We start from the raw sequence: 57,671 nt of genomic DNA, 5'->3' as shown, positions 1-57,671 counted from the left end.
CCTTTTATGTAACATCCGCAAAATGTTTTAACGTTTTAACTAAGTTGTTAATAACTTGATTTTATATTTTAACCAAATTGTTAATATAGTGTTTTAATATTTGATATTTTTTTGTATATTTGGCAAATATCAGGTTGTCTGAAACAAAAAAATCAGGCAGAAAAACTACCTGATTTGGTTCTATTTTTGAATAAGCAGGGCTTAGTAAGCCGTGTTATCCTTGTTTACTGTAGGAAGTACAAAGGTATGCATTCTTCTTTAATTTTCCAAATCTGGTTTTCTGTCCGATTATTTATTAATCAATTAAAAAATAATTACTCCTAAAAGCAAACTATATACAAACAAATTTAGCAATCATAAAAATGATTGTTAAGCCCTCAATTTGTTTGAGTTCACTCAGTCATAGGGTATTCATTCTTATTTTTTTAACATTAAAATACAAAAAAAATGGAAAATAAAACCCATTTAAAAGAATGCTATTGTAGCGGTGTAAAGCCAGCTCTAGCTTATGAATACATAATTCATATAAACGAAACGGAATTCTCAACTAAAAATCAAACCATTATTGGTAATGATTTGCACAAACTTGCTGGCACTAGTTCTGACACGCATTTTATACGCATGGTTACCAAGAAAGGCAAAATAGAAGTTGGTCCGTTAATAAAAATTGATTTAACCGAATGTGGTATTGAGCGATTTATTATTCTTCCTTATATTCAAGAGACTATTGATTTAGAAAATTGCTTTTGTGAAGGAGTTAAACCTGTAATTACTTACAAGTACATTATTAAAATCAATGGTAAACAATTTACGATTGAGCAAGAAAAAATTTCCCGAGAAGAAATTTTAAAATTAGTTGATAAAAATCCTGAAAAACACCGCTTGCGGATGTTTACTAGAAATGGTAAAGAGATACTTCAACCTGGGCAAATAATTGATTTAACGGAGTGTGGTGTTGAGCGTTTTGTTTATGAAGCATTAGATTGTACCGAAGGATTCATTTCAACTAATACCATTGAATTACCTAAACAAGATTTGTATTACCTATCTTCAATAACTAATCTTGTCGATTTTGTGAAAAATGGCAACTTAAATTGGCTAGTTATTAGAGATTTGGACATTCCGGATGGTTACAATGTAAAAAAAGCCGATGCCGCTATACTCATTCCTCCCCATTATCCAACTTCGCAGCTAGATATGATTTATTTCCATCCAGCACTAAGCAGAACCGATGGTAAGATGATAGGGACTTTAAGAGACCAATCCATTGAGGGTAAAATTTATCAACGCTGGTCTAGACATAGAACAGCAATTAATAAATGGAATCCAGAGATAGACAATGTTGAATCTCATCTTGATTTAATGCTTAGTTGTTTAAGAGCTGAATTTAATAAACGTTAATAGTCGTTGAAATGATGCATGTTAAAATAACAGAAATGATGCATCAAGAGCTGAAAAACCATCTTCATAATGGAGATGGTTTGGAAGCCCTTGGTTTTGCATTGTGTGGGCGATTAAAAAATAAAGGAGAAGAGTTTTTATTGGTTCATAAAACTTTTTTAATGCCTTATGATAAATGTAATCGTTCTAAACATTTTGTTTCTTGGAAAACAATTGACGTAGAACACTTATTAGAAGAAGCCTTGGCAAAAGGGCTCGGCATTATTAAATTTCATTCTCACTTTGTTAACCATTCCAATTTTTCAGATTTAGATGATAAATCAGATAAGGATTTTTTTGATTCAGTTTATGGATGGACTAACAACCAACTTCCTCACGCAAGCGTTATAATGTACCCAGATGGAGCAATGAAAGGCAGGGTAATAAAACCTGATCTAAGTTTTACCGAAATTGATAAAATTTCCATCATTGGAGAAAACGTTAGGACGTTTACAAAAAACAATCAAAACATTGAAATCTTAAAATCATTTAAAAGGAATTCACAGGCTTTTGGAGATAAAACCGTCAATACTCTTAAAGAAATGAAAATAGGTGTTATAGGCTGTTCAGGAACTGGCAGCCCATTAATTCAAATGTTATTTAGGCTAGGTGTTGGTAAACTGGTTTTAATTGATTCAGATGTTATAGGGCATGAAAACCTAAACAGAATTGTTGTTTCAACATCTAATGATGCTGATAACAATAAACTGAAAGTTGAAGTCCTTAAAGAGCATATAGATCATGTTAATATTGGCACTGAGGTAGTAACTTATTCTTGTTTAATACAAGAAAGCAGAGAAGCTCTTAATGAATTAGCAAGTTGTGATTTTATTTTTGGATGTATGGATTCTGTAGAAGGGAGACATTATATTAATTTAATCTCCACAGACTATTTAGTTCCTTTAATTGATATTGGTATAAAATTAGTTGCAGATGGCGAAGGAGGCATAGATTCAATTTTAGGTAATATTCATTATGTATACCCAAATTCTAAAACTCTCATGGAAAGAGGTGTTTATACCCCCAAACAACTATCTGCTGAAAGTTTAAAAAGGCTTTCTGAGGAAGAATATAATAATAGACAGGCATATTTTGAAAACGCTGATGTTGAAAGTCCAGCGGTAATTAGTGTAAATACTATGTGTTCTTCTTTGGCTGTTAATGATATGCTGAGTAGAATACATCCTTATCGCTATCGAGATAATTCCATGTACTCACATACGACTATAAACTTAACCGATTGGGATTTAAATTCATTTAAAGTAGATAAAACATTAGATAAATCGCATTTTGAGAACATCGGTATTGGTAGTTTAGAACCTAATTTAAAATTATATGTTTCTGACAAGGTTATTTAATTGGTTTTTTAGCCTTTTTAAATTAAAAAAAATAAGTTTAATTAGGCATTATAAGTTAATAATAGTTCCAGAATTACCTGAAAATCCAAATGAAAAAACACTTTATGTTGAGGGTAATAAGATTTTAAAAGATTACTGGTATGCTTTACTAATATGCCCTTGCGGTTGTAAGGAGAAAATAATGCTTAATCTTATGGATGATGCAAAACCATGTTGGACGCTAAAAATCAAGAAGTCTGATTTTTCAATTTCACCTTCAATTTGGAGAACTAAAAATTGTAAAAGTCATTTTTGGCTAAGAAACAGAAAAATTATTTGGGCTTAAATAAATAATTTTATAAATGTGATTAAAGCAGAAGAATATATTTCTTCTGCTTTTTTATTAAGTTTACAACATATTGTCTTAATTAAAATTATTTAATGGATAAATTAAAAGTCTGTTTCATTTGGGTTAGAAGTTTTAGAAATTTTAATAATGCAGGTATTAATTTATCAAGTACTCATAAGTTCTATTATGATAGTATAATAAATAAACTAACTTTTGATAAGGTCTCACCTCTACCAAAAGACTTTTTCGGAAAATCTATAACAGAAGTTACTGCATTGATTGGAAAAAATGGTTCGGGAAAGAGTAATGCTCTTGAACTAATCTGCAAAATACTAAAAGAAGGTAATACAACTATTAGTCAAGATTTTTTAATAGTTGCAGAAGTTAAAGGAAAATTTAAGTGTTATCATAATTTTCTAAATTCCGTTAATGAAGTAAATGGAATTATCGAGTTTGAAGAATATGACGGTTCTATAGACCCGTTAAAGATTATTTATTTTTCAAATGTATATGACCAAAGAATCAATAACTTCAGCACACAAGTGTCAGATATTTCTAGTAATACAAGACTTCCCAAACGGTCCTATTATATTAGCAGAGGAAGGAAAACTGATTTTGAATATCAATTAAATTTTATCACTTCTGGTTTCTATTCATTGTTGGAAGTCGCTCCACCTGAAAGAATTTTAATAAGTTCTAATGTCTGGGCAAGAAGGTTTAATTCTTCTCAAAGAAGAGATGTTTTTGGCCAAAATGAGCAAAAATTTCAACAATTTGAATCTGATTTCAGAAAACGTTTACGAGGTCTAGTAGAACAATCCAGACTTTACTATTTAATAATTTTTGCATTTTTAAAAGAAACTATCTCAAATTTAAGCCATATTAATTTCAACAAAGACATTGATACGTCTAAGATTGTCGGAGAATTTCTAAATAACCTGTATGATTATGATATAAGAAGCACTAACGATATAGCACAAAACATGTTAATTTGTTTAGATTCTTTAACAGACAATTTTAGCTTTCTTCAAGACATAACAAAGAAGAATGAAAGCAAAAGATTTAAAAATCAACTCGAGGTACTGCATATTCTTAAGAATGAAATCTTTAATTTAGATATTAGATTTGAAACTGAAGGTCAAAGGGGGAAAATAACTGAACTTTTCAGTTTTAACTTTGACGAAAGAGCTGATAAAGTTTTAAGGTCTCTTGCAATTCTTGATAACAGTATGTATTTTAATGTTGATTGGTTAGGAATTAGTTCGGGACATAAAGCTTATTTAAACTTGTTTTCATTGATATATGAAGAAGTTAGAAGAATAAAAAGGAATAACCTTTTATTATGCATTGATGAAGGTGATTTGTACCTGCACCCAAAATGGCAAATTGAATTTTTTAGCAAATTATTAAATGTCCTACCTGATATTTATGATGGCAATATTCAATTAATTCTAACTTCTCACTCTCCTTTTTTACTTTCTGATATTCCAAAGCAATGCCTTACTATTTTAGATAAAAACTTTGAATCATGTACTATGGACGGAGTTTCTTTAGAAAAAGAAACTTTTGCAGGTAATATTTATGATTTATATGAATCCCCATTCTTTCTGGGCAATCAAAAAAAAAGTGTCTTTTCCACAAAAAAAATAAAACAAACAATTGAGGCATTAGATAAAAACAGTCTTTCTATTGATAATGATGATATTGACAAACTAATTGAGCTTATAGGTGACGATGTAATTAGATTCCATTTAAAAAAGCGAAGAAACAATGATTAAAATTCATCAACATCTAAATAGAGTTGATGCAGATGTATATCTTGATTCGTTAGCTTTAAAATTATGGGGTTTCTTAAATCAAAAAAAACAAGGCAATGAATATCGTCTTAGCTCATTAATAAAAAAATTGGATAATTTAATATTGGAGGCTGAAACACAAGATTTTTTGGAAAACATTAGCTTAAATAATAATGAGATTCTAAAAAGACAGAAAGATGTTTTAATTTATCTCAAAAATAAAAATTACCATAAGTTGAAAGCTTGTGTTATCTCTAAACCTGATGAATTATTCGTATTACGAAATGAAATTCTAGGACTAATTAATTTTAACGAATTATTCTATGTCAATGGAGATACTGTTAGTCATACCCCATTTGGAGAGAAATTAATTAGTAGCCTTTTTAATTATAATAATTTTCGGAAGAGTTCTTTTTGTGTAGAACTACTTCATGAAGCAGGTTTTGAAAACGTAACTTGCCCTTATTGCAATGACAATCCTATAAATATAGTAGATATATCAGATGAAAAGGATGAAAACACCATATCAAGAGCATATTTAGAACTTGACCATTTTTTTCCTAAATCGAGGATACCATTTTTTGCTCTTTCATTTTACAATTTGATACCTAGTTGTGGAGCTTGCAATGCAACAGAAAAACGAGACAAAGATTTTTGCATATCCACGCATGTAAACCCTTATTTTGAATCTTTTAATGATATATATAAGTTTTTTGTCAATCCCTATCCTTTAGCCCTAGGCGAAAGACCCTCCATTGAGATTAAGCAATTAGGAAATAAAAATGATTTGTCATCTACTGACTTAAAGCTTGAATCAAGATATAATATAATTCATAAGGGTGCAGTATTGAATCTAATTAAAATGTATCAAAATTATAGAACGAAAGGTGGGTATTACAATAAGGAATTCGGATTAGATTGGGAGGAAGCGTTGCTTCAAAATGTTCCAAAAACTGAAAATGAAATTTTACGTAAAAGAGCAGGCAAAATGTATTTAGATATAGTTAAGCAAATAGATGAAATTGGAATCCTGAATTTATAATAAAAAACTGCTTGCGATTGTGCTACTTATCAAAAGATAAAAGCTCTGAAGTAGTTATTCCAAAAGCTTCAGCTATTCTTTTAAGCATAGAAACCTTCATTTCTTGTTTTCCCAATTCATATTTCCTTAAATTTTGAGCATCAATACCAGCTTTAAAAGCGATTTCTTCAATACTTAAATCTTTATCTGCTCTTAAAGTTCTTATTCGCTTTCCTAAATTCACACAGAACTCAGGTATTTCCTTTTTTCGTTCACGTTTTGACATATATCAAAAATGCAAACAATTAGGTTTATTCAACGAATTGCAAACAACAGGTTGTTTGCACCTTTTTATATATTTGCTAAAATATAAAAAGATATATCATGAAAAATAAATCTAATCCAAAAGATGTTAAAAAAGGCTGTTTAGCACTCATTTTCTTATTAGTTATAATTGTTTCTATTGCAGCTATAACCTGTGAAAACGAAGAATCATTAACCAAACAGGAAATTAGAGATAAAAAAATTAACGAATTACTTTATGGAAATGGTATGAATGCTGTCAATATAAAACTCATTCAGTTAGTTAAAAGGCACTTGAATGATCCTAGCAGCATGGGAAATATCGAAGTTTATTATGTGGATCATGATTCAACTATAACAGTTACTCAAAAATTTACTGCAAAAAATGCTTTCGGTGGCACTCTAAGAAAAGAGGTTATTGTTTCTATTGATACACTAGGTAATATTACAGATATTATTAAGTGGATTGATTAGCCATTTAATAATTAATTTTTTTATTAAATAATTTTTCCTACTTTTAATCAACGGAGCAATGAAAGCTCTTCTCTCCTTATAAATATTAATAGCAAATTATTAAATATAGATATCCTTGTTACTGGGTATTGATCTATATGTTAACTGTTTATATATATTAAAAACATCAGTAATATGTTATGAAGTTCCAACAACTATATATTATTTTCTTGTTGCTTTTTGTTCTAATTCAAAAAACTAATGCCCAAAATGAAGGGGAATCTACACAAACAAAAAAGCTTCCACATATCAAAATAGATATTGATGCTGAAGAAACTACAACAGTTTTACCTTTTGACCAACGTTTCAAATTTGAAAGTTTTAAAACAGTTTATGACTCAATCTATTTTTGTTACTCAATTAAAGCGGGCAATAGAAAAGATTGGCATTATATGACTGGTAGAGAGTTTCCTTTACGCATTAAAAAAACTACTGGGGTGGCTGTTTTTCCTGAATCTATTGAACCTCTTCACCCAAATTTACCTTATACTTTTCAGTTTTTGGCTTACAAAAAAGTTGAATTAAAACCAGAAGAAAAATCAAACCTAAAAAATGAAACTGTGAATTTGATAAAAGATAGATTTTCAAATTCTCAAAATACTAAAACTTCAGACATAGATGTTTTTAAAAGAAAAATAATAGCGTTGTTACGCAAATATGCTAAAGCAGAAAGTATCTATAATTCAAATGGGACGTTACTAAATATAGATTTCCCACTTTATAAAACATATTTATATCCAGCAATAGACCGTTTAGAAGGTTTGTCAAAAGACATAAATGATAGGTTAGAACCAAATATTTCAGATAGAAAAAATAGAATATTTGAAGAAATTAATAAAGATAAAAATGTTATAGTACAGATTTTTAAAATATGTAATGGAGACATTAAGCCATCCCCTAAATTAACATCTAAATTAAATAGCGTTATTAATTCCACGGTAGAAAATAATTCCACATTGACAGTGGAGCAATTGGGGACTTTCTTTTTTGATGACTATAAATATAATCTCAATGCTATATTAAACAAAAACCAAAAGATTACAGGAGCAAGTCTTACTCCAAGTAATCAGTTAGATAAAAACTCTATAATACTTTTAAAATCTTTTTTTGACAAAATTATTTCTAATAATACAACTGATAATAATAATAATAAAGTAATATTTGATGAAGGTTCAATTATGATTCTTGAAAATATTAGAGATAGCTTTGAAGAAATAATAATAAAGCTCAATGAAATAGATAATCGTAAATTAAAAATTAGGGAACTATCAAACTTAATTCCAGATGCACTAGATGAAGCCTATGTACTAGATAACATTACTCTTGAGGAGTCAATAATGATGGACTTGACATCTCAAAAGAATGCCTATATAGGAATAGATTTAGGAATAGTTTATGCTTTTTCTCCACAAAGTTTTTTCATTTATGAGGGTACAAATATTTATTTCCGGCCTGTAAATAGAGAGGCTTTATTTTCTGATTTAGAGGGTTGGGATGAGTTTTTCAAAAGATTTAGTGTATATATAGGGATTGCTCAGCTTCTTACAGATAAACCAGATGACTTCGAACCTTTATTTGGTAAGAATAGTCTTTTAACTGGTGTTGGTTGGAGATTAAATAGAACATTCAGATTAAATTTTGGTGGGCTCATGTATTATAAAACAGATCCAAACCCTCTAATTACAGATAAATCATTAAAAATATCTCCCACTGTTTCTTTTTCAGCTGATATAGATGTAATCAAAGCAATGGGAAGTGTTGGTAAAATATTAAATATAACTCAATAGAATATGTCAGCAGATTTAACTTTTAATCGTATATCGTATAGTCCTGTTAATAATGTATTGGAATTTGGAATAGATAATTCAGGTCAAAAAGTTTCAATAGAAAATATTTTAATCAAAGTTATGGTGAAGATGGATCCAAACGAACCTAATCCAGTTGGTGGGGCATTGAAATGTGAATTAAGACATCCAAATATTTTTAAGTTTGAGAATGGTGAAAATGAATTAGTAAAAAATTTCAATAACAAAACAACAGATTTTACAGAAGAGTTTGTTACGAAAATCAAATTTAACAATCCCTCTGATGCTCCTGAGATTAATGTAGTATTAGATGTTAGTGTAAAAGACGATAAATTTGGAGATAGATACCCCGAAAATAGTGATAAAGGCAAATATTGGTGGAAACCAGTAATCTCAATTAAAAACATTCAAAAGTTTATATAATTTCTAATGAGACATAATTATTTAATAATCGTATACATATTTATCTCGTTTTTTTCTTGCAATAATGATGACGACAATTATACTGGTGATATAATAATTCTAGAGGTTCAAGATGATTCAGGTCAAAGTACTGACTCAGCTCTTGCTAATGGAGAAACTTTGATTGTCCTAACAGCAAAAATCTCACCTAATGCAGATAATTCTATTCAGAACATAGAATTTAACAAATCAGATGGGAAATTTCTTGGAATTGCAGGAGCAACAGCTACAAGACCAATAAATGAAAATGGTACTGCATCAATAATCGTTAAAGTACCAAATAAAGTAGAGCGTCTATTTTTCAATTGCAAGGTTAGCTTTAATGGTAAAGAATACTTTTCTGAAGCAGCTTTAGAAACAAATCGTGCTTATCCTGACATTTTAATTATTGAGCCTTCAACTATTAATGTATCAATTCCTGCCACAATAATTTTAAATACATTTTTATCAAGAAGTGACGGCGATGTTAGTGAAGAAACAGCAGCTAATTTTACAGCTTATCAAATTATTAATGGAGTGAATGTAGAAGTTGGTAGATTCACAAACTTAAATAATGCATATACTAACCACGAGGGTTTAATAACTGTTAATTTCCATACTGATACTAATGATATTGATACTTCAAAACCAGTAGTTATCAAGGTAACAGCATTCAATGATTTACAGGAAATAATAGAAAAACAAATAAATCTTACAATAAACTAAAAATCAAAAAAAATAACTAGATCGAATCTAATTTTAAACGAAACATTATGAAAAAATCAATCAAAAAAAATTGTTTTATTATAACCCATGTGTTGCTCTTTTTTACAGTTAGTTTGACCACTATTTACGCGCAAGAAAAGAATAATACGAACACTGACAACCCAGCCATTGAACAAAAAAGTAAAAATGAAAAGGATTCGATTACTTTACTAACAGAAAAAATTGATGATTTAGAAAAAAAAATAGCCAAACAAAATAATGACCAATCCAAAGCACCATTGTTGAATATAAATGATCGTACAGTCAAAATTATAAGTATTTCTTTTTTTATTGTCATGGCAATTTTAATTATCTTATTTTTCACCAATATATATCTTCAAAAACAACATTTCGGCTATCAATCAATTAAATACATAGGATTAGTTATAATGTTTCCTGGTATATGTATTGTTGCTATAATTGGACAGGGTCAATTAATTTCAGGGTCAACATTGGCAGCTTTACTGGGTGCAATAGCGGGCTATGTATTATCAAGGGAAAATGATCCTAAAGATGCAAAGGACTCTAAGCAACCAACCTTAAATGACCTTCAAAAAGCTAATGATGAACTACAAAAAGCTAATAACGAACTTATGGCAAAAGAAAAAAAACTAACGGATGATATTGTGAAACTTAAAGCTGGCCAACCTATATGAAAGCAATTTTATCAATTAAGTCAAATAATGATTATGCTTTAATAGCTTGGAATTATAATGAATATATTCCAAACTGTATTGGATTTGCTTTGTATCGTAAAATAAACGGTCAAGAAGAGCTACTCGAAAATCAAATTGGTTTTGCAGATGACCTTGAAAATAACAAACCATATAAGTATCCATCTAATAAATATCCTATTCAGCGGTTTGTTTGGACAGATTTTAAAGTTTATAATGGAGCTAAAATTAATTATAGAATTGTACCTATAGTTTTAGAAAACAACATTGTTAAAGAACATTCAGCAAAAGAAATTCCATACTTAAAAGAGGACGTTATAATTGGTACTGGAGAAATTTTTAAATCATATTTTAATGTAGGATTAGTTTCTTCCCAATTTTATTCAAAGTGGAAAAATAATTTGGGTAGTAATTTAAGACCTGTGGATATAGTTCATTCAGATCAAAGTAATAAGTTACGCAATTTCTTAGGAGGTGAATTATCTAAAAACTTATTTCAATTATTAGATGATGTCATAATTGACAAAAGTAAAGAGGTTTTTCTAGCACTTTTTGAATTAGACCAAGAGGATTTAATAGAAAAATTAATTAAGATTGGAGATCGTTGTCATTTGATATTAGCAAACGGAGCTGCAAACAATAAAAAAATTGATAAAAATAGTCAAACAAGACAAAGATTAAGCACTACACAAATTGAATTATTTGATAGAATAGTGGGTTCAGGACATTTATCACATAATAAATTTATGGTTGTTTGTAATAATTCAAATGGAAACATTACCCCTGAAGAAGTTTTTACTGGAAGCCTAAACTGGACACCTAATGGTCTATTTGGGCAAGTAAACAATGGAATTCTTATTAAAGACAACAAACTCGCAAAAGAATACCATAATGAATGGCTGGAATTAAAATCAGCCAAAAGTGATTATACTAAAAAATTATATGACTACAATAGTTCTGTTAAAAAGGGAACGTTGCCTTTAAAAACAAATACATGGTTTAATCCACTTAAAGATGAAAAAGATTTACAAAGTGTTAGAGATTTATTGGATAACGCTAAGGAAGGGATTTTGTTCTTAATGTTCAATCCTGGTACAAAAAACACATTGTATAATAAAATACTGGAAATAAGCAAACAAAAACCAGATATATATATTCGAGGAATATTAAATCAAGAACCTGTAACTAAAGGTGATAAATTAGTTGATTTAAAACATCCTATTAAAATATTTGATAAAGGCAAAACATATAAAACAGATTGGGAAACCATTTTACCTTCTGCAATAAAAGAGCAAGACGGTTGGGAAGATGAAAGTACAATTGGACTTGTTAGAATACACTCAAAAGTAATTGTAATTGACCCATTTGGTAAAAATCCATTTGTTATAACTGGTTCTAACAATATGGGGCCAAAGGCTAGTAAAGGTAATGATGATAATTTAAATATTATTTCTGATAAAAAATTAGCTGAAGAATATGCCGTTAACATTCTTGCAAACTATAACCACTATCATTTTCGATTCTCTAGTAAAGTAAATAAAAATTACAAGTATAAAGGACTTACAAAAGATTTGAAATGGATGAAAACTTATTTAAACGAATACAGAAAAAGAGAATTAGACTTTTGGACAAAATAAATTGCTCATTCGACATGATGTTAAATCAATTTATTTCTAAGCAAATAAACATTCACTAAAATTTAAGTTACTATGCGCGGTTTTAAAATCAATTGCCACAAGTTACGCACCCCAATTTATAAATACTTAACACACATTTGACGATGGTAGTAAATTTTGTTGTTTTTAGACAATTTAACATAATTAAAAAAGGGTTACCTCTTTTAGTAACCCTTTAAAAACAAGAAGGAAGTTGAAAAAATCAAGCTTAACAACAAATGATGTCCTTGTTAGTTTTTATCTTACATTTTCAAGTAAGTAGTAATAATTTAAGGTATAGTTGTTAAGGTTGTATTCTAAATCGCTTAACCATTTATAGACTGATACTTAAAAATTACAAGTCTTTATCTCAGTAACCCTTAAAGTATTTACCATTCCTTTATCTTGAATCGGCATCGCCGCTAAGCTTATTAGCATATCGCCTTCTTCTAAATAACCCATTTTACAGGCTATTCTATTAACATCTTCAATGGTTTCATCGGTGCTTACAAACTTATCGTAATAAAAAGCACGAACGCCCCAAAGCAAGCTAAGCCTTGTTAAAATACGTTTATTAGATGTGAAAACCAATATATGTGATAAGGGTCTCCAAGCTGAAATTTGGAATGCTGTATAACCACTATTTGTTAACGTAGAAATGGCTTTGGCATTAATTTCATTGGCCATATTAGCGGCATGGTAACAAATGGATTTTGTAATATAGCGGTTGGTACGAATATGAGGTGGTAATTGTGGTACTTTAATTAATGGAGAATTCTCTACACTTCTTAAAATGTTAGCCATTTGTTTGATAACCTGAACGGGATATAACCCCACAGAGGTCTCACCTGAAAGCATCACGGCATCGGCTCCATCCATAACCGAGTTGGCAACGTCATTAACCTCAGCCCTTGTTGGCGTCAAGCTATTGATCATTGTTTCCATCATTTGAGTGGCAATAATGACTGGTATTCTCGCTTTTTTTGCTCTTAATACTAAATTCTTTTGAATTAATGGCACTTCTTCGGCAGGAACTTCCACTCCTAAATCACCTCTTGCAACCATCAAACCGTCACAATGTGCTACAATTTTATCTATATTTTCTACAGCCTCTGGTTTTTCAATTTTGGCAATAATTGGAATTTTTTCATCACCATATTCAGCTATTAAATCACGTAATTGGATTAAATCTTCTGCATGACGAACAAAAGACAAAGCTATCCAATCGACGTTCTGTTTTATAGCAAAAATGGCGTCTTCAATATCTTTTTCCGTAAGGGCTGGCTGCGAAATATTAGTGTTTGGTAGGTTAACACCTTTTTTAGATTTTAAAGGCCCTCCCTGTATAACACGGGCTTTTACTTCTTTTTCTCCATCTGTTGAAACAACTTCAAACATTAATTTTCCATCGTCTAAGAGAATACGTTCTCCAGGTTTTGCATCTTGTGGAAACCTATCATAGGTCATGTAAACACGTTCTTTCGTACCTACAAAGCGCTCTCCGGTAGCAAATATTATTTCATCTCCAGGATTAACAAATACATCATCATTCATAACGCCTACACGAAGTTTTGGCCCTTGCAAATCTGCTAAAATGGCCGCAGTAAAACCAAATTCTTCATTAAGGTCTCTTATCATTTTTATTCGGGCTGCTACATCATTATAATCAGCATGCGAAAAATTGATTCTAAATACATCGGTGCCTTCTTCAAGCATCCCTTTTAAAACGTCTTTGGTACTTGTTGCTGGTCCTAATGTGGCTACTATTTTGGTTTTTTTTCTTAATTGCATTAGCTAAAAATTAAATTGTTTTTAGATTTTAATTGATTTCCATCAATACTATAGGCTGTTGAAATTTGGGGAATTTTCAATATAGTATCTATAATATATTTTTCTTTGTTGTCGTTAAATTCATCATCTATCTTTAAAAAATAATTCACCCGTTTATATTCTGGAATAAGGTAAAATGTTTTAGTGATTTTTTCTTCTGAATCGAATAATGAATGTTGATTTGCTTTTTGATATAATTCCGATTTACAAACGTTATGTACTAAATTCCATGTTATTAAATATTTGGGGTCTTCCCATTCAAAAATAGAAAATGTTGATTTCCCATTATTATAATCTAAGTCTGAGGGTTTTCTAGTAAGATGTATTTTTAAATAATCATTTAGAAGGTATGCTAACCGATAATCTTCAACAGTACAATGTATTGCTATTAAAGTATATGAAGCTTCTTCAAAAAAATCATCAAGAATAAGCCTGTGTACAGCCATAAATTATAATAATTGATGTAAATATAGTATTAATAATAAACAGTCGTTATATCTTTTAGTTAATCTTGGCTTTGACGACCAACTAAAACGTTGTAGTTGATTTTTAATATGCTGTTTAAATTAATTTAGACATTCTATTTTGAAAAACAAAAAATGCGCGTTTTGATGCTTTTTCCTCAGCCTTTTTCTTAGAAGTTGCTCTTGCTTTGGCAACCACCTTACCATCTATGGAGAGCTTAACGGAAAAATGTCTAACCTCATCATTTCCCGTATCGTCATACACATGATATCCAAAGGTTTTCTTTTCTTTTTGACACCATTCTATAAGTAAGCTCTTATAGCTAATTACTTTACCCTCAAGTGTTTCGATGTCAACATAAGGAATTATAACACAGCTATATATAAACTTTTCACAATATTTATAGCCTTTATCTAAAAATATAGCACCGACTAAAGCTTCAAACAAGTTACCATGGATGTTATCTCCAAATTGCCCTGTTGGAATTTTGCTTTCTACTAATTTTATTAAATTTAATTCTTTTCCTAACTCATTTAAATGCTCTCTACTTACAATTTTTGATCGCATTTTTGTTAAATACCCTTCGTCACCACTGGGCACTTCAAGAAATAAATGGGATGCAATAACGGCACTTAGCATAGCATCCCCTAAAAATTCCAATCGTTCGTAATTAATAACATTCCCAAGACTATCTTTTATATTCATGGAACGATGTGTAAATGCGGTTTCGTAGAATTGGATTCGCTTAGGTTTAAAACCAAGTATTTTAGTTATTTCCATAAAAAAATTCCCGTTGCGTTTAAAACGGGAATTTAGTATGTTACGAATGTAATTCATCTGATAATATTTCTATTGTTCTATGCGGTCAGATGTTATAAACCTATTAATTTGAATTTTAGAAAACAACATATCATAATGGTTTATTTCATTCGGGATTTAGTCTATTTTTTTGAATAATACACAAGCGTTGTGACCGCCAAATCCAAATGTATTACTCATTGCTACTTTTACGTCTCGTTTTTGAGCCTTGTTTAAAGTTAAATTTAATTCAGGGTCAATGTTTTCGTCAACTGTGGAATGATTAATTGTTGGTGGCACGATACCATGCTCCATCGCTAAAATAACCGAAATGGCTTCAATAGCTCCCGCAGCACCCAATAAATGACCTGTCATTGACTTTGTTGAATTAATATTTATTTTTTTAGCGTGCTCTCCAAATATTTCCGATATAGCTTTAAGTTCAGCCACGTCTCCAAGAGGTGTCGAGGTTCCGTGTGTATTAATATGGTCTACATCTTCTGCTTTTAGCCCAGCATTCTCCAAACAATTCTTCATTACCGAAACAACTCCAATACCATCTGGATGAGGTGCTGTCATATGATAAGCATCAGACGACAATCCACCTCCAACAAATTCAGCATAAATTTTAGCTCCTCTTGCTTTAGCGTACTCATATTCTTCTAAAACCAGTGCGCCTGCACCTTCCCCAAGAACAAATCCATCTCTAGTGCCATCAAATGGTCTAGAAGCCGTTTCTGGGCTTTCATTTCTGGTTGATAAAGCATGCATGGCATTAAACCCCCCCATACCTGCAATGGTCACTGCAGCTTCGCTTCCTCCAGTAACAATAACGTCACAATGCCCTAAACGTATCATGTTTAAAGCATCAAACATAGCGTTTGCTGAAGAAGCACAAGCAGAAACCGTGGTATAGTTAGGCCCCATGAAGCCATATTTTATAGAAATATTGGCAGGAGCAATATCTGCAATCATTTTAGGAATAAAGAATGGATTGAATCTCGGGGTTCCATCACCTGCTGCAAAATTTAAAACTTCTTGCTGAAATGTTTCCAACCCTCCAATACCTGCACCCCATATAACACCCACCCTTAACTTATTTACTTCGTCTAGATTTAATTTGGCATCTGCAATGGCTTCATCGGCAGCTACCATAGCATACTGCGCAAATTTATCCATCTTTCTTGCTTCCTTTCTATCAATAAAATCAGTAACTTCAAAGTCCTTTAATTCGCAAGCAAATTTGGTTTTGAATTTTTCGGTGTCATAATATGTTATAGGCGCAGCACCACTTTTACCACTAATTAAGCCTTCCCAATATGCGTCTTTGGTATTGCCAATTGGTGTTAAAGCCCCTAATCCTGTGACTACAACTCGCTTTAATTCCATAAAAATGTAATGCTTATTTTGCTGCTTCTATATAAGAAATAGCTTGACCAACTGTTGCAATGTTTTCAGCTTGATCGTCTGGAATTTGGATATCAAATTCTTTTTCGAATTCCATGATTAATTCTACAGTGTCTAATGAGTCTGCTCCTAAATCGTTAGTGAAGCTAGCTTCCGTTACAACTTCGTTCTCATCAACTCCCAATTTGTCTACGATAATGGCTTTTACTCTTGATGCAATGTCTGACATAATCTTTTAATTTTAAGTTTTAATTAGTTGGCAAAAATAAAAAACTTTATTTTTAAATCACATCTTTAATTTAAAAATGTGATTGTAATTTACTAAATAAGTTTTAAGTATTTTTATTTTAACCTTTAATTGTTAATAATTATTCTTTTTTTTGTTTCGAATAATTTTTTTTATTTTTTTCTATAAATGACATGAGCTTATGAATTTCACTAAACATTGCGGTCATTTCAATTGGCTAATGACATCTAACACTAATTTTAAAATAAAAACCAACAGATGAAACGTGTTGTAATTTTTGCCTCTGGAAGCGGCACGAATGCTGAAAATTTAATTAAGTTTTTTCAAAACAGAAAAAATGCTTCTGTTGTGCTGGTGCTTACCAACAATCCGCAAGCTAAAGTATTAGATAGATGCAAAGCTCTTAAAGTTAGCGCCATGTCTTTTAACAACATGGCACTTAATGAAAGTGGGCATGTACTTAATCTTTTAAAAACATTAAAACCAGACCTGATTATTTTAGCGGGTTTTTTACGGAAATTCCCAGAAGCTATTTTAAATGCATTTCCTAATAAAGTAATTAATATACATCCAGCGCTGTTGCCTAAATATGGAGGCAAAGGCATGTTCGGCATGCACGTACACCAAGCTGTTGTGGCAAATAAAGAAACTGAAACAGGTATTACCATTCATTTTGTTAATGAACATTATGATGAAGGCACTACTATTTTTCAAACCCACTGTGAAGTAAAACCATTTGACTCTGCTGAAGACGTTGCTGCAAAAATCCATGAATTGGAAATGGAACATTTTCCGAAAGTGGTTGAATCGCTTCTTTTTCCCAATGAGTAAAAAAAAGAAAAAATATTATACCGTTTGGAAAGGACACCATACAGGTGTTTTTGAAACTTGGAACGATTGTAAGGCACAAATAGCAAACTTTGAGGGGGCTCAATACAAGTCGTTTGAAACCTTCGATGCTGCAAAACAAGCTTTAAAAGGCAATTACTTCGATTATATTGGAAAGAAAACAGATTTTAAAAGTGGTTTATCTCCAGAACACCTAAAAAAAATCGGACAACCTAGTTATAATTCTATTTCAGTAGATGCGGCTTCCAGCGGTAATCCCGGCATTATGGAATATCGCGGTGTCGATACCAAAACAAAAAAACAATTATTTATTCAAGGTCCTTTTCAAGAAGGCACTAATAATATAGGTGAGTTTTTAGCCATTGTACATGGTTTGGCTCTATTAAAAAAACAGGATAGCGATAAAATTATTTATACCGACTCCAAAACCGCTATTAGTTGGGTAAAAAAGAAAACCTGTAACACTAAATTAGAACGAAGTACTAAAAACGAAAAACTGTTTGAATTGGTTGATAGAGCCATCTATTGGTTAAAAACCAATAGTTACAAAACGGTTATTGTAAAATGGGAAACGAAAGCTTGGGGAGAAATTCCTGCCGATTTTGGTAGAAAATAAATTCGTTTTTTAGCTTTTAAAAAACTTATATTTGCACAAAAATTATCGCTTCTCTTTTATGAGTAAATTAGTAATAGTTGGAACAGTAGCATTTGATGCTATTGAAACACCTTTTGGAAAAACCGATAAAATTTTGGGTGGTGCCGCTACTTACATAGGTTTATCCGCTTCTCAGTTTCATGTTGATACTGCCATTGTTTCAATCGTTGGAAGTGATTTTCCTCAACAATATTTAGATATTTTATCCAATAAAAATATAGATATTTCTGGTGTTGAAATCGTTGAAAATGGTAAAACATTTTTTTGGAGTGGCAAGTACCACAATGACATGAATACTAGAGATACTTTGTCTACAGAACTTAATACGCTGGCTGATTTTAATCCTGTTGTTCCAGAAAATTATCGAGATGCAGATATTGTTATGTTAGGAAATCTACATCCTCTCGTCCAATTAAGTGTTTTAAACCAAATGGCAAAAAAACCAAAATTGGTGATTTTAGACACCATGAATTTTTGGATGGATTGTGCATTGGATGATTTACACACCGTGATAAAAAAAATAGATGTGATTACCATTAATGATGAAGAAGCTAGACAACTTACAGGAGAATACTCATTGGTTGTAGCCGCTAGAAAAATTCATAGTATGGGGCCTAAATATGTGGTTATAAAAAAGGGCGAACATGGTGCGCTTTTATTTCATAATGAAGAGGTCTTTTTTGCTCCAGCACTTCCGTTGGAAGAAGTTTTTGACCCTACTGGCGCAGGTGATACATTTGCTGGTGGTTTTGCTGGATACATAGCCAAAACTGGAGACACGTCTTTTGAAAGTATGAAGAACGCTATTATCCATGGTTCTACATTGGCATCGTTTTGTGTCGAAAAATTTGGTACAGAACGCATGGAAAATTTATCAAATCAAGAAATTCATAAAAGGTTACTGCAATTTAAACAGCTAACCCAATTTGAAATAAAATTAACATAATGTATCGCGCTCACAAAAAGAGCGCGTTTTTTAATTAATAAATTATTGTTTTCGCCAGAGCGAAAAATTTATTCAAAGGAAACAACAAATGAGTGATGCTTTAAAACACGAATGCGGAATTGCAGTTATAAGACTTTTAAAACCCCTAGAATTCTATAAAGAAAAATATGGTAGTGCTTTTTATGGGGTAAATAAAATGTACCTCATGATGGAGAAACAGCACAATCGTGGACAAGACGGTGCTGGTTTTGCAAGCATTAAGTTAAACACAAAACCAGGAGAACGTTATATTAGTAGGGTGCGTTCTGTACAGCAGCAGCCCATTCAAGATATTTTCGCTCAAATTAACGAAAGAATAAATAAAGAACTTACGGAGCATCCTGAGTATGCGGATGATGTACAACTTCAAAAAAGACATATTCCATATATAGGTGAAGTATTGTTAGGCCATGTTCGTTACGGTACTTTTGGTAAAAATAGCGTAGAAAGTGTACACCCTTTTTTAAGACAAAACAACTGGATGCACCGTAATTTAATTATGGCTGGTAACTTTAACATGACCAATGTTAAAGAGTTATTTAAAAACCTTGTTGATCTTGGGCAACACCCAAAGGAATATACCGACACCATAACCATTATGGAAAAAATCGGTCATTTTTTAGATGATGCTGTCAGTAAAATTTATAAAAACATTAAAAAAGAAGGCTATAATAAAATGGAAGCCTCTCCTTTAATTGCAGAGCGCTTAAATGTTGCTAAAATTTTGAAAAGAGCCGCCAAAAACTGGGATGGTGGTTATGCCATGGCGGGTCTTATTGGGCATGGAGATTCTTTTGTACTTAGAGATCCTGCGGGTATCCGTCCTGCATATTATTACAAGGATGATGAAGTCGTTGTAATAGCTTCGGAACGACCTGTTATTCAAACAGTTTTTAATGTAGAATATAAAGATGTAAAAGAGTTAGCTCCTGGACATGCTATCATCACAAAAAAATCTGGAGACACTAAAATCAAAAAAATATTAGAACCTTTAGAACGAAAAGCATGTTCGTTTGAACGCATTTATTTCTCTAGGGGAAGTGATGCAGAAATTTATCAAGAACGAAAAATGCTTGGTAAGTTATTAATGCCAAAAGTTTTGGACGCTATTAATAAAGACACCAAAAACACTGTTTTTTCCTATATACCAAATACAGCTGAAACCTCATTTTATGGCATGGTAGAAACTGTTGAAGACTTTCTTAATGAAAAGAAAACGGCAGCCATTTTAAAAGGAAACTATAAATTATCGGCCGAGAAAGTGACCCAAATCCTATCGGAAAGACCAAGAATAGAAAAAATTGCCATTAAAGATGCTAAGCTAAGAACCTTTATTACAGAAGATAGTAGTAGAGACGATTTGGTAGCTCACGTTTACGATATTACTTATGGTGTAATAAAACCAACGGACAATTTAGTTATTATTGATGATAGTATTGTTCGTGGAACTACTTTGAAAAAAAGTATTATCAAAATGCTAGATAGGTTGCATCCTAAAAAAATTGTAGTGGTATCCTCTGCACCACAAATACGCTATCCTGACTGTTATGGTATTGATATGGCAAATTTAGAAGGATTAGTAGCCTTTAGAGCGGCTTTAGAGCTTTTAAAAGATATTAATAAGTATAGCATTATTGAAGACATTTATAAAAAGTGCAAAAATCAAGAAGATTTAGAAGATGTAGACGTACAAAACTTTGTTAAAGAAGTTTATGCGCCTTTTACAGATGAACAAATTTCAGATAAGATAGCCGTATTATTAAGCGATGATGATGTGAAAGCCGAAGTGAAAATAATTTTTCAATCTGTTGAAAATCTACACAAAGCTTGTCCAAAACATTTGGGCGATTGGTACTTTACTGGAGACTATCCAACTAATGGAGGGAATAGGGTTGTAAACCGCGCGTTTATAAACTTTTATGAAGGCAATAAAGAACGTGCTTATTAAGTATATTATTTTTTAAATTTAACGCTTAATCCTAAAAAATTGCGCTTTACCTGAAATAAGTGCGTTTCATCTAAAAAATAATCAGGTTTTACTAAATACCTATAAATTGGTATCACCATAACATAAGTAGGTTAAGTTCATGGTAGATTTGGGGCAAAAAAAGGTGAACATCTGTTCGCCTTTTTTTATGCTTTTAAGTGTCACTTCTTTGTTTTTTTAAAATATACATTTCCTAATTTATAGCCTTGCATTTTCGTTTAAGCCAATATATAAGTCGTTTAACTAAAAAATTTCTAAATACTGTGAAGCCAATCTATCTTTGAGGCACCATAACATAAGTAGGTTAAGTTCATGGTAGATTTGGGGCAAAAAAGGTGAACGTCTGTTCACCTTTTTTATTTTAGTACAAATCAAAAAGTGCCTGAAATTTAATTCCAGGCACTTTTTTAATTTTTAAATAATTTAATTATTTATTTCGCGTCTGCGTATCGTCTTTCAACTTCATTCCAATTAATCACATTAAAAAATGCTGTGATATAATCTGGACGACGGTTTTGATAATTTAAATAGTATGCATGTTCCCAAACGTCTAATCCTAAAATTGGCGTTCCACCACAACCAACACCTGGCATTAATGGATTGTCTTGATTTGGAGAAGAACAAACTTCTACTTTGCCCCCTTTATGTACACATAACCAAGCCCAACCAGAACCAAATCGTGTTGCTGCTGCTTTGCTAAAAGCATCTTTAAAAGCATCTACAGAGCCATAAGCTGCTATAATAGCGTCTTTTAAACCTCCTGACAGAACTCCTTTTCCTTCCGGATTCATGACAGTCCAAAATAATGAGTGGTTATAAAAACCTCCTCCATTATTTCTTACTGCTGCATTATCCATGTCTAAATTTATAAGAATGTTTTCTATAGTTTTTCCTTTTAAATCGGTTCCTTCAATAGCTGCGTTTAAATTGTTTGTGTATCCTTGATGATGCTTTGTGTGATGTATTTCCATAGTACGAGCATCAATATGTGGTTCAAGTGCATCATATGCATATCCTAATTTCGGTAATTCGAAAGCCATAATTTTCTGTTTTAAGTGTATAAATATTTATTTTCCCTCAAATTTACGGATAATAGACGTCAATTAAAAATAATTAATAGTTATCAAATCATCGATAGTTTTTATATTGTATCAAAATTCCTTTTTATGCCAGAATTAAATTATTTTAATATTTACAACGCATCTGCTGGTAGTGGAAAAACTTTTACGCTTGTTAAAGAATATTTAAAAATCCTCTTTGCCTCAAATAATCCAAACTACTTTAAGAACATTTTGGCTATAACGTTTACAAATAAGGCAGTAGCAGAAATGAAAGAACGTATTATTGAAACACTTATACAATTTTCAGATGACGCTATTTTAACCAAGCCAAATAGTATGTTCCATAGTATTTGTGATGAACTTACCATCCAACCTATTGAGCTTCATAAAAAATCCGAAAAATTACTTAATACTATCATTCATAATTATGCTGCTTTTGATATTTCAACTATTGATGGTTTTACCCATAAATTAATACGAACGTTTGCCTACGATTTGAATCTGCCTATAAATTTTGAGGTAGAACTCGACCAGGATTCTTTGTTGAACGAAGCTGTCGACAGGTTAATTTCTAAAGCAGGAACCGATAAAGCTCTAACAAAAATATTAGTAGACTTCGCTATTGAAAAAGCTGATGATGACAAAAGTTGGGATGTGTCTTACGATTTTAATAAAATTTCCAGAATACTTGTAAATGAAAATGACATCCCTTTTATTGAAACTTTAAAGCATAAAACGTTAGACGATTTTAAGGCATTAAAAACCCATTTACTAGATGACATAAAAACCTGTGAAACAACACTTGTTGAAAATGCAAAACGTGTTTTAACTTTAATAGAAGAAACAGGCTTAGAACATAACGATTTTTCTGGAGGCTATTTACCCAAACACTTTGTGAATTTATTCAATAAAAATATTGAAGTAAATTTTCAAGCTGCTTGGCAGCAAGACCTTGAGAGCAAAACACTTTACCCAAAACGCGTTACAAGTAATGTTGGAAGTATTATTGAACAAATTCAGCCACAAATTGTTGAGGCTTTTTACAAAACCAAAAAAGCTGTTTTTCACCTTAAATTCCTGAAAAACTTTTATAAAAACATTACTCCTTTATCTGTTTTAAATGCTATAAATAATGAATTAACTATTCTGAAAGCAGACCAAAACAAAATGCTTATTTCAGAATTCAATAGTCTTATAAGCAATGAAATAAAAAACCAACCAACGCCTTTTATTTATGAACGTATTGGGGAAAAGTTCAAACATTATTTTATTGATGAGTTTCAAGACACCTCGCAATTGCAGTGGGAGAATTTAATTCCGCTTATAAATAATTCCCTAGCCACCGAGAACGGTACAGTCATGTTAGTTGGCGATGCGAAACAGGCCATTTACCGTTGGCGTGGCGGAAAAGCAGAACAGTTTATAGATTTATTCAATAAAAAATCAAACCCATTTGTAATTGAACAAAACGTTAAAAGCCTAAAGGCGAATTATAGAAGTTATAAAAACATTGTAGATTTCAACAACAGTTTCTTTACATACCTAGCTAATTTGGCATTTACTAAACAGGAATACCAAAGTCTTTATAAAAACGCATATCAAAACACCTTTTTAGAAGAAACAGGTTATGTGGAATTATCCTTTTTAGATCTTGATAAAGATGAGGATAGAGACGACGTTTTTTCAGAAAATGTTTTAAAAATAATTCAAAAATGCCAAGAAAACGATTTTAACCTTGAAGACATTTGTGTGTTGGTTAGAAAGAAAAAAGAAGGCGTTGCCATTGCCAATTATTTAAGTCAGCATCATATACCCATTATCTCTTCTGAAACCTTATTAATCTATAATGCTCCAGAAGTTGCTTTTGTAAATAATATATTATCGCTTTTAATTCAGCCAAAAAACAGTGACATTCAAATGGCTGTTTTAAATTATTTAGCTTCGTTATTTAATATTGAAAACAAACACGAATTTTTTAGTAATCATTTAAATTTAAACCTATCACAATTATTTAAAAGCTTTGAAACTTTCCATATTTACATAAATAACAATACATTATTACAACTTCCACTTTTTGATTTAGCAGAAACCATTATTCGAAGTTTTAACCTAGTTAAATCCAGTAACGCTTATGTACAATTTTATTTAGATATTGTTTTAGAATTTTCAGAAAAAAAAGGCTCAGATATCGCTGGCTTTTTAGCCTATTTTGAAAAGAAAAAAGAAACCTTAAGTATTGTGTCACCTAAAGGACAACATGCGGTTCAAATAATGACCATTCACAAATCCAAAGGCTTAGAGTTTCCTGTGGTTATTTTTCCTTATGCCGATTTAGATATTTATAGAGAATTAGATCCTAAAGAATGGGTAGCCATTAATAAAGAAACTTACAAGGGTTTTACACATACCTTACTCAATTTCAATAAAGATTTTGAGAATTTTGGGGAAGAGGGTCTGGAGATTTTTAATAATCACAAATCCCAACAAGAACTTGATAATATTAATTTGCTCTACGTAACCCTAACGCGAGCCATAGAGCAGTTATATATTATTTCCTCAGAAAACAGGTCTGCAAAAGGCGAAATAAACAGTAAAAAATATTCTGGTTTATTTATAAATTATCTACAAAATATGGATATTTGGAATGAGGGTCAATCTGTTTACTGTTTTGGAAATTCAAAAAAAATGAGATCAGTCAATACGATTTCAAAAGAAAATATGCTCCAACAATCGTTTATTTCCACTTCAAAGGAAACCCATAATATAAAAGTGGTAACAACGTCTGGTTATTTATGGGACACAAACCAAGAAGAGGCGATAGAAAAAGGAAATCTTATTCATAATATTATGTCTAATATTAAAACAGCAGATGATGTAGATTTTGTTATAAACAATTTTATAAGTGCATCGCTAATTAACGATGAACAGGCATTCACTTTAAAGCAGAAAGTTACTGAAATTGTTAATCATCCATTGCTTAAAATATATTTTAGTAATGAATACATTATATATAATGAACGTGATATGATTAGCAAACAAGGCATCATTTTAAGACCAGATAGAGTTGTCATAAATTCTAAAAATGAAGCGATAATTATTGACTATAAATCAGGCATGGAAGACAAAAAACACATTCAGCAACTTAAATCTTACCAAGATATGCTTGAAGAAATGAGCATTAAAGTTACAAAAAAAATACTTGTTTATATAAATGCCATTATTTCTGTAAGAATAGTTTAACCTCACAAAGCTTTATTTGTAAGTTAAATAAGCTGTTTTTTTTGTTGTTGATAATCTAAATTCATCTTCTATTCGGCATAAATGTTATCAAATCCCCGATTTTTTTATATATTTGTCTTTGTTAATAAAATTTAACAACTTACTTTTGTTTCAATTAACACTTAAAAATTAAACTATTTGAATATGAAAAATCTTAGCCGATTATTATTAGTTGTGGTTTTAGTATTTGCTTTTAGCAATGCTAATGCACAAGACAAAAACAACCCATGGCAAATTACTATTGGGGCAAATGCAGTTGATGCTTATCCTTCTGGAGATGGCAATCTTTTTAGGGGCGGTTTCGCTAGCGACTCTTTTGGTGATGAATATTTTAATGTTGAGGATCACTGGAATATACTTCCATCATTATCTACAATTACTGTTTCTAAATACTTAGGAGATGGTTTCTCTTTAGGTGTTGGTGGGTCTATCAATAAAATTTCAAAATGGGGCGATATTAGTACAAACCCAGATGTAACAAATGATGTTTCTGATTTATCTTATTATGCTGTAGATGGTACCATTAAATACAGTATCGGTGAATTATTAGACTGGAAAACCGTTGAGCCTTACTTAGGCGTTGGTGGAGGTTACACTTGGGTTGACGAAATTGGTGCTGGTACTTTAAATGGTACTTTTGGTTTAAACTTTTGGTTTTCCGATAACATTGGTTTAACAGTTCAATCTTCTTACAAACATGCATTCGAAGATTATTTGGATACTCATTTCCAACATACAGCTGGTATTTCTATCAAATTTGGTGGAACTGATACTGATGGTGATGGTATTTTTGACAAAGATGATGCTTGTCCAGATGTTGCTGGTTTAGCCGCATTTAACGGTTGTCCTGATACTGATGGTGATGGTATAGAAGATAGCAAAGATTCTTGTCCAAACGAAGCTGGTTTAGCTGAGTTTAATGGATGTCCTGATACTGATGGTGACGGTGTTCCAGATAAAGATGATAAATGCCCTACTGTTGCTGGTTTAAAAGCTTTAGCTGGTTGTCCAGATGCTGATGGTGATGGTGTTGCTGATGGTGATGACAAATGTCCTAACACTGCTGGCCCTGCTGCAAACGGAGGTTGTCCTTGGCCTGATACTGACGGTGATGGTGTATTAGATAAAGATGATAAATGTCCAGACGTTAAAGGTACTGTTGCTAACAATGGTTGTCCTGAAGTTTCAGAAGAAGTTCAAAAAACATTGAATGCTTATGCTAAAACAATCTTGTTTGACACTGGTAAATCAACTATTAAATCACAATCTGAAGCTGTATTAGCTGATATCATTAAAATCCTTAATGAATACCCAACTGCTAAATTTACTGTAGAAGGTCATACTGATAGTGTTGGTTCTGATAAATTAAACCAATCATTATCTGAGGCAAGAGCTTTATCGGTTAAAGAATACTTAACAGCTAATGGTGTTGATGGATTTAGACTTTCTGCTAAAGGTTATGGTGAATCTAAACCAATCGATACTAATAATACTAGTAAAGGTAGAGCTAACAACAGACGTGTTGAAATTAACTTAGCTAAATAATTAAGCTAGTTTAAGAACAATAAATAAGTTTAACAAAAACGCTTCGGATATCCGAAGCGTTTTTTATTTTTATAAAATGACAACTTTCATTTTTGATGTATTAAAAGATTTAAAAAACCAAGGTGTAAATCTTTCAGACCTAAACTTTATTTTACCTAGTAAACGAGCTGGTTTATTTTTAAAACATGAACTTTATAAGGTAACCGATCAAACCATTTTTGCTCCTAAAATTATTAGCATTGAAGAATTTACAGAAGAATTATCTCAACTAAAAACAATTTCAAACACAGAGCTTCTTTTTGAATTTTATAATGTTTATGATAAGTTAACAAATAACAATGAAAAAGATTCCTTTGAAGTGTTTTCAAAATGGGCCCAAATTTTACTTCAAGATTTTAATGAAATAGATCGTTATTTAATTCCTCAAAAAAAAATATTTAATTATTTAAGTGCCATTCAAGATTTAAAACATTGGTCTTTAGAAGAAAACAAAACTGATTTTGTTAAAAAATATTTGTCTTTTTGGAACAAACTTCATAGTTATTATTTACACTTTACAGAACATCTTTTAATTAAAAAAAATGGTTACCAAGGGCTTATTTATAGAGAAGCTGTTGAAAATTTAGAAGCGTATATTCAAAATAATGCTAAAAAGCAACATGTTTTTTTAGGCTTTAACGCCCTAAATACTGCAGAAGAAACCATAATACAAGAGCTCCTAAAAAATAATTTAGCAAAAATCTATTGGGATATAGACGCCGTTTTCATAAATAACCCTATGCATGATGCCGCCTTGTTTACCAGAGATTATAAATTTAAATGGCATTACTTTAAAAACAATCCCTTTAACTGGATTACGAATAACTATTCCCAAGAAAAAAAAGTATCTGTTTATGGCATTCCAAAAAATATTGGACAGGCAAAATATATAGGTTTTATATTAGATACTTTAAAAAAAGAAAAGAAAAGCTTAGATAGCACAGCAGTAATTTTAGGCAATGAAAATTTACTCATTCCCGTTCTAAATTCTTTACCCGAAAATATTGATGCTTTAAATATTACTATGGGGTTTCCTTTAAAATCCATTCCACTAGCATCATTGTTTGAACAATTATTTAATATTCATAAAAATTCATCAAAATCATTCTACTATAAAGATGTTGTGAATGTCATTTCACATCCATTTATAAGACCTTTATTTTATTTTAATGATGTTGATTATGCTTCGGAAATGATTGACACCATTCATGAAAATAATTTAATTTATCTTTCAATAGAGCGTTTAAAAGGCTTTTCAAACATACATACACATAATGATCTTATAGATGTTCTGTTTTCCAACTGGAATACTGTGGATTCAACATTAAAAAATTGCTCTCAATTAATTTTAGCCATTAAAAGCTATTTAGATAAAAACAAATCATCAAACTTACTTTCTTTAGAATATTTGTTTCGTTTTAATCTGTTGTTTAATGAATTATCTCATTTAAACTCAAAATACAGCCATATTAAAACCATTCAAACACTTCATGACATTTATAAAGAATTGCTAAACTCTGAAACCTTAGATTTTCAAGGAGAACCTTTGCAGGGCTTGCAAATTATGGGTATGCTAGAATCTCGTGCTTTAGATTTTGAAACGGTTATTATTTCATCTGTAAATGAAGGTATTCTTCCTTCGGGGAAAAGCAACAATTCTTTTATTCCCTTTGATGTTAAAATAGAGAATCATCTACCTACTTACAAAGAAAAAGATGCTGTTTATACTTACCACTTTTATAGGCTTTTACAACGTGCTAAAAATATATACATTTTATACAACACGGAAGCCGATATATTAACTGGTGGTGAAAAAAGTAGATTCATCACTCAACTGGAATTGGAGGGTATCCATAAAATAAACCATCAAATTATTACACCTTATGTGCCAATCATAGAAAACATTTTGAATACGGTTTCTAAAAATGACGATGTTATTGAGAGACTAATTAAGGTATGCGAAAAAGGATTTTCACCGTCATCATTAACCAATTATATCAGAAATCCTATCGATTTTTATTATCAGAAAATATTAGGTGTGAAAGAGTATGAAGATGCTGAAGAAACTGTTGCAGCCAACACTTTGGGCACGGTTGTACATAATACATTAGAAGATTTTTATAAGCCTTTAATTGGCTCCTATTTGACTGTTGAAGTGATAGCCAATTTAAAACAACACATTCAAGACACCGTAACAACTCACTTTAAAAAAGTTTATAAAGAAGGAGATATCACCAAAGGTAAAAATTTGATAATTTTTGAAATTGCCAAGCGTTATGTGTTTAATTTTTTAGATTTAGAAATTGAGGATTTAAAAGCAGGAAATCAAATAAAAATAATGGCTATTGAAGCTAATAATACCGTTTTAATTAATATTCCAGAACTAGATTTTCCTGTGAAATTAATAGGGAAAGTCGACAGGGTTGATGAGTATAATGGTCTTACTAGAATTATTGATTACAAAACAGGAAATGTTCAACAAAACCAAGTTGAAGTTATTGACTGGGAAAACCTAACTACAGATTATGATACATACAGCAAAAGTTTTCAAGTGTTGTGTTATGCTTATATGATGTATGTATCAGGCGATATAAAACTTCCGGCAGAAGCTGGTATTATCTCTTTTAAAAATTTAAGTGCAGGCTTTTTAAAGTTTGCTAAAAAAGACAAAACTGGATATGGAGCCAAAAAAGATTTTTTAATTACCCAAGACACTTTAGATAATTTTCAAATGGAGCTTAAAAAACTTATTATTGAAATTTGTAATCCTAATATTGCTTTTACAGAAAAGGAGGTTTAATGCTAGTTTAATTAATCTTTTAGGTTCATAAAAAACTTGAGCAAGAAAATAAGGTTCTATATTCTTTGGAGGGGCCATTGTAAACACAAAAAGCCCTTCTCATAAAATAATAGGAGAAGGGCTTTTTCTTATTTTCTATCTAGGAGTATCTTATTTTCCTTCTAATACAACAACAGAAAAAGGAGGAACTGTTACCATAAGTTTACCTTTATTTACAGCAAAGCCTTTATAGCTTACTGGTTGTATTTTTGTTGGGTTATCAAATGAGTTATAATCTTGTAATGTTTTTGAAGTCAGCACTTTCGCTGTTAAATTTTTCACTCCAAGCTCATTTATATCTATTTCAACTTTATTTTCTTTTTTAGAATCTACATTTACCATAGACACATGCACCAACCCTTTACTATCTTTTGATGCAGAAACAGATAATGCAGGAAGTGATTTATTATTATAAATATATAAAGGAGAAACAAACTTAATAGGAATTAATTTAGCGTCTTGATGCACTTTATACATTTCCATAACATGATACGTCGGTGTTAAAATCATTTTAGCTTTATTGGTTAGTATAACAGCTTGTAATACATTTACACATTGCGCTAAATTCGCCATACGAACTCTATCTGCATGATTATTAAAAATGTTAAGAGTTGCACCAGCTAAAACAGCATCTCTCATGGTATTTTGCTGATACAAAAACCCTGGATTTGAGTCTTTTTCAACATTATACCAACCACCCCATTCATCAACAACTAAATCAATCTTCTTATTTGGGTCATATTTATCCATAATGGCAGCATGTTTGGTAACTAACTCTTCCATTTTTAAGGCTTCGCTCATGGTGCCAAAATACTGGTCTTCTGTAAAATCTACAGCGTCTCCCTTATTATCCCAGTCAATAACTGAATAATGATGTAAGGCTAGACCTCCCAACATTTTTGCAGGAACATTTTTCATCAATGTTTCTGTCCAATGATAATCATCGTCACTTGCTCCAGAAGCTATACGGACAACGCCTCCTGTATTATCCCAATCAGAAATAAAAGTTGCATATTTTCTATATTCATTAGCATAGTATTCAGCCGTCATGTTACCTCCACAACCCCATGCTTCGTTACCCATACCCCAGTATTTAACTTTCCAAGGTTCTTTTCTGCCGTTTTTTACGCGCAAATCACTCATAGGGCTGGTTCCACCAAAATTAGTATACTGAACCCAATCAGCAAGTTCTTGAACAGAACCACTTCCTACATTTCCAGATAGATATGGCTCAGCTCCAAGTAATTCGCACATATTTAAAAAATCGTGTGTTCCAAAACTATTGTCTTCAGTGACCCCACCCCACCAAGTATTCACTATGGTAGGTCTATTTTCCAATGGGCCAATACCATCTTTCCAATGATAAGTATCTGCAAAGCACCCCCCTGGCCAACGTAAATTTGGTATGTTTAAATTCTTTAATGCTTCAATAATATCGTTGCGAACCCCATTCGTATTTGGTATTTCAGAATCATCTCCAACAAAAAAACCATCATAAATACATCTTCCTAAATGCTCAGCAAAATGACCATAAATATGTTTGTTAATTACCGGTGCATCCTCATCGCCTTTAATTGTTATAACGGTACTATTCGCTTGTGAATAAACACTTAACGTTGAGACAAAAAAGATTGCCAAAAATCTTGAAATGAGTGATTTAAATTTTAACATAACCATTTGTTTATTACTATTATTAATGCCACTTTTTAAGTGTTGAATTTACATTTATAAATAAATTAAAAAAAAACAACATAACCAAAGTTTATTGTTGTTTTTAAATAAACCCTCAATGAGTTTGACTCATTGGGGGTTATCATTAATGTGGAGAAGATGGGATTCGAACCCACGACCTCTTGGCTGCCAGCCAAGCGCTCTAGCCAACTGAGCTACATCCCCAATTATCTTATTTACAGCATTTAAGAGACTTAAAGACCATTTAATGGCATTTAAACTATATTGCATTTACCTGCAAATCGATGCAAATATATACATTTAAGCACAAAAACCCACCACTAAATTCCACCACCAATAATTATTAATATTGTCTAGACTCAAAAACCTATAAGAAATAATGACCTATCCAGTAATGCTCCTCTAATATTGTTTTGTCGAACCAATTTAATGATGAATTGACGAGGTTTGCAAACTTTTACGACACACAAAACAAGAGAATTTGAACTTTGTAATATATAGGAAAATAAAAACTTAATTTATTTCGTGGGTGGCGGTCCTGCAAACTCAGTATTATCAATCTTATCTTGTTCTTCTTTCATCAAGTGCCAATATGAAAATTGTCGGATGTTATCTAATGCGGAGTTATCGGAATATTCACCCCAACTTGCCTCAGTCTCATCAGATGTACTAACCTTTTTTAATTCAGGTATGAATTCTTTGATTCTATCAAAAATCAATTTACTATCTAGTTTTACTGTGTTAACTAAAAATTTAAAATCTTCCTCTTTAAATGTTCCATTGATGGTTCTATTCCATATGCTGGGAAAAACTAATATAAATGTTAGAATATTATCTTTTGTGTTTAGATATTTTAACATATATTTTTCAAATTCATCAAACTCCAATGCTGCCCAGACTTTCATAATCATTCTTGAAATACTTCTATTATTAAAAAATGGATGGTCATTGGATATTTTTACCTTTTTGATTAGTATAGTCTCAATTTCATTCAAAAATTGTACTTCTTCATTATTATATGAAAACACACTTAAATACCAGCATAGTTGACTATAATCTAGTAATTCTGCAATATAAATAATTAAATTTTTATTATCATCTGGTTTTAAAACCAGTTTCTTTGCTATACTTTGAATAATTTCTATTGAATGTGGATTTACGTCTGATGTTTCTGTAAAATGGTTAACATTGTTGATTAAAAATGCTAGTAATTTATCGTGGAGTTCATCAGAAACTACCTCAATTTCTGATGTGATACGATATACAATCTTTCTTTCATTAGCATTTTTAATCATTTCGTTCAATACATTTAAAGCTTCTTCATTTTTTTCTGAAATTATATTTGCTCTAAAATTTGAAAAAGAAAGTTCTGAAATTTTTCCTTGAGTATGGAAAGAAAAATATTTTTCAAAATGATTTACATGATTTATTCTTAATTCAGCATCTAAAATATTGTTCGGCTTCATTTTTGGACCTTGAAATGCTGACACCGTTCCTGTTTTTACCATGGGAAACAAAAAATCTACTATAGCGTATGCCTTTTTATGGTTATTTAATAATTTTTTTCTAAATCCACTTTCACCTTTCTCATCAGAAAAGGCATCGTTAAAATTAATGTTATCTATAAAAAATAGATTATTATTAAAGTTCCCTGCAAATTGTTTAATTGCTTTATAAGTTTTTGGATATTTAATCTTTATAAATTCAATCCAAAATAAATCATGTATGTTAACCTCATCACCAATAGCATAAAAAGAAATAGCAAAAGAATTCACAATACGTATAATTTCTCTTGGGGATTTAAAATAACTACCTCTTATACTATCTAATAACTCTTCTAAATCTGTTTTTTTAACATTTTTGAATGCTAATATTGGTTTTATTTTTTCTTTAGTAAACAAGTCTAAATCTGCTTCTTCTATAAGTGGAAGCTCCAATGGGATATTAATTATTTTTTCTAAGAACTCTTTTCCTGATTCTTTATTACTTCCATATCTCTTATGGATTGCCTTTGCTACATGGTCTGGGTCTAAGCAAATGATAAAGATTAAGTTTTTAAAATCCGCATTGATTTTAATTAGTTTAAATAATGTAAAAATTTCATCCTTATCTAGTCTATCTACATCATCAATGAATATGATAATTTTTTTACTTGATTCGTTTAATGATTTATCTATATCCTCTTTTAGTTCGTTTAAACCCTTATCTTCTCCTTCCAAATCCTCTCCAAGCTTTTGAAGAATTTCATATGGTTCAACGGTAATTCCTGCATTAAACATTTTTGGAACACCCACCGAAGCGGATAACTTTACAGCTTTTAAGTACCTACTATATTTTTTAATAAACTTACCTGCTTTTTTCAGATTTTCACTTCCACTATAGTTTAATTTTCTACTTAATGTTTCAAAGAAATCAAAAAGCATTTCTTCCTTTGTTTGGTATATCCAAGGATTATAATGAAACTTTATATATGGTTTGTCCCCTTTATCTTTATGAAAAATTTCTATATGCCTTTCAATAAGATTTAAAAGAGAGCTTTTTCCTGACCCCCATTTACCATATATTCCAATCGTAAGTGGTTCAGAATTGCTAGAATATCCTTGTATAATCTTTTGAATTTTCTTAGCAAAAGGATGATATCCCAGTAAGTCTCCTTCAATAGTCTTTATGGCAATTTCATTAGTAATTAAGTTCTTGTTTTCTATTGATTTCAATACAATTAGAATAAGTTTTAAATTAAAACTAGTCAATAACATTATTCTTTATAATAAAATTGACATCAGTAATTACCTTGTTAAATCCATCTCTCATAAATTTATTATATAAGTCTTTAGAATATAAATCTTTATATAAATCATCGTAAGGTTTTATAATTGTAGCTTTTGAGTCTAAATCTTTATCCTTCTGTAAATCAATAAAGAAACTCATTACGTCTTTATCATCATCAATTATTTCTTTAAAAATACTTACAATAATTCCCATTATAAACGGATAATAAGGTTTTGGTTTTTTAACCATTGGCAAAGACACTTCCCATTCAAAATTATTTATTTTTTTTGGTGGGATTAAGCTATCTCCTTCCAATAAATTAAATTGAATATTTTTTACTTCATCAATGATTTGGAAATCGGGAAAGTGAGTTTTTAATTCCGAAAGTAAAATTTGCAAAATTGCACAAAACTCTTCTCCATTCGAGCATGATTTATAATTATTTTCAAATTGAATGTTCCAAGTTACACCATATGCATTAAATTGAATATTTCTTTCTTTACCTATATCATTTAATGGAAAATCTACTAATTTGGACCTAGCCAATCTAATGACTTCATCTTTTGTTTTTAAATTTTCGGACAAGCCATCAATAAACATATCCATATATTCTTCCTTTACCCAGCCCAATTCTTTTATTTGGTGATTTACAAGAACACCGAGTTCTGGACCTATATAAGGAATGGAATATAAAACAAAGGCATAATCCAATAAAACCTCTCTTAAATCAGCGTTAACATTAATATCCCATTCAGGGTTTAACTCACCAGTAAATACAATGAACTTCTCATAATCCATTAAAAAATTAAACCATGTTCCATTTTGAAAATCTATTTTACAAATAAAAGAAACTGATTTCGTAACCCTTTTGAAAAGTTCCTCATCTTGAATAGAATAAAAAAAGGCAGCAAGGGCGTAATATTTAGCAGCATAATTAAACCCAATTCCCATATAAACTTGGCAAATATTTAAAAGCACCAAGACAAAACTATCTTTAGTCTCATTTTTAAATAACAAAGCCTTTGCCCTATGAAAATAATCAAAGGACCTCAGCATATCTTTAGAGTTTTTCGAATATTTTAAATAATCTATTCCTCTGGTTCTAAATTGCACAGCTAAAGAAAAATTAGCTTCTCTTTTAGAAACTATCGAAGCTAAATCTGTACTTATATCTTCCAATTCATTTATAACTTCAGGGTATTCTTCTGATAGTCCTAGTTTAAAAAATGCACGTAAAAATTCATTAATCCTTATCAATAAGTTTGAGTAGTTATATTGACCAGCTTCACCACTTACAGCAACAATTTGTTTTAAAATACTAATAGCTTTTGTATAACCTTTGATTTTATTTTCATCATCCCAATTCTTTAGATTAAATTCAATCATCGACAAAGATTCTAAATAACTACAATTAGTATTTACTTTAGCAGTTTTTAGTTTTAAGAGTATGACATTTTCCATATCATTCAACCATTTATCAAATGTAGCTTTATCTATATTAATCGATTCAAAGACATGATTTGCACTTCTTATGATAGAATAAATATTTACTGATTCTTCTATTGTTAATGGGTCGTTTACCGATTTTGGAACAATTTGAAAGTACCTATTTGTTAAGCTTACTATGTCAGTAGTATCTGGGTCATGAAATTTAAAGCTCTTTGTTGGACGCAACTTCAAAAATATCAACTCATATATAATATCCTTCTCGCAAAACTCTGGTAAATCAGCAAGATTTAAATATGTAACCAGTATTTCAGACCATATTTCTCTATGACCATCAAGCTCTTGGTGCTGTCGATAAAATCTTGATATTGCAATTATTTCATACAACTCTCCTAACCTAAATTCTTTTACTCCCTCAAAACCTCTCCATTTTCCCAGTTGTTCTCCATACCATTTTTCAGAATCCCCAAGTAAGGAAAGTACTTTATGCTCTAGTAACTGAGCATTTAACAGTCTGTCTTCAGGGCTTTCTTTTGTAGCACATTGGCTAATATGAAAATGTAAAGAATGTATAACTGAATCAATATCACTAGTCTTTATTGGAAAAGGTAGTTGATTTATTAAACTTTCTATTTCCTTTAAACTTTTAACCATCGCTTCTTCCGGTCCAACTCCCTGAAACTTCCAATTGATAGATTTCACAAATTCGTTCCAAAAATCAGTATTGGATTTTAACTCTTCAAACTTGACTTTAGCTGCCGCTAATTCAGGTCTAGAATCATCTTGAGATTCAACAAACTCGGTAACAATCTCTTTACATATTTTAACACATTTTGAAAGTAAAGGCTCCATTAATTCATCTTGATTATCGTGCCAGTCTTTTAATAATTTTGCATCATTATTACCATGTTTCCGTGCGATATTAGAATTAGCTTCAAAAACAAATATAATTTCATCAAGCAAATAATCTCCTAAACAAAACAAGGTAAAAAAATGAGATATAGTTTTGCGAATTTCAACACTAGCAAATGAAAAATTACTAGAATAAAGCTTAATCTGTCTAAAAGTCGATTTAAGTTTAGTTAAATCCCTATGAAATATGTCTTCCTCAAAATCATAGTAAATTATTTCATCACTTTTATGAATAGAATTTAAAAGCCAAGACTCTAATGTCTTGAGCTTTTGATATTCGTAACCTCTTTCAGTAGCAAAAGCATCAGTATCTTTATTAAAAAGGCTTAATTGTGTTATTGATGCCATTTTTCTATTTTAAAATAAGTTTCGCTCAACTTCTCATCAAATCTTTTTTTAAGGCTATCTTTCAATGCCGTTTTTATATAATCAATTTCAGAAAACCTTTTACAATATGAATCCCAATTGTAGTATTTTAACCAATCAACTTTAAACATTGAAGGTTCAAAATTCTCTGGGTTCAGCAAAAACTTAAACTGGTCTTCTTCTATTTCATTTGTATTAATGCCTTGGTCATCAATTATTCCTTTGTTAACCAAGTCAAAAAATTGTTTAACCCTAAATCGAACATAATCAGTATCTATAGTCGTTTCATCAAGCTTAACTTTTAAATTTCCGTTAATTATATTCTTATATTGATTTTTAATTTTTTTTGTTAGCAAAATCTTTTCACTAATAGTTATATAAAACATCTGCCCATCATTCACTTTGCCTAATTTAGCTTCTAGATTTTTTTTAAACGCTTTTTTATTATCACTATCTAAAGCATGATATAAAATTGGAAAATCCAAAGTATTTCTATTTAAATCAAAACTTTTTAAATCTATATCTTCATGCTTAAACTTTTTATTTTTTTCTTTTAAACATTCTACAATCGATAAATAAGTGCTATCTATCTTTTTATTTTTATCAAATATTTTTAAAGTTTTTAATAAATCATCATCATCTAGTAGCTTACCTTTCTTCTCATATATTCTATTTAGACACTCTAAATTTTCATCACTAAACTTCATAAAGTTTATGTAATGATTTATATTAGAATAAATTGTTTTTAACTGTGGCTTAGAAAAATCGAAATAAGCTATAACCAGACATATCGAGCTAAACTTTTCCATTAAATGTCGATTAAAAATTTCGTTCTGGGCAACAGCAGATATAAAAGATTTATTAATCACTGGGTCATTACCAAAATGCCTTGGGATTTTATAGCTAGATTTTAAAAAATTATTAATATATGTGAATATTTTCCCAAGACTTTCTTTTCCAATTTTTATATCATGAATTTCGTTTTTTTCTAAAATTCGAATAAGTTCCTTATTATCTGAGTTATCAATAATAAGGTTAAACATAAAGGTATCGAATTCTATTATATGAGATAAACCAAAGAAACTATGCTTCTTAATCCCCGCAAAATTTTTCAAATAGTACCCTAATATGAATGTATTGATGGATTTTTTCAATGTATCTTCTATTGGAGAAAATCCATTACCTATTAAAAAATTAGTGTCCAAAAATGCTTTCAACTTTCTAACTGCTTCATAAAGGTTATTAAAAACATTACTACTATGACTGCCACCGTTCTTTATACTTTCTACTGTCCTTGGAACTTTAACAAAAATTTCATCTATCTCATTACAAAGCCTTTGAATATATACTCCATCTCTAACTTCTTTTAAAAAATCAAATACATCTTTATCTACAAAATATTTTACTTTATCTAGTTCTTCATCTAAATTTATACTATCAATTTCAGTTTTTATTTCTTGAACATCATTCCAACTTATTCTATCATTCATGAACTCATTACTAACTGCCCATTTTAACCTTTTCAAATTATATTTTGCTAAAAAGCTCACTTCAAGTTTATTTAACCGATTAGCTTTTACTATAATATCTTTCAAAGCTAAAAAGCAATTGTAATAATCTCTTATCCTATAAAGGCTATAGGTATATATTAAGTCATTCCACAATTCAGTATTATCATTAATATGGTATTTAAATATTTTATTTACTGCTCCAGCATAATCATAATTATTTAACGTACAATCAATACAATCGCAAGTGTCATTATACTTAATTTTAGGTATTAATTCTAATTCTTCCTTAGCCCTATAACTACCCCACGAATCTGGGTTTTCAATTTTTCCCAATGAATAAATCCCTGACATTACAATTCTCCCCAAACAATAGTTTAATTTATCCTTTTCTTCACTTGTGAAGTTTTTATCTTCTTGGCCTTCATAATTCGATATAAGTTCATATAAACTTTGGTTAAAACATTTCAAAGTTGTTCCTCGAACTAAATATGCTGGTTCTTCTTTTGCATCTTTTGAAAGTGGATATAAGCTAGCCAAGGTTATTTGAGGAAGCACCCTTGTATAATGAAATCTAGAAAGAGAATTATATAATTCATTAATTATTTTGCTTTTATCAGAATTATCATCTAGTAAGTTTCTATATTCATATAATTTAAAATTCTTAATATATTTTAATTGAGAATATACTTTTTTGCCTATATCTGATAAATTTACATTTTCAATCTCTGAAATTTCCGTTTCATCAGAATCCTTGAATAAAATATTGATGCCTAGGCTTTCAAAATATTTCACTTCCGAATCACTAACTTCTACCTTAGTTGTCAACAAATATGCCCTTTGGTAATGCTTTTTTAACAAGTATTGAATTTCTCTAATAAGCAACTTTAAATTTGGGTCTGAAACGCTATATCCTAAAAACAAAATCGTTTTATTGCTAAATAACGACTTAACAAAGACTTCTTTTAATGTATGATTTTGTGAAAATTCTAAATAATCATTTTCTTTAAGTACAATATTGTGATTCTCAAAATCACCATGGTACTTTATAAGTAGTTTTTTATGTTTTGCATATGGTAAATCTTCATCTTTTGAAACAATTGAAAAAGGCAAGCCTCTATCGCTAATAACTCCTTCAAAGTGCCTATCATAGTTAGTAGTTATAATATGCTGAGGGTTCAATTCTGTTATAGTTTCATGTAATGAATTATAACTTGAGTTATTTCTAAACAGCAATTCTTTAATAATCTCATTATACTCTTTCTCTCCTTTTTCATTGTAGAGCATTTGTGCAATTTTTAAAGCATCCGTTTCTCTGGTTGGGTCATTTAATCTACTTTTAATACCAGATTCAAGCTCTGTCCATAATGGTATTCCAGAATCTTTAGAAATACCAGCACCAGCAAATATGACCAAACGGTCATTATTAATTGCTTCTTTTAATGAAGCAATATTGTTGTTAAATTTGTTTTTCACCATAAGATAAGGAATACAAAACATGAGCCATACAAGTTTAATGACTAAATGTCACTAAATGAAGCTTATAGTAAGTAAATTTAGAAAAATAATGAAAACCATATTAAAAACATATGGTTAAAGAAGTAACTAATTAAATATCTAGAAAATCATTTGCTTTTACTCCAATTGCATCAGCAAGTTTTTTAAGAGTTAGTAATGTTGGATTCTGCCTTCCATTTTCGATACTAGACAAATACGGTTTATCCATGTCTAATTCAGTACAAACTTCTTCTTGAGTTAATTTTTTTGCTTTTCTGAGTTTAGAAATATTCTTACCTATCTTTTTAAGGTATATTTTATCCTTTTCGTCCATTTAAAGGACAATATCTCCATAAAAATCAATCTATAAGTTACGATATATCCCAACTATTGTTATATTTGAACCACAAAATTAAATCCTCATGGAGAACACAACCAAACCAAAAGAAAACGAAAACTACTGGGGCTATATCATTTTCGCAGCTCTAATCTTAATCTATATTCCATTTGCAGATTCAATCTGGGGTAATTCAGTTAATAGTACAGCTAGAACAAATAACAGACCAGACAGGCAAATCCAGACCGAAAATCAGGACCAATCCAACAACAATGCCAATGGAAATAACAACGCTACAACTACAATAAATTACTGTTCATTGCCCAGCAACGAACTTATAAAACAACTGACCAAAGAACGCAGCTATACACTAAATGGGAACGGTTCCGTACGATTTACAGACCGTTTCGACCATGCACGGAACCAATGGGCTGAAAGCCAAATCATCATCACTGGTAACGGCAAACGTTTGGAAGGCGACTGGAAACTGTTAGCCAATAACCATATAAGCATAACTAACCTAATGGCAACCAGTGGCAATGTGGATGCTTCGCGCAACAGCAGGACCAGAGGATTGTTGGTCATAGATTGCAATGGCAACATAAAAGGCATGCTCATGGACCCGAACGGAAACAGACGGGATATTTCAATACAAAAATCACGTTGAACACAATAACCCACATCTAAATTCTTTACTATGAACAAATTCCAAATCCTAAACCTAGCTATTCTATTGTTCTTAGTAGTAAACTCATGCAGTTCCAACGATGATAATGATAAAGCCACTAATAACGACTGCGGTTACAAAACCATTATTGGTAATACCTATTCCCAAATACCAGTAACAGGAACAATCATAAATGCCAACGATTTACCAAATAAAAACCTACCTGTAACCTTTCAAATAACAGAAACCACGACCGATAAAGAACTATTCGGCACAGATGGACAAATACTAAATGAATTTGAAAACACGTACTACAAAATAAAAGTATTAAATATTGATTCAGCTATCATTACAGTTGATTTAACAGCTTTAAATGATAGCGATTATGAGATTACCTATCATAGCGAACGCTGTCTCAGATTGCTTATTAAGCATCCCTAAAACCAATAATGGTGGCAGTTTTACGGTCAATTACTTTGATTTGGTACAATGCCAAGGGGCAGGTAAAAACTACCTTGAAATAACCGATAATGGTAACACCATAGACATCACCCATCATTGTGGATTAATTGATACCAGCGATGGAGGAACGGAAACCATTACTTATTATAAAATGAACTAAGCTGTTACCAATAAAGCGAGGTAATTAATAGCAATTACGAAGTCTCTCACATGTAAAAGGTTAGCAAAATTAATATTGTTAGTCTTTTTAGTTAAACAATTAAACTCTTAATCAATTTCACTAAAACCCACTTTATCCCTTTTATTCCTCTGGAACCATCAGTATCCATGGGAGTTTAAAAACTCTCCTACTACATAATGGGTATATCTATATTATTAATTTAAAATATATTTATTCTGTATAATACTTTATTTCAACATTAGGTTTAAAATAAATATTGCTATATAAAGTATTTTCTATAATATTTTTAACTAATGATACATTTTCCTTTGTAGTTAAAATAGCATCATGAATAGTAAACAATGGAACATTTTCTAATGAAGGATTTTTACAAATATCTCTTAATACTAAAGATGATTCTAATTGTTGTAATGATTTTGATATAGCTTTATGCTTATCTTTTTTAAGCTTATTATTTCTTTTCTTATCATCTATGATTTCATATACCAATGGATACATTTCTTTAAACAAAGTTTTCAATCTAGAATAATGATTAGATTTTGAAAAAATAGATTCGAATAAATGTTTTTTAACATCATCTCTTGTGAATTCTACATCATGTTTCTCTGAAAAGCGATTAGCTAAATTCTCATAGAATTCTAGTGATGTAGCATGCTTGATATATAATGCTGCGTCATCATACTCAACGGAGTTTTTAAGAAGCTCCAGTTTGTCTAAATCGTTCTCTAAACTAATTAATTCATTATATAATTTAGGGCTATTAGACTTAATGTAATTTAGTAAAAACTTTATTACCAAATAAAACTGACAGTTTTTAATATCTACCTCAACCAACGATTCTCCATCATATCTAAGATTACTTCTTAACTCTCTAGGCAAGTTAGTTAGGTTAGAATGTAAACGTTTACCAAATCCATCAATATCCATTCGATACTTGTTTTCATTAATGTATTCCAATTTAATTTTTTGCTGGAATAATGTATCATCAGGAATATCAGCAGTTAATTTGTCGTTAAACCATTTTTTGAGATATTTATAATTCTTACGAACATTAATTGAAATAGAAAAGTAATCTTCTTCAAATTCTTTAACGTTTTTAAGCAATGTTTTATCTTCTAACTCAATTGTTTTAGAGTGAACCGCAGCGTATTTAAGATGAGCCATCTCATATTGATAAGAGACATTACTTGGACTAAAATAGTCCGTCTTTATAATTACATCACTTTCAACTAAGTATTTTACATAATGAGAATAATCATTACCAATTACTTTTTTCAATATTTGAGAATGTAATCTTGTTTTGCCTGACATTACATTTCTAGGATTAAAAACTTGCATATAATAGATTAAATAAATCAAATAAAGTAATCGGTCTTTTTTTAATTTCTTTTCAGGAGGATACTCTGACAGTATGCTATCAATATCTATGGTCCATGGTATTTCAATAGTCTTTTTCATATATGTTAAATAGTAAACAAATTTTATTAATAAGTCAAGGTTATACGTTCCCTAATGTTCCTTTTTTATGGGAATCCGTACGGTTATAAAGCACTAGTTTTGTCTAATCAAGGATATCGAAACAGGTCCAAATAGTTATATTTTGGATAATCAATTGTGGAGGACCTCCCCCTCTTTCCCAACTATAGCTATCTTTTATATAATATCAACTGTCCACATCACCTTTCTTACATATAGCAAAAAACTGAATGTTATATGTTCAATCAAAGGTGTCTTCAAAATTTTTATAAATTTTTTTTGCAAAAAAAATAGGCTCCTTGTTTATTCATTACTATTTATTCTAAAAGATAAATTATGAAATTAATAGTGACCATAAAACAATATGATTTGCTGACAAAGCTATATAAACCCAAGTTTCCAGTTCAATTTTCGGGAGAAATCGCTCCAATAGTAAATGATATTTTGAAAAAAGCCAACTCATTAGAATCTAGAAAATAACAAAATATGTTTTATTACACCTTTGGTGAATGCACGCCCTATTACCATATTTGAAGGTGTCTTCTTAAGGACATCACTAGTATATCCTATTGGCAAACCTTGAAGTTGTTCAAGTTCTTGTATAGTAAATAATCTAAACAAAGATTTTACCTCATCATTCGACATTGAATCTATAACCTTTAATTTTTCCTTTTTTGTTAATTCTGCAAAATCTTTGGAGTAAAACGCCACCTGACCCAAACTTTTTGTCAAATACCTGATAAGCCCCGCTTTGGTATGGGGAACGTTTTTGGTAAGAACCGCATTTGCTTTTTCCCTATCAACGTAACCATCCTCTACTATATCTTTCAAAAGAATATTCTTGTTTTCCGGAATTATTATCCCTTGGATATTGGTCCAGTAAATACGTCCACGGTTTTGAGCTGTTAACCTATTGGAGTTAATTTCTATTCCATCCACACCCAATAATTCTGTTATTCTAGCCCTATCACGCTTAGACATACTGCTTACGTTCTCAAATAGAAAGTACTGAGGTTTTACTCTATGGAGAATATCAAGAGCTACAAAAAATAGGCTTGATTTTTCACCATCAAGACCTTGTCTATTCTTTCTAATTGAGGAAAGGTCGGTGCAGGGACTTCCTACAGTTAAAAGTTGTATGTCCGGTAGTGAGTCTATATCTATATACCTTACATCTCCTAACTGAATTAAATCAAAATGGTGATTACACACCTTTAATGCTGAAGGGCATATTTCGCTACTAAATGATTTATTTACGGGTATGTTAAGTTCTTTTAAAGCTAATTCTGCAACGTTAATTCCACTAAACAAGCTTAGATGATTAATTCCTTTTTCTTTTTCCATTTATCTTTTTTAGATAAATAGTTTGCCAAGGAGCATCCGACCCATAATCGGAGAAAAAAATAGAATTAATTTAGGTTAGCAGTGAAAAGGTGTAATTTTTTATATTAGCCTATATGGAAAATCAAGAATACCAGAACGATTACAGCCAACTTTATCAGCAACTAAAATCTGATATATTAATAAGGGAAATCAGTGCTATTCAACATCCATTTAGCTTTTTTACCTTATTGACTACCGAAAAAATTCAGTATAGCAAAACAGATTTTACCCAATCTCTAACATATCAAAATAGTATTCTAAAAAAGGCTAATCACGCTTACGACTGTTTTTTCTTAGAGATGAGTTTTCTAAATGATAAAAAGGAGACATATATAAATACAATCATTGATTATTTATTTGAACAGTATGAATTATCAAAGAACAAAAATATAATCATAGCCCAATCCATAAGACATCTGTTTTATAAACTAACTGAATCACAGTTTAATATTTACATCAAGAATAATAACAGGTACAAGCTTTCTAAGTGGCATACTTTAAAAGAACCTATAAAATCATTTGTATTTAAAAAGGTGTATGAGGATAAATGGTTTGAAATGCGCATATACGATGAAATGCTTGGCTTTAGAGGCTTTTTATCTAAAGGTACAAGCTATAAATCTTTTAAAGCGTTATTTACAGGAAAGTATCTTGAGAAGAAAATCAACTGGATTGACAATAAATCTTCGCTCATATATTTTATAAAATCATTGATTTCTCAAAAAGTCATAATACATCCTAAGAACAAACATTGGGAAATTGTCTCTGAATTTTTCCTAATTAAAGGAGAACAAATAGCACAAAATGAGCTATTAAATCAAAAAGAAACTAGAGATAACGCAAAAAGACTAAAAATTGATAGTATAGTAGATAAGCTAGTAAACTACAATTAGTCTTAGTTTTTAAAAAAAATTATAATTCAATGGATATATAATACTTTATTACATATAGTTTACTCATTTTCAATATTTTAAAATCTTATGTCTTTTGAATTTCATAAAACAGACTCTTAGTATACCCTATGAGTATATGAAAAAAGAGATATAACCTCTTAATTTGTAGAGTAATTACAAACAAGTACACTAGTTTTTAGAAGATATCTAAAAATATAATAATCTAGATTTTATTAGTGATAAGTACAACTGCTATAGGATATACCTATATGCATAATGGAACGATACGTTCTAAAAAATAATAATAACAGCTCATTAAGTTGAGTATAAAAAAATATTAAATATTATGAGAAAAATAAAAGACAAATTTGATTATGACCCAATGGAGGATTATATAAGATTAAAAGCAAAAGGAACCCTTGATTTGGTTCCAGAAGATTTAAAAGAGAATTATAATCTTACTGATGGAGAAATTAATTTATTAAGAAATTTAATGATTTTCAAAGAGGATGAACTTTTGCCAATTCGTGTGGATGGTGAATTGAATGGCGAAAAAGTGTTAGCTCCACCTATTTCAGTTGCTGTGTTTGATTTTTATTATGGAGCAAAAATTTTTGAAGAAAAGGAAAAAGAATTAAGTGTGTTTAATTATTTGGGCTTTGAAGTAATTAATTTCATAGATGCCGAAACTAAAATTAAAATGAATTTAGCAAAATCTATTTTTAGAAAGGTTTCGCCTCAACTTTATTCTCAATGTTTCTAAAGTGAAAAGTTGTTTAATTCAATAATGACAAGGGTTATAAGGGGAAATAAATTAAAAAATACTGGTACAGGAACATTTTTCCTTCCATCTTTGAAAAGTGATATAAAAAAAGGTAATAGATTCTCTATAACGGTGGAAGCCCCCTGAAGTAGAGTAAATAACCAGTAAAACTGTTTAAAAAATCAGCTAACCTTTTTTTATAACAGTAAAATCTAAAAAAATTAAGAATTATGACATCAGTAGCAATTTTCGGAAGAGTTTCTAAAAAAGATAAGCAAGATTATAAACGTCAGATTACAGATATGAAAAAAGTAGCTGACAAATTAGGTTATAGTGTGGTAAGTATCATAACCGAAAAAGTATCAGGTGCTAAATCTAATCAGGAACGTTTAGGAGTGCAGAAACTTCTAGAAGAATCCAAAACTGGAAAATTTGAAAAAGTATTGGTAACCGAAGTTTCTCGATTAGGGCGTTCAACTTTGGAAACCTTAAAACTGGTAGAAGAATTACATAACTATGGTGTTAGTATTTATTTAGATGACTTAAAGACCGAAACCTTGGACGATAAAGGAGAGATGAACATGCAGACAGAAATGATGTTACATATGTTATCGTTATTCGCAAAGAACGAAAGGCGAATGACAATCGAACGTATCAAATCAGGTATGGCTCAAGCCAAAGAAAATGGTGTTCATTGTGGCAGATACAAAGGCACTACTGAGAACGATAAAACATTCCTGTCCAAATATCCAAAAATTATAGAAGGGCTTAAAAAAGGATTTAGTGTAAGGGAATGTGTGAAACTATACGATGTGAGTTTAGGAACGGTTGCTAAAGTAAGAAGGCTTATAAAACATGAATTGTCTTTTGAAAAAGCAGCATAAACTTAAAAATATACTTCAGACAGCATAAAAATTTCGTAAACAATTAAAATTCAATTAGTTAAAAATTCAGTGGAATCCTGAGGGTGGATAATTACACCCAAAAATTAATAAATAATAATAAAAATTTAAAAAATAAAAATATGAGTAAAAGTAGTATAGAGTGGACGGGGTCAGTTTGGAACCCTGTCGTAGGATGTGACAAAGTAAGCAAAGGTTGTAAATTCTGTTATGCAGAAGTAATGGCAAAACGTTTAAAAGCAATGGGGAATGTGAGATATCCTAATGGATTTCAACTCACCATGCATTGGGACAAAATTGACGAACCAAGAAAATGGAAAAAAGGCAAAGTCATATTTGTAAATAGTATGAGTGATTTATTCCACGAAGATGTGCCATTAGAATTCATTCAGAAGGTTTTTAAAACCATGAACGAAACACCACAACACATTTATCAAATATTAACGAAACGAAGCAAAAGGCTTGCTGATATAAGCCATTTGCTGACTTGGTCAGACAACATCTGGATGGGTGTTTCTGTAGAAGATTATTTGGTTATGCCTAGAATTGACGATTTAAAAAAGTGTGGAGCGCAAACTAAGTTTATTTCTGCTGAACCACTACTTGGTCCATTGCATAATATGGACTTATCTGAAATTGATTGGGTAATTGCCGGGGGTGAATCTGGATTCAAAGCTAGACCCATTGAAAAAGAATGGGTTCTTGATATAAAAGAACAATGCAAGACATATGATGTGGCATTCTTCTTTAAACAATGGGGCGGCAAAAACAAAAAGAAGGCAGGAAATCTTCTTGATGGGAAAAAGTATGAAGCCTATCCAATTGATAAAAGGTTTACTAAGAAATCTGCTTAACAGTTTTTGATTTTAAAAGCATAGTTGATGAGATTGTTGCTATGCTTTTCATAATCATATTAAAAAGAAAAATTAAGATGTTAGATATAAGGAACTTGACATTGGAGCAAATAAAAAACATACTTGGCTTAGAAGATACTCGGTCTGTAAAAAGATGGTTAGCTGAAAACGATATTCCCTTTTCACAAATCGGGCGTAAACATATAGTTAACCAATTCATGTTTGAATTCAAACAACAGCAATTTGCCGTGGAGGAATTAAAAATAAGCTATCCTAATTGTTGGTTTGAAATTTACGATGCCAATACAGCAGATAAAGGCATGGTTCAAGCTATATCTGAATTGTATCCAAAATCTAGTGTTAAGAAGAAAAAAATAAATAATAAAGAAAATAATTTTATAAAGTAATGAAGTTAAAAATTAAAAAGAACGAATATGGTTTAAGAATTTACTGTACCAAATGTAAAAAACAATACAATCATCATAACGACATATGTAACCATGAGGAAAACCAACGATACAAATCATTGGTATGTCATAATGGTGTTAGAAAAACCAAAATGTATCCCACAAAAAATTATGATGAGGCGTTGAGGTCCGCAATTCAATTTAAAAAGGATGTAAAAAATGGCATAGCATATAACATTGTAATTAGCAACGAAATAGACCCTGACAATATTTCGATAATTGAAGCAGCAAACATGTTTATAAAGTTTAAATATGGAATAGATGTTCCTGAACATCTAAAAAGAAACTTAACCAAGAGCCATCTTAATCATACTAAACATGGTGTTCAACAGCTTATTGATATTTTGAGAAAAAATAAGGTTGATGTAGAAAACACTAATATAAAAGAACTAAGTGATAATCATGTTGGCTATTGGTATAAATACATTAAAAAAAAATATGCTGAGACTAGCTGCCCATCTAAGCTAAAAATCATCAATTGTTTTATCAATCACATGATTGACCACGTTGGTGTACTAATGAAAAACCCATTTAAAAAAGTCCTGTTTAATGTTCCTGAATATGATACTAGTGCCATTTCAGAAGAAGAATTTTACGAGGTGTTAGATGCTGTTGATAATAAAACGGAATATCAACAATTAGGGGGTCGAAAACAAGAAGTCAAAAACAATTATAGACCTTATTTAAAAGACGGTTTTAAATTAGCACTATACACTGGATTAAGGAGAGAAGAGTTAGTTAGTTTATCTTGGAACGATTTGTTTTATAGTGAGAAGAACGGATGCTTAATGTTCGTAATAGATAATTTAAAGGTGGAGCGAATCACTGGTAAAAAATTTAAAAATAAATATATTCCTGTTGGTCCAGATTTGGAAGAATTATTAATTAATCTTGGCTATGAAGATTTAAAGGGTAGTGATTTATTCATTCTTGAGCCTAATAGAAAATTAAAACATACCTCAATGATGGCTGCTCTTTCAAGAGGATTCAGTCATTATTATAAACAGGCATTTCCAAATGAAAAACCAAAGAAATTTAAAATTTTGAGAAAAACTTATTTATCGTATCTACACAAATCTGTTGGTGATGATATGATTGAATTAAGCTCTCATGGAAATATGAAGGTTTTAAACAAGCACTATGTAGATGCGGAGATTGTCGCCAAAGGTTTAACTATGAAAATTTTTGAATGAGGTCAACATTAAAGAAAACTTGGAAAAACCAATAGGTTAAAGTCTATTTAAATCCTATTTTTAAAAACTTGGGGGGGGTATCAATTAATCATTAGCTAACACTTTGATAAATTCTTCAAATGAATTCGAATTAGCGTAGCTCTTGACTAAATGGGTTTTGCCTATATTCGTTTCAATGGCTTGAACTTTAGAATTTTTAAAATCCTCTTTAAACAATTTGCTGAATACTTCAATTTCATTGTTATAATTGCATCCTAAACTTGTATTCCCATATTTCAATGCTCCGGGACCAAAAATGTTTTTGAATTTTTTCTTAAGTACAAAGTCATCTTCATTATATAGAATGGTCAAGGTATAATTATCTTTTTTCTTAAAATACTCATTCGCACTCGTACGGTTATAGTAACCTTTAAATGGCTCACTTGAAATTGCAGGTGCTATTAGACATATATTGATTTTTGATTGAGAAGGCGTTTTCAAATCACGCATGTCTCTATCAGTTTTTGAACTTTTCAAATTAAATAATGAAGTAGCAGCCACTCTTGCACCTAGGCTATGACTAATAATATTTATCTCCTCGGCCTTTATTTCAGTTAATATGTTTCTTAAAGAATAACCAACTTCTTCTGCATTTTTTATCGCTTGATTTTCAAATAATTTAAAAATTCTTTTATTGGTTTTTATATTCCATCCCACACAACATTCAAAAGTACCATCCCAATACACTTCAATAAATTTAACATCTGCATTAGGTGCGAATTGTTTTAGAATTGAATCTTTTAAGTAGTTATTATCTTCTTGAGAGGAGCTACTCCCATTCATTGGTTCAATAGGTTTTCTAAAACCATGTATTAAAACAAAAACTTTTGTGGATTGCCTAATTTCTTTATTTATTAAATCCAACTTGTTTCTTATTAAGCAACCTTGAATAGTATTAAAATTAGATTCCGAAAATGAATCAAAATCTAGGTCTAGCTCTCTAATAAGGTTTATTAATTTAGGTTTATTCTTTGAATAATAATTTTTTAGAGAAGCATTATTTGTTTTTAAGTCTTCATCAGGAATAAAGGTTTCAGGATATAATCGTCCTTCTTTATCAAAGAATAATCTGTATGTGTTTTCAGTAGGTTCAAAATAATTGGATTTCTCACCATAAAAAACATTTTGATTAGTCTGTAAACTAGAATTATTCTCATTTTTAACATTAGTTGCATTTCGTTTCAAATTAAATAAAGGAATATCTACGGTTAAACCAACATTTACTCGAAACACATTCTTTTCATCAAACACATTTGTTTCTTCCTCGATACTCCTTAATAAAGGTGCAAATTGAGCGCCAAATGATAATGCAAAAGGAGATTTTTTAAAGCCTTTTATAAAATAAATTCCGGGAGCAAATATTTGATTCCATTTAATGTTTTCAGGAAGCCCTTCTGCGCTGTCATTTTTAAATCTATAACTAAATGGAGCAGCAATATCTATTGCTGAAAGAAAAATTGTATTTGAATTAGTTTGTGTATTTATATCCTTTGAACTATCTGTCTTCCAAGAATAAGAAAACCCAATTGGAGCTGTAATACCAAAACTGAAGCTGTTACTTTCACTAAACTCATATCCACCATAAATACCAGGGTACGCACTAATGTCCCATGAACTTTTAAATTGTCTTTTGATTCTATATGAACTGACAGGCAAAGTATAAGTATTCAACACATCTTTCACTTCAACCTTACTATTCTCCTTCGATGCATTTATAATATCAACCAAAAAGTTACCATAAAAAACAATATGTTTCCTTATTTCATCATTCCTTGTAGTAGTTTCCATAAATCTATCCAATAAGCCAACTGTTGTCAAAAGAGAGGCACCATAATCTTTTGAGGCCATAGAATTATATATACCGCTAATTGTAGCCGTAACATCTATTAGTTTAGTTGTGTTAAATTCTAAAGGAGAGTTATTTAACTTAAATACTTCTTGAAGAAAAGAAGCAGAGCTGGAATAAAGATTAAGTGTAGACGAGGCAAAAGTGAAATAAGCTTCAATATTTATTTTTCCATTTTCATCAAAAATTTGCTCAGCTTGTTTTGTTAGATTCTCAAAATCATTAACCAAAATAAAAGTCTTTGGAATTAAACTTGTATGAGCCACAAGTTTCGATAACTCATAGTTTTCAGGAATTATTTTGTTTCTTTTTAGTTTATGAAATACTATTCCCACTAAATAATTCATCTCAATTGCCTGAAGATTTTTAATTTCGTCAAAACTTACTAATTTGCCTTTTTCATTTATTAAATTTTTGAAAAGTAAATTTAAAGTTCCAATATATTTATGTAATGTATACTTATTATAATCATTGTATTGAGTTGCGAATAATTCAATTATACGCTCAGCCGAATCTCCTTTCTTTATAGATTCAAAAAGAGCTAAAGACATTTTAACGCTTTGTCCCAATTCCGAATTAACAAAATTCGAGTTTAAGAGTTTATTTAAAAGGTTCTCTGGCATGTTAGAAATATCCAACTTAAAAGCAGAAACCCAAGTTTGTCCTAATGATGGGGTGTCAAAACTATTTTGACTTTTTAACAAAAGAATTGTTTTTGGAAAAACTTCTTGTAAATTAATTGTAATTGTGGCTCTATTATAGTTTGAATTTAAAGTAATTATATAGTCTTTATCAATAATTTCCTTTAGATTATCATAAAAAGTTAGAGTAAGCTCCTTTTTTGTTCTTTCAACCAAAAATTGTGCAGTCCCATCTATAATAGCTGTTGTTAATGATTTACCCGTACTAAGCTCTGAGTCGAGGTTTTTTTCTACATTTAAATTAATACCTGAGACGAAAGAATTTAATTTCGAGTCTACCATTGCGTCAAAACAGCTATTAATATCCAAACCATTAAAGATTTTCAACGTTTTTTCTAAATCAAAATCATGGATGTTTTCATCAAAAGGGTCTTCAATAAATTTACCTAGCGTTTTGACCATTTCTTTTTGGTTAGCATCTTTTATACAACTATTATCCGCATCAATATTTTTTATAAAGTTCATTATTACTGAATCATTTGCTAATTCAGCTAAAGCTTTTGCCTCCAGATATGCACTATTTTGAGCTTTAACTAAAATTGGAAGCATAAAAATGATTAAAATCAAAGGGGTGCTTTTCATAAAACTAAAGTGTTTAAAGAATTTGTAAGTTCATAATAATAGAATCTATAATAATGGTTTGCTAAAAACTGTATTCTTAGGGGAGTCTTAAAAGTAGGAAAAATATTTGAGAATGCTTTGTCACTCTTTAATAATTCATTAATTTTATGATATAATCATAATTCCATTTTAACACTCCAATTATCTTATTACTAAAATGTTAGAAAATATAATCTCAGTAGCTACATTAAAGCTAGCTACAGTTTTATGAAAAATCTTATACTATTATTATTTGCTTTATTTTCAATTAAGAATTATTCTCAACAAGAAGAGAATAATACTAAGGGAGCAATTAGAATAATATCAGAAAATGACTTTTGGCTATTTAAAAACAAAACAGATATATATTATACTCAGGGCATAAAAATCGAATATCTTCATAATTTAGCTGATGACAGTAAGTTTTCAAAATGGTGGCCCTTTCTACTTAAGAATAAAACCGAAAACATAAGAAGTTTTAGCTTAGGGCAAAACCTATATACATCGACAGATATTACCATACCAGCTGTAATGGAAGATGACAGACCTTATAGTGCTTGGCTTTATATTTCTAACAGCACTATATCAAACAATAAAGACACGAATAAAAGGCTGACTACTGATTTATATTTGGGAGTAATAGGTCCAGCTGCATTAGGTGAAGAAGTTCAAAGTACTTGGCATGAGTTAATAGGCTCTCCTGACCCAAAAGGTTGGGCAAACCAAATAAAAAATGATATTGGAATTAATTTAAACATTAAATATGAAAAAGGAGTTTTATCCACTTTTTCAAAAAATATAGCTTTTGATTTTGTCCCTAATATACAACTTCAAGCAGGAAGTGTTTTCAATATTACCTCAATTGGAACAACTACTAGATTAAGCATCTTTAATACAGTTCCATATTTTAAAAACGTATTAGGAGAAGGCGAAATCCCAAAGTTTCTTAAGGAAGAGTATTCAGAAAATCAACAAAAAAGAAAAAACTTTCTAAAAAGCTTTAAATATTCGAATATTTCCTTGTTTACTACCAATTCAGCCAATTTAGTTATTTGGAATTCTTTATTACAAGGTGGATTATTTAGTCAAAACAGCCCTTACTTAATTGACAACAATGATATAAAACGTGTCTATATTGATATTGGTTATGGAGTTTCATATTCAAACCCATATTTTACTCTATCATATTCACGAGCATTTAGAACAAGAGAATTTGACCAACAAGAAAGAAACCATCAATGGGGGAAATTTCATCTACTAATAAAAATATAAATTAGAGCTAACCAAAAACATCGTTAGTTGATATTAGGATTCAATTGAGCTACTAAAAACCTACCATCATTTTAAATTAATTTTAACTGATGTTATAGGTTTTGTTTTTATAATTGCCCTTTAGGGATTATCTTTAAACATACAATATATACATACCTTTGATGTTATAGTGCGGATATAGTCAATTGTTAGCAGCAAGTTAAACCAACATTGCGTTAATCAACACTTAATAATAGAATTCGAATGTTAACATACGATGAGTTTATAGAATTAAGAGACAAACTCATAAATAATGAGATTGGGATAGAACTTGCAAAAGAGCAATGCTGGAAAGACTTCAAAGAAGGACAACGGTCTTGGCATACAAAAGATTGGAAAGAAAGAAGACCTGAATTCATTAAAGAAAAATGCCAAATATGCAGTAGTACAGAAACTTTGACGTTGCAGCATCTGTCTCATCCAAAGAAATACAACGAATATTTAAGAGAAATAACAAGAACCTACACAAATCACTACATAGATAATAATTCCGAAATTGATAAATCTCTATATAGAAATCACGTATTAAATGATTATGAATATGTACCGATTCCATTGTGTCCAAATTGCAATAGTAAAAACCCAAGCGAAAGGGTAAGAAAAATGCCAAAATATCGATGTGCGGACTGTAAGCACGAATTTAGTGAAGCGAATTATAGGTCATCGAGCGAATTGATTTCCATTTTTTTTGAAGATGAGGATGCATATGAAGTGAGAGACAAATGCTTCGTATCAAAAGATAAATGGAGAAACAAACATAACCTATCAAATATCAAGTATTGGTTTCAAAGGAATATTGCAAAGAATAAAGACGCTGAATCTATTGAAAAAAAAGTGTTTTTACTATATTTAAACGACAACATCAAATACCTTTCCTTTGAAGATACAATAACTGCTTGCAAAAAGTGTGCTTCTAACTATGACTTGAACAGAATGGAATTATGCCCAAAGTGTAAGGAAAACTATAAGGGAATTCAATATCCAACTTGTATACAATGTCTTCCAGAAGAAAAACGAAAAGCTGCATTAGAAAGTATTGAATTTGGAAAAGAAATGCAAACAGTACACAAAAGACTTGGGATTGACTAAAAGTATTAAGTGCATAAAACATATATTATTTAATAACCTAAAGTAAAACTATATGAACGCTACTAAGGAAGAATTAATTAAATTTTTAGAAGAAAACGTACTAAAACCAACTGAATCTAATTCAAAAGCCAACGTAACGATTAAAAGAAAAATAAATGCAACTAGAATGAGGTTAAACAATCAAGTGAGTGCAGAAAAAGTTGAACAATATTTTTGGAGTGCAATGGCAACAGACAATGGAATAGATTCCTATAAAAAAATATCTAATATTGGTGCGCCAACTTTTGAGGATGTAAGAGCGGAATTTAAAAATTTATGCGGAAGAAAGTAGTTCTTAATTATCATAGTTTTTTTAATATCACCAGCTAGCTATATGTCAGATATTTCGTTAGATTTCAAAAAGCATACATAGCGTGAATATAAACAATCACCTATATCTCATTGTTGGTAGCAAGTGGAGAAGCAACCCAACCTAAACATTTAAAGTTTGAATCCGTACACATTAATTGAAAATAGAGATTATCCAAATTCATACAAAATCATCATTAGTAAATCGGATTTTGTCAATGTTCCATATCAAGAAGGAAAAATAACATTTTCATTTATTAACTGTAGATTCAACTTAATAGAAATTGAAAACAACCAAAGTATTGACTTCAAAGACATAAGCATACAGTTTGTAAATTGTTATATAGGAGACCTTAATATAGAAAATATTGTTTCTACAAATATTTCTATCTTCTTTGGTAGTTCAATTTTACAAGGAAAAATTAAAAATAGTAATATTAGAAACATTAGCTTAAACAATTGCATTCTTAATGATTCATTATTCCTTATCGAATTAAATAGTGTAAACATCTCTTTAACCGAAGAAAACATATTCCCAATACATTGGAAAAAACTATTCGAAAAAGTTAAAACTAATTTTTCCGAAATCAGCTCAAAAAAACAATCATATTATGTTTATGATACTAAAAAAATAACTCATAATATTAATGAAAATGAAAGTAATAATTTAGGTATTTATAGAAGAAAATATTCTCATGATATAGAGAACAAAATAGGATATTTTTTAAGCGAAGAAGAGAAAGACAGTTTTAATATTAATCTGTCTATTAGCTATTCACCAAACATAGACCACACTCAAACAAAAATAATAAATGCTCGACTTGATTCTCTAAGTCTAAAAGGGTTTGCTAATGGAGACCAGATAGTAGAAAATTCGAGAATAAATGATTTATATATACATGACTTTTCGTCTCAAAACGGAGCTGAATTCTATAATATCAAGCCTAATTCGGTAAATTCAAAATTAGAAATTCATAAATCTAACCTTGACAAGGTTTGGTTTGATAATGTCTCTTTCAAAGATTATTCATTAATAACATTTTACCGTAACAAATTTGGACAAACTAAAATTACATCTTGTGAATTCCCCGATAATTATAAAGATTTTGAGAAATTCAAAACGGTAGAAAATATTCATTACCCTGAAAAAATAACATCAAATTATTTCAAAAATCGTTACGAAGTATTCCTTCAATTAAAACAACGTTTAGAAAATTCAGGTAATTTTTATGAATCTCAAAAATTTCAATCTATTTCAAATGATGCACTTAAATCAATAGAAACTATTTCTAAATGGGACAAATTTATTCTAAAAGTAAATAGCATTTCGAATAATCACGGTTTGTCTATTAAAAGACCTTTAGGTTTTATGATTTTGTTTTCTATTGTTTTCTATTTAATCTACTTATTAAGTTTAGGACGGATTTTTAATTCAAACGAAATCGACTATAATCTGATTGGTTATTATTTCAGCTTTTTAGACATAACACACAGAACAGATTTTTTAGTAAGTAAAGATGAATTAAATGGTTTTAGTGTTGCATTTGATTATTTAAATAAAATTTTTGTCGGTTTCTTTATTTATCAATTTATAGCAGCTTTTAGAAAATATGGTAGAAAATAACACCAGCTGCCAACAACGTTCATAAAACATAGCTATTATAGGCTTTCCGAAAGGTTTTTGTATATTTATAAGGTACGCCAAATTTTTTATTTAGTTATATTTATAAAACAAAATTAAACATAATAATAAAAAATTCGGCTAGTGCTAAATCCGAAAAAGTTAGCGTTTATTTATACGCTACGTTTCATACACAAGACCGTCAGACTGCGCAAAAACTTCTTCTTAAAAACCATTAATGATTCTTTTTAAATTCGTATCTT

Annotated in this window: 47 protein-coding genes and 1 tRNA gene; 32 read left to right on the top strand and 16 right to left on the bottom strand. The window is 30.3% G+C overall.

The window, feature by feature from the left end:
* Positions 1 to 447: 447 nt before the first annotated feature.
* The 5 genes from DKT72_RS11465 (at position 448) to DKT72_RS11445 (ending at position 5,964) form a co-directional block, all read left to right on the top strand.
* Positions 448 to 1,401 (top strand): multiubiquitin domain-containing protein, encoded by a 954-nt coding sequence (locus DKT72_RS11465; RefSeq protein ID WP_111308886.1) that lies wholly within the window; start codon positions 448 to 450, stop codon positions 1,399 to 1,401.
* 11 nt (positions 1,402 to 1,412) lie between these two features.
* Positions 1,413 to 2,798, top strand: a complete 1,386-nt coding sequence (locus DKT72_RS11460) for a HesA/MoeB/ThiF family protein (RefSeq protein WP_111308885.1) — start codon at positions 1,413 to 1,415, stop codon at positions 2,796 to 2,798.
* A complete protein-coding gene (locus DKT72_RS18740) occupies positions 2,776 to 3,123 on the top strand; it encodes a ubiquitination-like system serine protease family protein (protein WP_111308884.1) in 348 nt (115 codons plus the stop codon). The genes DKT72_RS11460 and DKT72_RS18740 overlap by 23 nt, the downstream gene beginning before the upstream one ends.
* Before the next feature lie 95 nt (positions 3,124 to 3,218).
* Positions 3,219 to 4,904 (top strand): AAA family ATPase, encoded by a 1,686-nt coding sequence (locus tag DKT72_RS11450; protein WP_111308883.1) that lies wholly within the window; start codon positions 3,219 to 3,221, stop codon positions 4,902 to 4,904.
* Positions 4,897 to 5,964 (top strand): HNH endonuclease family protein, encoded by a 1,068-nt coding sequence (locus DKT72_RS11445; RefSeq protein WP_111308882.1) that lies wholly within the window; start codon positions 4,897 to 4,899, stop codon positions 5,962 to 5,964. The genes DKT72_RS11450 and DKT72_RS11445 overlap by 8 nt, the downstream gene beginning before the upstream one ends.
* A gap of 22 nt (positions 5,965 to 5,986) precedes the next feature.
* Here the strand turns inward: DKT72_RS11445 and DKT72_RS11440 are convergent, their stop codons facing one another.
* Positions 5,987 to 6,229, bottom strand: coding sequence for a helix-turn-helix domain-containing protein (locus DKT72_RS11440; RefSeq protein ID WP_111308881.1), 243 nt, complete (start codon positions 6,227 to 6,229; stop codon positions 5,987 to 5,989).
* A 98-nt stretch (positions 6,230 to 6,327) separates the two neighbouring features.
* On the opposite strand from DKT72_RS11440, the gene DKT72_RS11435 reads away from it, so the two are divergent.
* From DKT72_RS11435 to DKT72_RS11410, 6 genes are all read left to right on the top strand, one after another.
* The gene (locus tag DKT72_RS11435; protein ID WP_111308880.1) at positions 6,328 to 6,720 is read left to right on the top strand and encodes a hypothetical protein; all 393 of its coding nucleotides are present in this window, start codon (positions 6,328 to 6,330) and stop codon (positions 6,718 to 6,720) included.
* A gap of 179 nt (positions 6,721 to 6,899) precedes the next feature.
* Positions 6,900 to 8,546 carry a hypothetical protein gene (locus DKT72_RS11430; protein WP_111308879.1) on the top strand — a complete coding sequence of 549 codons (1,647 nt, stop codon included), beginning with the start codon at positions 6,900 to 6,902 and terminating at the stop codon, positions 8,544 to 8,546.
* A gap of 3 nt (positions 8,547 to 8,549) precedes the next feature.
* Positions 8,550 to 8,987 (top strand): hypothetical protein, encoded by a 438-nt coding sequence (locus tag DKT72_RS11425; RefSeq protein ID WP_111308878.1) that lies wholly within the window; start codon positions 8,550 to 8,552, stop codon positions 8,985 to 8,987.
* A 6-nt stretch (positions 8,988 to 8,993) separates the two neighbouring features.
* A complete protein-coding gene (locus tag DKT72_RS11420) occupies positions 8,994 to 9,731 on the top strand; it encodes a hypothetical protein (RefSeq protein ID WP_111308877.1) in 738 nt (245 codons plus the stop codon).
* A gap of 47 nt (positions 9,732 to 9,778) precedes the next feature.
* Positions 9,779 to 10,426 (top strand): hypothetical protein, encoded by a 648-nt coding sequence (locus DKT72_RS11415; RefSeq protein WP_111308876.1) that lies wholly within the window; start codon positions 9,779 to 9,781, stop codon positions 10,424 to 10,426.
* A complete protein-coding gene (locus tag DKT72_RS11410) occupies positions 10,423 to 12,081 on the top strand; it encodes a phospholipase D-like domain-containing protein (RefSeq protein ID WP_111308875.1) in 1,659 nt (552 codons plus the stop codon). Before DKT72_RS11415 ends, DKT72_RS11410 begins: the two co-directional genes overlap by 4 nt.
* A 366-nt stretch (positions 12,082 to 12,447) precedes the next feature.
* Here DKT72_RS11410 and pyk read toward each other — a convergent pair whose 3' ends face one another.
* The 5 genes from pyk to DKT72_RS11385 form a co-directional block, all read right to left on the bottom strand.
* On the bottom strand, positions 12,448 to 13,890 hold the full coding sequence (gene pyk / locus DKT72_RS11405; RefSeq protein WP_111308874.1) for a pyruvate kinase: 1,443 nt from the start codon (positions 13,888 to 13,890) through the stop codon (positions 12,448 to 12,450).
* Positions 13,890 to 14,375, bottom strand: coding sequence for an IPExxxVDY family protein (locus DKT72_RS11400; RefSeq protein WP_111308873.1), 486 nt, complete (start codon positions 14,373 to 14,375; stop codon positions 13,890 to 13,892). The genes pyk and DKT72_RS11400 overlap by 1 nt, the downstream gene beginning before the upstream one ends.
* Positions 14,376 to 14,490: 115 nt before the next feature.
* Positions 14,491 to 15,231: a ribonuclease III gene (rnc, locus tag DKT72_RS11395; RefSeq protein ID WP_111308872.1), complete on the bottom strand. Its 741-nt coding sequence runs from the start codon at positions 15,229 to 15,231 to the stop codon at positions 14,491 to 14,493.
* 99 nt (positions 15,232 to 15,330) lie between these two features.
* Positions 15,331 to 16,581 carry a beta-ketoacyl-ACP synthase II gene (gene fabF, locus DKT72_RS11390; protein ID WP_111308871.1) on the bottom strand — a complete coding sequence of 417 codons (1,251 nt, stop codon included), beginning with the start codon at positions 16,579 to 16,581 and terminating at the stop codon, positions 15,331 to 15,333.
* 13 nt (positions 16,582 to 16,594) lie between these two features.
* A complete protein-coding gene (locus DKT72_RS11385; RefSeq protein ID WP_007647141.1) occupies positions 16,595 to 16,828 on the bottom strand; it encodes an acyl carrier protein in 234 nt (77 codons plus the stop codon).
* A gap of 276 nt (positions 16,829 to 17,104) precedes the next feature.
* On the opposite strand from DKT72_RS11385, the gene purN reads away from it, so the two are divergent.
* The 4 genes from purN (at position 17,105) to DKT72_RS11365 (ending at position 21,283) form a co-directional block, all read left to right on the top strand.
* Positions 17,105 to 17,677 carry a phosphoribosylglycinamide formyltransferase gene (gene purN, locus DKT72_RS11380; RefSeq protein WP_111308870.1) on the top strand — a complete coding sequence of 191 codons (573 nt, stop codon included), beginning with the start codon at positions 17,105 to 17,107 and terminating at the stop codon, positions 17,675 to 17,677.
* Positions 17,670 to 18,311, top strand: a complete 642-nt coding sequence (locus tag DKT72_RS11375) for a ribonuclease H1 domain-containing protein (RefSeq protein ID WP_111308869.1) — start codon at positions 17,670 to 17,672, stop codon at positions 18,309 to 18,311. Before purN ends, DKT72_RS11375 begins: the two co-directional genes overlap by 8 nt.
* Before the next feature lie 58 nt (positions 18,312 to 18,369).
* On the top strand, positions 18,370 to 19,296 hold the full coding sequence (locus tag DKT72_RS11370; RefSeq protein WP_111308868.1) for a PfkB family carbohydrate kinase: 927 nt from the start codon (positions 18,370 to 18,372) through the stop codon (positions 19,294 to 19,296).
* Positions 19,297 to 19,384: 88 nt separating this feature from the next.
* Entirely contained in the window at positions 19,385 to 21,283 is a 1,899-nt protein-coding gene (locus DKT72_RS11365) for an amidophosphoribosyltransferase (protein ID WP_111308867.1), read from the top strand.
* A 470-nt stretch (positions 21,284 to 21,753) separates the two neighbouring features.
* Here the strand turns inward: DKT72_RS11365 and DKT72_RS11360 are convergent, their stop codons facing one another.
* Positions 21,754 to 22,362, bottom strand: coding sequence for a superoxide dismutase (locus DKT72_RS11360; protein WP_111308866.1), 609 nt, complete (start codon positions 22,360 to 22,362; stop codon positions 21,754 to 21,756).
* A 126-nt stretch (positions 22,363 to 22,488) separates the two neighbouring features.
* On the opposite strand from DKT72_RS11360, the gene DKT72_RS11355 reads away from it, so the two are divergent.
* From DKT72_RS11355 to DKT72_RS11345, 3 genes are all read left to right on the top strand, one after another.
* Positions 22,489 to 25,623, top strand: a complete 3,135-nt coding sequence (locus DKT72_RS11355; RefSeq protein WP_111308865.1) for a UvrD-helicase domain-containing protein — start codon at positions 22,489 to 22,491, stop codon at positions 25,621 to 25,623.
* A 183-nt stretch (positions 25,624 to 25,806) separates the two neighbouring features.
* Positions 25,807 to 27,207, top strand: a complete 1,401-nt coding sequence (locus DKT72_RS11350; RefSeq protein ID WP_111308864.1) for an OmpA family protein — start codon at positions 25,807 to 25,809, stop codon at positions 27,205 to 27,207.
* 76 nt (positions 27,208 to 27,283) lie between these two features.
* A complete protein-coding gene (locus tag DKT72_RS11345) occupies positions 27,284 to 30,046 on the top strand; it encodes a PD-(D/E)XK nuclease family protein (protein ID WP_111308863.1) in 2,763 nt (920 codons plus the stop codon).
* A 150-nt stretch (positions 30,047 to 30,196) separates the two neighbouring features.
* On the opposite strand, the gene DKT72_RS11340 is transcribed toward DKT72_RS11345, so the two are convergent.
* From DKT72_RS11340 to DKT72_RS11315, 6 genes are all read right to left on the bottom strand, one after another.
* Entirely contained in the window at positions 30,197 to 31,756 is a 1,560-nt protein-coding gene (locus DKT72_RS11340; RefSeq protein ID WP_111308996.1) for an alpha-N-arabinofuranosidase, read from the bottom strand.
* A 151-nt stretch (positions 31,757 to 31,907) separates the two neighbouring features.
* A tRNA-Ala gene (locus tag DKT72_RS11335) sits at positions 31,908 to 31,981 on the bottom strand.
* Between the two features lie 314 nt (positions 31,982 to 32,295).
* Complete coding sequence (locus tag DKT72_RS11330; RefSeq protein WP_162623305.1) at positions 32,296 to 34,491, bottom strand: KAP family P-loop NTPase fold protein; 2,196 nt, start codon at positions 34,489 to 34,491, stop codon at positions 32,296 to 32,298.
* Positions 34,492 to 34,519: 28 nt separating this feature from the next.
* Entirely contained in the window at positions 34,520 to 37,252 is a 2,733-nt protein-coding gene (locus DKT72_RS11325) for a hypothetical protein (protein WP_111308861.1), read from the bottom strand.
* Positions 37,240 to 40,278 carry an SIR2 family protein gene (locus tag DKT72_RS11320; RefSeq protein ID WP_111308860.1) on the bottom strand — a complete coding sequence of 1,013 codons (3,039 nt, stop codon included), beginning with the start codon at positions 40,276 to 40,278 and terminating at the stop codon, positions 37,240 to 37,242. Before DKT72_RS11320 ends, DKT72_RS11325 begins: the two co-directional genes overlap by 13 nt.
* Before the next feature lie 109 nt (positions 40,279 to 40,387).
* The gene (locus DKT72_RS11315; protein ID WP_111308859.1) at positions 40,388 to 40,609 is read right to left on the bottom strand and encodes a helix-turn-helix domain-containing protein; all 222 of its coding nucleotides are present in this window, start codon (positions 40,607 to 40,609) and stop codon (positions 40,388 to 40,390) included.
* An 88-nt stretch (positions 40,610 to 40,697) separates the two neighbouring features.
* Here DKT72_RS11315 and DKT72_RS11310 point away from each other — a divergent pair, with 88 nt between their 5' ends.
* The 3 genes from DKT72_RS11310 to DKT72_RS18260 are packed head-to-tail and all read left to right on the top strand — an operon-like array spanning position 40,698 to position 41,901.
* Entirely contained in the window at positions 40,698 to 41,279 is a 582-nt protein-coding gene (locus DKT72_RS11310) for a hypothetical protein (RefSeq protein ID WP_111308858.1), read from the top strand.
* 30 nt (positions 41,280 to 41,309) lie between these two features.
* Entirely contained in the window at positions 41,310 to 41,720 is a 411-nt protein-coding gene (locus DKT72_RS11305) for a hypothetical protein (protein WP_111308857.1), read from the top strand.
* Positions 41,665 to 41,901, top strand: a complete 237-nt coding sequence (locus DKT72_RS18260; protein ID WP_162623304.1) for a hypothetical protein — start codon at positions 41,665 to 41,667, stop codon at positions 41,899 to 41,901. Before DKT72_RS11305 ends, DKT72_RS18260 begins: the two co-directional genes overlap by 56 nt.
* 231 nt (positions 41,902 to 42,132) lie before the next feature.
* On the opposite strand, the gene DKT72_RS11300 is transcribed toward DKT72_RS18260, so the two are convergent.
* A complete protein-coding gene (locus DKT72_RS11300; protein WP_111308856.1) occupies positions 42,133 to 43,380 on the bottom strand; it encodes a hypothetical protein in 1,248 nt (415 codons plus the stop codon).
* Between the two features lie 354 nt (positions 43,381 to 43,734).
* On the opposite strand from DKT72_RS11300, the gene DKT72_RS18255 reads away from it, so the two are divergent.
* Positions 43,735 to 43,878 (top strand): hypothetical protein, encoded by a 144-nt coding sequence (locus DKT72_RS18255; RefSeq protein ID WP_162623303.1) that lies wholly within the window; start codon positions 43,735 to 43,737, stop codon positions 43,876 to 43,878.
* Here the strand turns inward: DKT72_RS18255 and DKT72_RS11295 are convergent.
* Entirely contained in the window at positions 43,861 to 44,742 is an 882-nt protein-coding gene (locus DKT72_RS11295; protein ID WP_111308855.1) for a DNA cytosine methyltransferase, read from the bottom strand. The genes DKT72_RS18255 and DKT72_RS11295 overlap by 18 nt on opposite strands.
* 113 nt (positions 44,743 to 44,855) lie before the next feature.
* Between DKT72_RS11295 and DKT72_RS11290 the strand changes: the two genes are divergently transcribed.
* From DKT72_RS11290 to DKT72_RS11265, 6 genes are all read left to right on the top strand, one after another.
* A complete protein-coding gene (locus DKT72_RS11290; RefSeq protein WP_111308854.1) occupies positions 44,856 to 45,674 on the top strand; it encodes a hypothetical protein in 819 nt (272 codons plus the stop codon).
* Between the two features lie 346 nt (positions 45,675 to 46,020).
* Entirely contained in the window at positions 46,021 to 46,437 is a 417-nt protein-coding gene (locus tag DKT72_RS11285; RefSeq protein ID WP_111308853.1) for a hypothetical protein, read from the top strand.
* 230 nt (positions 46,438 to 46,667) lie between these two features.
* Positions 46,668 to 47,321: a recombinase family protein gene (locus DKT72_RS11280; RefSeq protein WP_111308852.1), complete on the top strand. Its 654-nt coding sequence runs from the start codon at positions 46,668 to 46,670 to the stop codon at positions 47,319 to 47,321.
* 83 nt (positions 47,322 to 47,404) lie between these two features.
* Positions 47,405 to 48,193, top strand: coding sequence for a DUF5131 family protein (locus DKT72_RS11275; RefSeq protein WP_440588166.1), 789 nt, complete (start codon positions 47,405 to 47,407; stop codon positions 48,191 to 48,193).
* A 77-nt stretch (positions 48,194 to 48,270) separates the two neighbouring features.
* Entirely contained in the window at positions 48,271 to 48,600 is a 330-nt protein-coding gene (locus DKT72_RS11270; protein WP_111308850.1) for a hypothetical protein, read from the top strand.
* Entirely contained in the window at positions 48,600 to 49,853 is a 1,254-nt protein-coding gene (locus DKT72_RS11265) for a site-specific integrase (protein WP_111308849.1), read from the top strand. The genes DKT72_RS11270 and DKT72_RS11265 overlap by 1 nt, the downstream gene beginning before the upstream one ends.
* Positions 49,854 to 49,937: 84 nt before the next feature.
* Here the strand turns inward: DKT72_RS11265 and DKT72_RS11260 are convergent, their stop codons facing one another.
* On the bottom strand, positions 49,938 to 53,021 hold the full coding sequence (locus DKT72_RS11260; RefSeq protein ID WP_111308848.1) for an alpha/beta hydrolase: 3,084 nt from the start codon (positions 53,019 to 53,021) through the stop codon (positions 49,938 to 49,940).
* 246 nt (positions 53,022 to 53,267) lie between these two features.
* On the opposite strand from DKT72_RS11260, the gene DKT72_RS11255 reads away from it, so the two are divergent.
* From DKT72_RS11255 to DKT72_RS11240, 4 genes are all read left to right on the top strand, one after another.
* The gene (locus DKT72_RS11255; RefSeq protein ID WP_111308847.1) at positions 53,268 to 54,311 is read left to right on the top strand and encodes a lipid A deacylase LpxR family protein; all 1,044 of its coding nucleotides are present in this window, start codon (positions 53,268 to 53,270) and stop codon (positions 54,309 to 54,311) included.
* A 243-nt stretch (positions 54,312 to 54,554) separates the two neighbouring features.
* Positions 54,555 to 55,439: a hypothetical protein gene (locus tag DKT72_RS11250; protein WP_111308846.1), complete on the top strand. Its 885-nt coding sequence runs from the start codon at positions 54,555 to 54,557 to the stop codon at positions 55,437 to 55,439.
* 52 nt (positions 55,440 to 55,491) lie between these two features.
* Positions 55,492 to 55,770, top strand: a complete 279-nt coding sequence (locus tag DKT72_RS11245) for a hypothetical protein (protein WP_111308845.1) — start codon at positions 55,492 to 55,494, stop codon at positions 55,768 to 55,770.
* A gap of 156 nt (positions 55,771 to 55,926) precedes the next feature.
* On the top strand, positions 55,927 to 57,411 hold the full coding sequence (locus DKT72_RS11240; RefSeq protein ID WP_111308844.1) for a hypothetical protein: 1,485 nt from the start codon (positions 55,927 to 55,929) through the stop codon (positions 57,409 to 57,411).
* Positions 57,412 to 57,671: the final 260 nt, after the last annotated feature.

The organism is Confluentibacter sediminis, from assembly GCF_003258355.1.
Classification (GTDB): domain Bacteria; phylum Bacteroidota; class Bacteroidia; order Flavobacteriales; family Flavobacteriaceae; genus Confluentibacter; species Confluentibacter sediminis.
Note: the sequence above shows the minus strand (reverse complement) of the source record. Positions and strands in the feature narration are given on the sequence as shown.

Bases quoted from the DNA above. Each gene is read 5' to 3' on its own strand.
- DKT72_RS11445 (WP_111308882.1), top strand. From the start codon at position 4,897: ATGATTAAAATTCATCAACATCTAAATAGAGTTGATGCAGATGTATAT.
- pyk (WP_111308874.1), bottom strand. From the start codon at position 13,890: ATGCAATTAAGAAAAAAAACCAAAATAGTAGCCACATTAGGACCAGCA.
- DKT72_RS18740 (WP_111308884.1), top strand. From the start codon at position 2,776: ATGTTTCTGACAAGGTTATTTAATTGGTTTTTTAGCCTTTTTAAATTA.
- DKT72_RS11280 (WP_111308852.1), top strand. From the start codon at position 46,668: ATGACATCAGTAGCAATTTTCGGAAGAGTTTCTAAAAAAGATAAGCAA.
- DKT72_RS11450 (WP_111308883.1), top strand. From the start codon at position 3,219: ATGGATAAATTAAAAGTCTGTTTCATTTGGGTTAGAAGTTTTAGAAAT.
- DKT72_RS11355 (WP_111308865.1), top strand. From the start codon at position 22,489: ATGCCAGAATTAAATTATTTTAATATTTACAACGCATCTGCTGGTAGT.
- DKT72_RS11270 (WP_111308850.1), top strand. From the start codon at position 48,271: ATGTTAGATATAAGGAACTTGACATTGGAGCAAATAAAAAACATACTT.
- DKT72_RS11255 (WP_111308847.1), top strand. From the start codon at position 53,268: ATGAAAAATCTTATACTATTATTATTTGCTTTATTTTCAATTAAGAAT.
- rnc (WP_111308872.1), bottom strand. From the start codon at position 15,231: ATGAATTACATTCGTAACATACTAAATTCCCGTTTTAAACGCAACGGG.
- DKT72_RS11465 (WP_111308886.1), top strand. From the start codon at position 448: ATGGAAAATAAAACCCATTTAAAAGAATGCTATTGTAGCGGTGTAAAG.
- DKT72_RS11435 (WP_111308880.1), top strand. From the start codon at position 6,328: ATGAAAAATAAATCTAATCCAAAAGATGTTAAAAAAGGCTGTTTAGCA.
- DKT72_RS11425 (WP_111308878.1), top strand. From the start codon at position 8,550: ATGTCAGCAGATTTAACTTTTAATCGTATATCGTATAGTCCTGTTAAT.
- DKT72_RS11350 (WP_111308864.1), top strand. From the start codon at position 25,807: ATGAAAAATCTTAGCCGATTATTATTAGTTGTGGTTTTAGTATTTGCT.
- DKT72_RS11315 (WP_111308859.1), bottom strand. From the start codon at position 40,609: ATGGACGAAAAGGATAAAATATACCTTAAAAAGATAGGTAAGAATATT.
- DKT72_RS11440 (WP_111308881.1), bottom strand. From the start codon at position 6,229: ATGTCAAAACGTGAACGAAAAAAGGAAATACCTGAGTTCTGTGTGAAT.
- fabF (WP_111308871.1), bottom strand. From the start codon at position 16,581: ATGGAATTAAAGCGAGTTGTAGTCACAGGATTAGGGGCTTTAACACCA.
- DKT72_RS11250 (WP_111308846.1), top strand. From the start codon at position 54,555: ATGTTAACATACGATGAGTTTATAGAATTAAGAGACAAACTCATAAAT.
- DKT72_RS11300 (WP_111308856.1), bottom strand. From the start codon at position 43,380: ATGAAAAAGACTATTGAAATACCATGGACCATAGATATTGATAGCATA.
- DKT72_RS11400 (WP_111308873.1), bottom strand. From the start codon at position 14,375: ATGGCTGTACACAGGCTTATTCTTGATGATTTTTTTGAAGAAGCTTCA.
- DKT72_RS18255 (WP_162623303.1), top strand. From the start codon at position 43,735: ATGAAATTAATAGTGACCATAAAACAATATGATTTGCTGACAAAGCTA.
- DKT72_RS18260 (WP_162623304.1), top strand. From the start codon at position 41,665: ATGAGATTACCTATCATAGCGAACGCTGTCTCAGATTGCTTATTAAGC.
- DKT72_RS11290 (WP_111308854.1), top strand. From the start codon at position 44,856: ATGGAAAATCAAGAATACCAGAACGATTACAGCCAACTTTATCAGCAA.
- DKT72_RS11420 (WP_111308877.1), top strand. From the start codon at position 8,994: ATGAGACATAATTATTTAATAATCGTATACATATTTATCTCGTTTTTT.
- DKT72_RS11310 (WP_111308858.1), top strand. From the start codon at position 40,698: ATGGAGAACACAACCAAACCAAAAGAAAACGAAAACTACTGGGGCTAT.
- DKT72_RS11260 (WP_111308848.1), bottom strand. From the start codon at position 53,021: ATGAAAAGCACCCCTTTGATTTTAATCATTTTTATGCTTCCAATTTTA.
- DKT72_RS11345 (WP_111308863.1), top strand. From the start codon at position 27,284: ATGACAACTTTCATTTTTGATGTATTAAAAGATTTAAAAAACCAAGGT.
- DKT72_RS11340 (WP_111308996.1), bottom strand. From the start codon at position 31,756: ATGTTAAAATTTAAATCACTCATTTCAAGATTTTTGGCAATCTTTTTT.
- DKT72_RS11460 (WP_111308885.1), top strand. From the start codon at position 1,413: ATGATGCATGTTAAAATAACAGAAATGATGCATCAAGAGCTGAAAAAC.
- DKT72_RS11320 (WP_111308860.1), bottom strand. From the start codon at position 40,278: ATGTTTTGTATTCCTTATCTTATGGTGAAAAACAAATTTAACAACAAT.
- DKT72_RS11375 (WP_111308869.1), top strand. From the start codon at position 17,670: ATGAGTAAAAAAAAGAAAAAATATTATACCGTTTGGAAAGGACACCAT.
- DKT72_RS11295 (WP_111308855.1), bottom strand. From the start codon at position 44,742: ATGGAAAAAGAAAAAGGAATTAATCATCTAAGCTTGTTTAGTGGAATT.
- DKT72_RS11385 (WP_007647141.1), bottom strand. From the start codon at position 16,828: ATGTCAGACATTGCATCAAGAGTAAAAGCCATTATCGTAGACAAATTG.
- DKT72_RS11430 (WP_111308879.1), top strand. From the start codon at position 6,900: ATGAAGTTCCAACAACTATATATTATTTTCTTGTTGCTTTTTGTTCTA.
- DKT72_RS11360 (WP_111308866.1), bottom strand. From the start codon at position 22,362: ATGGCTTTCGAATTACCGAAATTAGGATATGCATATGATGCACTTGAA.
- DKT72_RS11410 (WP_111308875.1), top strand. From the start codon at position 10,423: ATGAAAGCAATTTTATCAATTAAGTCAAATAATGATTATGCTTTAATA.
- DKT72_RS11415 (WP_111308876.1), top strand. From the start codon at position 9,779: ATGAAAAAATCAATCAAAAAAAATTGTTTTATTATAACCCATGTGTTG.
- DKT72_RS11285 (WP_111308853.1), top strand. From the start codon at position 46,021: ATGAGAAAAATAAAAGACAAATTTGATTATGACCCAATGGAGGATTAT.
- DKT72_RS11365 (WP_111308867.1), top strand. From the start codon at position 19,385: ATGAGTGATGCTTTAAAACACGAATGCGGAATTGCAGTTATAAGACTT.
- DKT72_RS11370 (WP_111308868.1), top strand. From the start codon at position 18,370: ATGAGTAAATTAGTAATAGTTGGAACAGTAGCATTTGATGCTATTGAA.
- DKT72_RS11305 (WP_111308857.1), top strand. From the start codon at position 41,310: ATGAACAAATTCCAAATCCTAAACCTAGCTATTCTATTGTTCTTAGTA.
- purN (WP_111308870.1), top strand. From the start codon at position 17,105: ATGAAACGTGTTGTAATTTTTGCCTCTGGAAGCGGCACGAATGCTGAA.
- DKT72_RS11265 (WP_111308849.1), top strand. From the start codon at position 48,600: ATGAAGTTAAAAATTAAAAAGAACGAATATGGTTTAAGAATTTACTGT.
- DKT72_RS11245 (WP_111308845.1), top strand. From the start codon at position 55,492: ATGAACGCTACTAAGGAAGAATTAATTAAATTTTTAGAAGAAAACGTA.
- DKT72_RS11325 (WP_111308861.1), bottom strand. From the start codon at position 37,252: ATGGCATCAATAACACAATTAAGCCTTTTTAATAAAGATACTGATGCT.